General features: G+C 70.5%; 38 protein-coding genes (1 of these 38 cut by a window edge). 14 read left to right on the forward strand and 24 right to left on the reverse strand.

Translation table 11 applies throughout. The annotated features are described in order from the left end of the window. From ACIPVN_RS15855 to ACIPVN_RS15875, 5 genes are all read right to left on the reverse strand, one after another. Window positions 1-140, reverse strand: the beginning of a protein-coding gene (locus ACIPVN_RS15855; RefSeq protein WP_400444865.1) for a sugar kinase. Its footprint begins 820 nt before the window's first position; 140 of the gene's 960 nt are visible here — the first part of the coding sequence; it begins with the start codon at window positions 138-140; the stop codon falls past the left edge of the window. A 7-nt stretch (window positions 141-147) separates the two neighbouring features. Further along, window positions 148-1,374, reverse strand: coding sequence for a D-mannonate dehydratase ManD (gene manD, locus ACIPVN_RS15860; RefSeq protein WP_400444868.1), 1,227 nt, complete (start codon window positions 1,372-1,374; stop codon window positions 148-150). A gap of 105 nt (window positions 1,375-1,479) precedes the next feature. Beyond that, a complete protein-coding gene (locus ACIPVN_RS15865) occupies window positions 1,480-2,871 on the reverse strand; it encodes an MFS transporter (RefSeq protein ID WP_400444871.1) in 1,392 nt (463 codons plus the stop codon). Between the two features lie 44 nt (window positions 2,872-2,915). Then, the gene (locus ACIPVN_RS15870; protein WP_400444873.1) at window positions 2,916-3,920 is read right to left on the reverse strand and encodes an L-idonate 5-dehydrogenase; all 1,005 of its coding nucleotides are present in this window, start codon (window positions 3,918-3,920) and stop codon (window positions 2,916-2,918) included. After that, complete coding sequence (locus ACIPVN_RS15875) at window positions 3,920-5,470, reverse strand: mannitol dehydrogenase family protein (RefSeq protein WP_400444875.1); 1,551 nt, start codon at window positions 5,468-5,470, stop codon at window positions 3,920-3,922. Before ACIPVN_RS15875 ends, ACIPVN_RS15870 begins: the two co-directional genes overlap by 1 nt. Window positions 5,471-5,561: 91 nt before the next feature. On the opposite strand from ACIPVN_RS15875, the gene ACIPVN_RS15880 reads away from it, so the two are divergent. From ACIPVN_RS15880 to ACIPVN_RS15895, 4 genes are all read left to right on the forward strand, one after another. Continuing rightward, on the forward strand, window positions 5,562-6,527 hold the full coding sequence (locus ACIPVN_RS15880; RefSeq protein WP_400444878.1) for a LacI family DNA-binding transcriptional regulator: 966 nt from the start codon (window positions 5,562-5,564) through the stop codon (window positions 6,525-6,527). Between the two features lie 98 nt (window positions 6,528-6,625). Next, window positions 6,626-7,174, forward strand: a complete 549-nt coding sequence (locus tag ACIPVN_RS15885; protein ID WP_400444880.1) for a hypothetical protein — start codon at window positions 6,626-6,628, stop codon at window positions 7,172-7,174. Between the two features lie 4 nt (window positions 7,175-7,178). Next, window positions 7,179-7,772 carry a TetR/AcrR family transcriptional regulator gene (locus ACIPVN_RS15890; RefSeq protein ID WP_400444883.1) on the forward strand — a complete coding sequence of 198 codons (594 nt, stop codon included), beginning with the start codon at window positions 7,179-7,181 and terminating at the stop codon, window positions 7,770-7,772. Between the two features lie 116 nt (window positions 7,773-7,888). After that, on the forward strand, window positions 7,889-8,101 hold the full coding sequence (locus ACIPVN_RS15895; protein WP_247624641.1) for a DUF6458 family protein: 213 nt from the start codon (window positions 7,889-7,891) through the stop codon (window positions 8,099-8,101). Window positions 8,102-8,132: 31 nt separating this feature from the next. On the opposite strand, the gene ACIPVN_RS15900 is transcribed toward ACIPVN_RS15895, so the two are convergent. Beyond that, on the reverse strand, window positions 8,133-8,333 hold the full coding sequence (locus ACIPVN_RS15900) for a hypothetical protein (RefSeq protein ID WP_400444886.1): 201 nt from the start codon (window positions 8,331-8,333) through the stop codon (window positions 8,133-8,135). Between the two features lie 208 nt (window positions 8,334-8,541). Here ACIPVN_RS15900 and ACIPVN_RS15905 point away from each other — a divergent pair, with 208 nt between their 5' ends. After that, window positions 8,542-8,925 carry a chorismate mutase gene (locus ACIPVN_RS15905; protein WP_400444888.1) on the forward strand — a complete coding sequence of 128 codons (384 nt, stop codon included), beginning with the start codon at window positions 8,542-8,544 and terminating at the stop codon, window positions 8,923-8,925. Here the strand turns inward: ACIPVN_RS15905 and ACIPVN_RS15910 are convergent. Continuing rightward, window positions 8,898-9,710: an endo alpha-1,4 polygalactosaminidase gene (locus ACIPVN_RS15910; RefSeq protein ID WP_400444891.1), complete on the reverse strand. Its 813-nt coding sequence runs from the start codon at window positions 9,708-9,710 to the stop codon at window positions 8,898-8,900. The two genes, ACIPVN_RS15905 and ACIPVN_RS15910, sit on opposite strands and share 28 nt — an antisense overlap. Window positions 9,711-9,797: 87 nt before the next feature. On the opposite strand from ACIPVN_RS15910, the gene ACIPVN_RS15915 reads away from it, so the two are divergent. After that, on the forward strand, window positions 9,798-10,367 hold the full coding sequence (locus tag ACIPVN_RS15915; protein WP_400444894.1) for an NADPH-dependent FMN reductase: 570 nt from the start codon (window positions 9,798-9,800) through the stop codon (window positions 10,365-10,367). Window positions 10,368-10,540: 173 nt separating this feature from the next. Next, a complete protein-coding gene (locus ACIPVN_RS15920) occupies window positions 10,541-12,697 on the forward strand; it encodes a glycoside hydrolase family 10 protein (RefSeq protein ID WP_400444897.1) in 2,157 nt (718 codons plus the stop codon). A gap of 178 nt (window positions 12,698-12,875) precedes the next feature. On the opposite strand, the gene ACIPVN_RS15925 is transcribed toward ACIPVN_RS15920, so the two are convergent. Genes ACIPVN_RS15925 through ACIPVN_RS15935 form a run of 3 tightly spaced genes read right to left on the reverse strand, consistent with a single transcriptional unit; the run spans window position 12,876 to window position 15,720 of the window. Beyond that, window positions 12,876-14,285 carry an MFS transporter gene (locus tag ACIPVN_RS15925; RefSeq protein ID WP_400444900.1) on the reverse strand — a complete coding sequence of 470 codons (1,410 nt, stop codon included), beginning with the start codon at window positions 14,283-14,285 and terminating at the stop codon, window positions 12,876-12,878. Window positions 14,286-14,334: 49 nt separating this feature from the next. Further along, window positions 14,335-15,444, reverse strand: a complete 1,110-nt coding sequence (locus ACIPVN_RS15930) for a YbdK family carboxylate-amine ligase (RefSeq protein WP_400444903.1) — start codon at window positions 15,442-15,444, stop codon at window positions 14,335-14,337. A gap of 9 nt (window positions 15,445-15,453) precedes the next feature. Then, window positions 15,454-15,720, reverse strand: a complete 267-nt coding sequence (locus ACIPVN_RS15935) for a Rho termination factor N-terminal domain-containing protein (protein ID WP_400444906.1) — start codon at window positions 15,718-15,720, stop codon at window positions 15,454-15,456. A gap of 137 nt (window positions 15,721-15,857) precedes the next feature. Here ACIPVN_RS15935 and ACIPVN_RS15940 point away from each other — a divergent pair, with 137 nt between their 5' ends. Next, window positions 15,858-16,022: a hypothetical protein gene (locus tag ACIPVN_RS15940; protein WP_247624650.1), complete on the forward strand. Its 165-nt coding sequence runs from the start codon at window positions 15,858-15,860 to the stop codon at window positions 16,020-16,022. A 100-nt stretch (window positions 16,023-16,122) separates the two neighbouring features. On the opposite strand, the gene ACIPVN_RS15945 is transcribed toward ACIPVN_RS15940, so the two are convergent. The 3 genes from ACIPVN_RS15945 to ACIPVN_RS15955 form a co-directional block, all read right to left on the reverse strand. Continuing rightward, window positions 16,123-16,329: a CsbD family protein gene (locus tag ACIPVN_RS15945; RefSeq protein WP_400444909.1), complete on the reverse strand. Its 207-nt coding sequence runs from the start codon at window positions 16,327-16,329 to the stop codon at window positions 16,123-16,125. A 111-nt stretch (window positions 16,330-16,440) separates the two neighbouring features. After that, entirely contained in the window at window positions 16,441-18,183 is a 1,743-nt protein-coding gene (locus ACIPVN_RS15950) for a DUF222 domain-containing protein (protein WP_400444912.1), read from the reverse strand. Window positions 18,184-18,522: 339 nt separating this feature from the next. Further along, window positions 18,523-19,407: a LysR family transcriptional regulator gene (locus ACIPVN_RS15955; RefSeq protein ID WP_400444915.1), complete on the reverse strand. Its 885-nt coding sequence runs from the start codon at window positions 19,405-19,407 to the stop codon at window positions 18,523-18,525. 144 nt (window positions 19,408-19,551) lie between these two features. Between ACIPVN_RS15955 and ACIPVN_RS15960 the strand changes: the two genes are divergently transcribed. Together ACIPVN_RS15960 and ACIPVN_RS15965 are read left to right on the forward strand one after the other, a co-directional pair. Then, window positions 19,552-22,992: a bifunctional proline dehydrogenase/L-glutamate gamma-semialdehyde dehydrogenase gene (locus tag ACIPVN_RS15960; protein WP_400444918.1), complete on the forward strand. Its 3,441-nt coding sequence runs from the start codon at window positions 19,552-19,554 to the stop codon at window positions 22,990-22,992. A gap of 318 nt (window positions 22,993-23,310) precedes the next feature. Beyond that, complete coding sequence (locus ACIPVN_RS15965) at window positions 23,311-23,796, forward strand: FBP domain-containing protein (RefSeq protein WP_400444923.1); 486 nt, start codon at window positions 23,311-23,313, stop codon at window positions 23,794-23,796. A gap of 84 nt (window positions 23,797-23,880) precedes the next feature. On the opposite strand, the gene ACIPVN_RS15970 is transcribed toward ACIPVN_RS15965, so the two are convergent. The 4 genes from ACIPVN_RS15970 to ACIPVN_RS15985 form a co-directional block, all read right to left on the reverse strand. Continuing rightward, window positions 23,881-26,145: a beta-glucosidase gene (locus ACIPVN_RS15970; protein WP_400444971.1), complete on the reverse strand. Its 2,265-nt coding sequence runs from the start codon at window positions 26,143-26,145 to the stop codon at window positions 23,881-23,883. Window positions 26,146-26,287: 142 nt separating this feature from the next. Continuing rightward, window positions 26,288-27,169 (reverse strand): carbohydrate ABC transporter permease, encoded by an 882-nt coding sequence (locus tag ACIPVN_RS15975; protein WP_247624656.1) that lies wholly within the window; start codon window positions 27,167-27,169, stop codon window positions 26,288-26,290. Then, complete coding sequence (locus ACIPVN_RS15980) at window positions 27,166-28,107, reverse strand: carbohydrate ABC transporter permease (RefSeq protein WP_400444928.1); 942 nt, start codon at window positions 28,105-28,107, stop codon at window positions 27,166-27,168. The genes ACIPVN_RS15975 and ACIPVN_RS15980 overlap by 4 nt, the downstream gene beginning before the upstream one ends. Continuing rightward, window positions 28,088-29,383, reverse strand: a complete 1,296-nt coding sequence (locus ACIPVN_RS15985; RefSeq protein WP_400444931.1) for an extracellular solute-binding protein — start codon at window positions 29,381-29,383, stop codon at window positions 28,088-28,090. Before ACIPVN_RS15985 ends, ACIPVN_RS15980 begins: the two co-directional genes overlap by 20 nt. A gap of 167 nt (window positions 29,384-29,550) precedes the next feature. On the opposite strand from ACIPVN_RS15985, the gene ACIPVN_RS15990 reads away from it, so the two are divergent. Continuing rightward, window positions 29,551-30,570 (forward strand): LacI family DNA-binding transcriptional regulator, encoded by a 1,020-nt coding sequence (locus ACIPVN_RS15990; protein WP_400444934.1) that lies wholly within the window; start codon window positions 29,551-29,553, stop codon window positions 30,568-30,570. Here the strand turns inward: ACIPVN_RS15990 and ACIPVN_RS15995 are convergent. The 4 genes from ACIPVN_RS15995 to ACIPVN_RS16010 are packed head-to-tail and all read right to left on the reverse strand — an operon-like array spanning window position 30,557 to window position 34,494. Continuing rightward, a complete protein-coding gene (locus ACIPVN_RS15995) occupies window positions 30,557-31,390 on the reverse strand; it encodes a PaaX family transcriptional regulator C-terminal domain-containing protein (RefSeq protein WP_400444937.1) in 834 nt (277 codons plus the stop codon). The two genes, ACIPVN_RS15990 and ACIPVN_RS15995, sit on opposite strands and share 14 nt — an antisense overlap. Next, window positions 31,387-32,646: a kynureninase gene (locus ACIPVN_RS16000; RefSeq protein ID WP_400444940.1), complete on the reverse strand. Its 1,260-nt coding sequence runs from the start codon at window positions 32,644-32,646 to the stop codon at window positions 31,387-31,389. The genes ACIPVN_RS15995 and ACIPVN_RS16000 overlap by 4 nt, the downstream gene beginning before the upstream one ends. Before the next feature lies 1 nt (window position 32,647). Beyond that, window positions 32,648-33,607 carry an amidohydrolase family protein gene (locus ACIPVN_RS16005; RefSeq protein ID WP_400444943.1) on the reverse strand — a complete coding sequence of 320 codons (960 nt, stop codon included), beginning with the start codon at window positions 33,605-33,607 and terminating at the stop codon, window positions 32,648-32,650. Continuing rightward, complete coding sequence (locus ACIPVN_RS16010; RefSeq protein ID WP_400444946.1) at window positions 33,607-34,494, reverse strand: tryptophan 2,3-dioxygenase; 888 nt, start codon at window positions 34,492-34,494, stop codon at window positions 33,607-33,609. The genes ACIPVN_RS16005 and ACIPVN_RS16010 overlap by 1 nt, the downstream gene beginning before the upstream one ends. A 90-nt stretch (window positions 34,495-34,584) precedes the next feature. On the opposite strand from ACIPVN_RS16010, the gene ACIPVN_RS16015 reads away from it, so the two are divergent. Next, window positions 34,585-36,078, forward strand: coding sequence for a glutamate-cysteine ligase family protein (locus ACIPVN_RS16015; RefSeq protein ID WP_400444949.1), 1,494 nt, complete (start codon window positions 34,585-34,587; stop codon window positions 36,076-36,078). A 15-nt stretch (window positions 36,079-36,093) separates the two neighbouring features. Here ACIPVN_RS16015 and ACIPVN_RS16020 read toward each other — a convergent pair whose 3' ends face one another. Then, window positions 36,094-37,827, reverse strand: a complete 1,734-nt coding sequence (locus ACIPVN_RS16020; protein ID WP_400444952.1) for an amidase — start codon at window positions 37,825-37,827, stop codon at window positions 36,094-36,096. Next, window positions 37,824-38,882, reverse strand: coding sequence for an agmatine/peptidylarginine deiminase (locus tag ACIPVN_RS16025; protein ID WP_400444955.1), 1,059 nt, complete (start codon window positions 38,880-38,882; stop codon window positions 37,824-37,826). The genes ACIPVN_RS16020 and ACIPVN_RS16025 overlap by 4 nt, the downstream gene beginning before the upstream one ends. Before the next feature lie 64 nt (window positions 38,883-38,946). Between ACIPVN_RS16025 and ACIPVN_RS16030 the strand changes: the two genes are divergently transcribed. Together ACIPVN_RS16030 and ACIPVN_RS16035 are read left to right on the forward strand one after the other, a co-directional pair. Then, window positions 38,947-39,636, forward strand: coding sequence for a TetR/AcrR family transcriptional regulator (locus ACIPVN_RS16030; protein ID WP_400444958.1), 690 nt, complete (start codon window positions 38,947-38,949; stop codon window positions 39,634-39,636). A gap of 10 nt (window positions 39,637-39,646) precedes the next feature. Beyond that, window positions 39,647-41,020, forward strand: a complete 1,374-nt coding sequence (locus ACIPVN_RS16035) for a pyridoxal phosphate-dependent decarboxylase family protein (RefSeq protein WP_400444961.1) — start codon at window positions 39,647-39,649, stop codon at window positions 41,018-41,020. 33 nt (window positions 41,021-41,053) lie between these two features. On the opposite strand, the gene ACIPVN_RS16040 is transcribed toward ACIPVN_RS16035, so the two are convergent. Continuing rightward, window positions 41,054-42,109: an alpha/beta hydrolase gene (locus tag ACIPVN_RS16040; RefSeq protein ID WP_400444964.1), complete on the reverse strand. Its 1,056-nt coding sequence runs from the start codon at window positions 42,107-42,109 to the stop codon at window positions 41,054-41,056. Window positions 42,110-42,628: the final 519 nt, after the last annotated feature.

The raw sequence follows: 42,628 nt of genomic DNA on the forward strand, positions 1-42,628 counted from the left end.
AGCCCGATGGCCACGTTGCTCTCGGCTCCTCCGACGCCGAGCGCCATCGCGCTCGCGTGCCGGAGCGAACCGATCTCGGTGGCGCGCATCAGCGCCATGCTCTCGCCGAGCGTGACCACCCCGCGATCGTCGCCCGTCATGGACGCGTCACCAGTCGTGGACGGTGCCGTCGAGCAGACGGTTCACCGGCAGGTACGCCTTGGTGTACTCGTGGCCCGCTGCGGCATCCTCGTCGAGCTCCACGCCCAGGCCGGGGGTCTCACCCGGGTGCAGGAAGCCCTCGTCGAAGGTGAACGAGGTCTGGAAGACCTCGAGCGTCTGCGCGTTGTGCGGCATGTACTCCTGGATCCCGAAGTTGTGGATCGCGAGGTCGAGATGCAGCGCGGCGGCCATGCCGACGGGTGAGATGTCGGTCGGGCCGTGGATGCCCGACTTGATGCCGTAGATCGCGGCGAAGTCGAGGAGCTTCTTCATGGCCGTGATGCCGCCGGTGTGGGTGACCGCCGAGCGCACGTAGTCGATCAGACGCTCGGTGATGAGGGTCTGGTAGTCGTACACCGAGTTGAAGACCTCGCCGATCGCGAGCGGGGTCGTGGAGTGCTGGCGCACCAGGCGCAGGGCCGTCTGGTCCTCACCGGGGGTGCAGTCCTCGAGCCAGAACAGGTCGTAGGGCTCGATGTCCTTCGCGAAGCGCGCGGCCTCGATCGGGGTCATGCGGTGGTGGCCGTCGTGCAGGATGCGCAGGTCGCCTCCGAAGTCCTCGCGGATGCTGGCGAAGACGCCGGGCATGTGGTTCAGGTAGTTGCGGGTGTCCCAGCGCTCCTCGCTGGGACACCCGCCCGAGCGCTTGGCGGGCTCGTAGTCGTAGCGCACGCCCGGACCCGACGACGAGACGCCGTAGATCTGGCCGAGGCCGGGCACGCCGGTCTGCACGCGCACCGCCGTGTAGCCGAGCTCCTGGTAGCCGGCGATCGCGTTCTTGAGGGCGGCGTAGTCGGTGCCGGAGGCGTGGGCGTAGACGCGCACGCCCTCGCGGCTGGCTCCGCCGAGGAGCTGGTACAGGGGCATCCCGGCCTTCTTCGCCTTGATGTCCCACAGGGCCATGTCGACCGCGGCGATCGCGGCCATCGTGACCGGGCCGCGGCGCCAGTACGGCCCGCGGTAGAGGTACTGCCAGGTGTCTTCGATGCGATCCTCGTCGCGGCCGACGAGCATCGAGGCGACGTGGTCGGCGAGGTACGAGGCGACCGCGAGTTCACGCCCGTTGAGGGTCGCGTCACCGAGGCCGGTGATGCCGTCGGAGGTCGTGATCTTGAGCGTGACGAAGTTGCGTCCGGGGCTGGTGATGTTGACGTCGACGAGCTCGATGGTCATGGCGTTCTCGGTTCTCCTGGTGAAGGGGGGCGTGCGGGGTGCGGGTGTGGTGCGGGGTGCGGCCGAAGGTCTCGGCCGCACCCCGGGTCATGGCTCGCGGGGCGATCAGATCGCGTCGCGCGGGTCGGTCAGATCGCGACCGGCCACCTCGGGCATCCAGATCGACGCGACGAGCGCGCAGAGCGTGAAGAACACGAGCATGATGATGATCGGGATGAACGAGCCGGTGACGGCCGAGACCCACGCGGCGGCGATGACGGGGCCTGCGCCGGTCGCGACGATCGCCGCGATCTCGCGGGCCATGGCGGTGAACGTGTAGCGGTTGCGAGCGCCGAAGAGTTCGGGCAGCGTGAGGTTCTCGAGCGAGGCGAAGCTCATCACGGCGAGGTTGTGCAGCACGACATAGCCGACGAAGACCTGCACCGTGTCCTTGCTGCTGATCATGAGCATGGTCGGGACGATGACGATCAGGGCGATGACCGCCCACACCATGTACATGCGCTTGCGGCCGAAACGGTCGCCGAGCCAGCCCGACAGCGGCACCGTGATGAAGGCGACGAGCGACGAGACGATCACGGCGTTGACGCCGATCGAGCGGTCCAGCAGCAGCACGACGGTGATGTAGCTGATGAGGTACGTCTGGATCATGCCGGAGTTGCCGGCCTGGCCGAAGCGCAGCAGCAGGGCGATCGAGAAGGCCTTCCAGGGCTTGCGCTGCATGGCCTCGAGCGTGCGGATGTCGCCGGTCTCGGTGGCGAGCTGGATGGTCTCCTCACGCGAGAGGGCCTTGCCGTCGACGACGTCGTCGCGCTCCTCGAAGACCGGGGTCTCCTTGAGGTTGAAGCGCACCCAGATGGCGAAGAGCATGATGACCGCGCTGGCGATGAAGGGGATGCGCCAGGCCCACGCGATGACCTCGTCCTCGCTGTAGGCGACGAGCAGGATCGCCCAGATGCCCGAGGCGAGCAGCGTGCCGCAGTTCGTGCCGAGGGCGACGAGCGAGGCGATGATGCCGCGGCGCTTGGCCGGCGCGTACTCGGCGAGCATGACGCCGGCGCCCGAGATCTCGGCTCCCGCGCCGAAGCCCTGGGCGATGCGCAGCAGCACGAGCAGGATGGGGGCGAGCACGCCCACCTGCGAGTACGTCGGCAGGAAGCCGATGAGCGTCGTCGCGAGACCCATGAGCAGGATCGTGTAGAAGAGCACCTTGGTGCGGCCGGTCTTGTCGCCGAGGCGGGCGAAGAAGAACGCGCCGACGGGGCGGGCGACGTAGCCGACGCCGTAGGTGGCCATCGCGGCGACGACCGCGACGGCGGGGTTCTCGGACGAGAAGAAGAGATCGGCGAAGACGAGCGCGGCCGCCAGCGAGTAGAGCTGGTAGTCCATGAACTCGAGCGCGGTGCCGAGCCACCCCGAGATGGCGGCGCGCACGAGGTCGCGCACCGACCTCTTCGCGGTGGGATCGGCGGCCGGGGCCGTCGTGGTGGCGTCTGACATGGGAGGTACTCCTTCGGACCGGGACAGGGGGTGTCGGTGGGGGATTACAGGGCGAGCAGCACCTTCGCCGAGGCGGAGGAGTCGCGCGCGATCGTGAACGCGTTCACGGCATCGGATGCCGGGAGGACGTGCGAGATCACGGGGTCGAGAGCATCCGACTCCGCGAGCATGCGCACCGCATCGTCGATCTCGGTCGAGAAGCGGAACGCGCCGCGGATCGTGAGCTCCTTCGCCAGCAGCGGCGCGAGGTTCACGCCGATGTCGGAGTTCGGAAGCATGCCGACCTGCACGATCGTGCCGGTTCGACGGGTGGCGCGCACGGCCTGGGTGAGGGCGACGCCCACGCCCGAGCACTCGAAGACGACGTCGTACGACTCGTTCTCGATCGTGTCGCGGCCGACGAGGGCGACCTCGGTCGCACCGAGCGCCTGCGCGCGGTCGAGGGGCTCGGGGCGCACGTCGCTCGCGCCGACGACGCCGGCACCGGCGTGCACGGCAGCGGCGACCACCAGCAGCCCGATGGGCCCGGCGCCGATCACGAGCACGCGCTTGCCGCTGACGTCGCCCGCGAGACCCACGGCGTGCAGCGCGACGGCCAGGGGCTCGGCGAGCGCCGCGCGCTCGAGCGGCAGACCGTCGGGCAGCACGCGGATCATGTGCTCCTCGACCAACAGGTACTCGGAGGCTCCGCCCTGACGGTGCGGGTTCGCCGCGGCGCTGCCGAGGTAGTCACCGCCCGGGCGCAGGTGCGGGCGATTCTCGAGACCGGGAACGGATGCTCCGTAGCGGGCGGGGTGCACCGTCACCGGAGTGCCCGGGGCGAGGCGGCCGGAGGGGTCGAGGTCGACGACGCCGGAGAGCTCGTGGCCGGGCACCAGCGGCTCGCGGATCGTGTACTCGCCGTTGGCGCCGTGGAAGTAGTAGTGCAGGTCGGATCCGCAGATGCCGACGAAGCCGACGCGCAGTCGCACCTCGCCCGTTCCGGGTTCCGGGGTCTCCCGGTCGTCCCAGCGGATGTCTTCCTTGCCGTGGATGACGAGCGACTTCATCAGCGGGCCTCCTTCGTGGCGTTCGTGGCGTTCGGGTCGTTCTCGAGCATGCCCTCTTCCGTGGCGGAGAGGGCGTCGGTGATCGCCGCGTCGACACCGCTGCGGCGGATCGTGTCGACCAGTTCGCCGACGCGTGCGGCGAAGGCCTCCTGGTGGGCGAGTTCGCTGCCGAACAGGCGCTGGTCGACGATCACGCGGCGGGCGAGGTCGACGCCGTCGCGTGCGCCCGCGGCCAGCGCGGCGAGGCGCTCGCGCGCGGGGTCGGTCATCGCGGCCGCGTGCACGCCGGGGTCGAAACCGCCGAGCGGGGCGTGGCACGACAGGTAGCCGGCGACCGTGAGTGCGATGAGGTGCGGCATCCGCCCCTGCCCGAGCGCGAGGAGTGCGGGCTCCGGGATGCGCTGGCGCAGCTTCACCGAGCCGTCCGATCCGACCTGGCGGGTCTGGTGTCCGAGCGCGCTGTTGCCCCAGCGCTCGAACAGCTCGGCCTCGTAGGCGCGGATGTCGACACCGGTGGGCACGTCGACCGACGGCTCGTATTCGCTGCGCATGACGCCGCGCGCGGCATCCGCGATCCGGTCGATGCCGATCGCCTCGGGGATCGTGCCGACTCCGCGGAGCGCGCCGAGGTAGGCGATGAGCGAGTGCGTGCCGTTGAGCAGACGCACTTTCATCTGCTCGTAGCGGGCGACCTCGGAGGTGAAGACGGCACCACCGGCCTCCCAGGCGGGGCGTCCGCCGGCGAAGGCGTCTTCGATCGCCCACATCGTGAACGGCTCGCCCGGCACGGGGATGCCGTCGACCGCGCCGAGGAGGCCGGCGACCTCGTCGCGCAGTCGCGCGGTGGTCGACGGCACGATGCGATCGACCATGCTCGAGGGGAAGGTGACGGCGCGGTCGATGTAGTCGAGGGCGCCGGACGCTTCGCCGTCGGGCAGAGCCTGCAGGAACTCGCGCACGAGCTTCTCGGTGTGCTTGCCGTTCGCGGCGAGGTTGTCGCAGCTGAGGATCGAGATCGGCTCGGCGCCGGCGCGGGCTCGGGCCTGGAGGCCGCGGGCGAGCTGGCCGATCGTCGACCGCGGCGCGCGGCCCTGCAGATCGGCGCGCACGGTCTCGTCGTCGAGGTCGAGGTGCTCGGTGGCGGGGGAGTAGCTGTAGCCGTTCTCGGTGACGGTGAGCGTGACGATGCGGATGCCGGCGTCGGCGATGTGGCCGACCACGCGCTCGGGCTCGTCGCCGGCGACGAAGGCGTCGGTGTGCACACCGGGGATCGCGAGGCTCGTGCCCGCGGGAGAGATGGTGGCGACCGAGTAGAGGAAGTCCTGCGCGTGCATCGCGTCGACGACGGTGCGTGAGCGGGAGGCGGCGCCGATGATGCCCCAGTCCCCGCCGTCGTGGGCGATGGCGGCGGCCGTGTACATCGCCTGGTGCGCCCGGTGGAAGCTGCCGAGACCCAGGTGCAGGATGCCGGTGCCGGAGGGGGTGACCAGCGGAGCGGTGGCCGCGGGGGTGGCGCGGCTCAGGATCCGGAGATCGGCGTTGATCGTCATGTAAAGCAGTGTGTATGAGTTGTACAAACTTGTCAAGCCAGTTTCATGACGAGGATCGTGCCATAGGATTGCGGCAACCGGAGGGGTGGACGTGGCAGCGACATTGACGGACGTGGCGAAGCGCGCAGGCGTGTCGATCGCCACGGCGTCGCGCGCCTTCGGAGAACCCGACCGCCTCGCCCCCACCACCCGCGAACGCGTGCTCGAGGCGGCCGCCGACCTGGGCTACGCGAACCCCCAGGCGGGCACCGCCACCCGCACCTTCGGCGTGATCGTGCCCGACGTCGCCAACCCCGTCTACGGCAAGCTCCTCAAGGCCGTCCAGGGTCAGGCGTGGCACGGGCGGCATCGCACCGTGCTCTTCGACGCCGACGAGGACCTGCGCCGCGAGCGCGAGCAGATCGAGCAGGCCCGCAAGCTCGACGGCATCCTGCTCTGCTCTCCCCGCCTCCCCGATGCCGATGTCACAGCCCTCATCGGCGGCACCCCGTCGGTCGTCGTCAACCGGCAGATCGACGGCATCCCCAGCGTGCTCATGGATGCCGAGCACGGTCCCGCGCAGGCGATCGAGCACCTCGTCGCACTCGGGCACGAGCACATCGCCTACGCTTCCGGTCCCCGTGGGTCGTGGGCGGACGCCCGTCGATTCGACACCATCGAGCGCGCGTGCGGTCGCCACGGCATCCGTCTCACCCGGCTCAGCCACCACGAGGCGTCGATCCAGGGCGGTCGGGCCGCCGCCGCGCTCGCCGCGGCCAGCGGGGCGACCGCCGTCGTCGCCTACAACGACCTCGTCGCGATCGGCCTCGAAGCGGGCCTCCTCGACCTCGGACTCACCTGCCCCGACGACGTGAGCCTGGTGGGCATCGACGACATCGACCTCGCCGGAGCCGTGACCCCGGGCCTCACCACCGTGCAGATGCCGATCGAGCGCAGCGGCGCCCTCGGGGTCGACCTGCTGCTGCAGGCGATCGGGGGAGCGGTGCTGGGTGAGACCGCCACGCTCGGATCGCAGCTGATCGTGCGGGCGTCGACCGCCGCGCCTCGCCGGGCGTAATCGTCGGGCGCCCTGCGGCGACCGCGTTCTCATGTCGACGTTTTAGTACGACCGTGCTAACTTAACGACATGACGACACGCACCCCGGGGCCGCGCCGATGATCCTCGTCGCCATCATCGCCTGCGAGATCGCGTTCTGGGTCGCGATCGTCGCCGGTCTCGTCGCGCGGTACCCGCTCCGCCGGCCGCGGCTCGGCGTCGGATTCCTCGTCGCCGCACCCCTCATCGATCTCGTGCTCCTGACGCTCGTCACGGTGGACCTCCTCGGCGGGGCGACGGCATCCTGGCACCACGGTCTCGCCGCCCTGTACATCGGCATCTCCGTCGCCTATGGGCACCGGATGATCGCGTGGCTGGATGCTAAGTTCGCGACGCGATTCCGCGGGGCGCCGCGCCGTGCGCCGCTCACGGGATCGGCGTATACGGTGGCCTGCTGGAAGGACGTGGGGCGCACCGTGCTCGCCGTCGCGATCGCGGCCGGGATCCTCGGGGGACTCATCGCCATCGTGGCGGCTCCCGAGCGCACGGCCGAGCTGCTCGGGTTCTTCCGCATCCTCGGAATCGTGCTCGCGGTCGACGTGATCTGGGCGATCAGCTACACGATCTGGCCGAAGAAGGCACCGGCGGAGGCCGCCCCGGTACGGTGAGGACATGCCCAAGCTGATCGACCACGCGCAGCGCGACCGGGAGATCGGTGAGGCGGCCATGCGCGTGCTGGCCCGAGACGGACTCGCCTCCCTCTCGGTGCGCAAGGTCGCCGACGAGGCCGGACTCGCCACGGCGTCCCTGCGTCGGGCCTTCCCCACGCAAGCAGCGCTGCGCACGTTCTGCCTCGACGAGATCCGCACGGCGGTGGCGCGCCGCCTCCGGGCGTTGTCCGGCGAGGGGATGCCGCTCGTCCTCTCGATGCTCGCCGAAGTCCTGCCGCTCGACACGGTGCGGCGACGGGAGATGATCGCGCAGATGCAGTTGGGCGCCCTCGCGCTGACCGACGCGTCGCTCGACGCATCCGTCCGGGAACTCAGCGATGGTGTGCGCTCCGTGTGCGCCGCCGCGATCGCCGAACTCGTGCGCTCGGGGGCGGCGTCCGAGGCGGTCGATGCGGAGTTCGAAGCCGACCGACTGCACGCCCTCCTCGACGGACTCGCGCTCCACCTGCTGTGGCGCACCGATGCGGATGACGGGGCGCGGGCGCAGGGGGTCCTCGAGAGGCATCTGAGCGGGCTGGTCGCGGCCCGCGCCTGACCGACCTTCCGGTACTCCAGCGGTGGAGAGGCCGAAGTCAAGCCCTTTCCGGGGGCCGGGTATTCCGGGGATCATGAGGCGGGACGGCATCGTGGGATGCCGGAAGGAGCACTCTCATGAGCATCGGAACCGGAATCGTCCTCTTCGTGATCGGCGCGATCCTCGCGTTCGCGCTGAACGTGCAGCTGGACTGGGTGAACCTCGACCTCGTCGGCTACATCCTCATGGCCGCCGGAGCGATCACGGCCATCATCGGCATCATCGTCATGGTCTCCCGCCGCGGGCGTACCCGCGGCACGACGACGGTCGTCGAGGACGACCGCATCTGACCCTCGGCACCCTCGCTCGACGCGGAGCGGGTCAGCGCTCGAGGCCGTCGCTCTGATCGAGCGGGTCCTGCTCACCGTCGTGCGGGCTGTCATGGTCGGCGTTCTCGTCGGCCGTGAACACCTTGCCGTCCTCGGCGGGTTCGGCGGCGGCATCCGCGGCGGCGTCGTAGGGGCCGCTGTCGTCGGGGTAGGAGCTCGGGCCGGATTCAGGCGAGGTGTGCGGGTCGTTCATGAGGTCCTCCCGGATGGTCGATGGCGGATGCTTCAGCCTGCGGCATCCGTCGAGGTCGGGCACGCCCGTTGACAATCCGTGTCCGTCCCTTCCACACTCCGGCGCTGCGGGCCCGAGGTCGAGCGGGGATCGCCGCGGCGCGGGAAGGCGAGCATCCGGGTCTCCGCCGGTCGGCCGTGGCATGCTTGCCCGGCAGAGGGGAGTGGGAATGACCGACAGAGAAGTAGAACAGAGCGGGCTGGAGCGAGGGGCGGCCCTCACCGACATTCGTGAGGGGATCGATGCGATCGATCGGGAGATCGTCGCGCTCATCGCGCGCCGTCAGCAGTGGGTCGCACGCGCCGGTGCGTTGAAGCGGGATGAATCCGGGGTGCGCGCCCCGAGCCGTGTCGACGAGGTGATCGCGCGGGTGCGGAGGATGGCGGCTGAGGCGGGAGCCGCCCCGGACGTCGTCGAGGGAGCCTATCGGGCGATGATCGCGGGCTTCATCGACCTTGAGATGTCGATGCTCGCGACACGCACTGCCGACGGTGCACCTGCCGACGGTGCACCTGCCGGCGCTCGTCAGTCCGCGCACGTCTCGAACGCGTAGCCGTCGTCGCGGGGCGTGACGAGCTCGCGGTCGCGCAGCACCATGGAGGCGGGCGACTCGTCGTCGGCGCACATCTCGGCGAAGCTGCGGGGCAGCTCGTCGGTGTACTCGATGTCGATCACGGCCTCGCCGTAGACGTCGGTGTACGCCGAGCACTCCTCGTAGGCCGCGCACTCCTCGGTGACGGCGAAGTCGAAGCCTGCCTCGTCGTGCAGCACCGCGGCATCCTCGGCGGCGTTCTTCTGTCCCGCAGCGAGCCCCGCGTCGTGCGCGGCGTCGACCAGCATCGTGGCGAGGGCGAGGTTGCCGTCGAGTGTCAGCGCACCGTCGGAGCGCGTGTAGGAATCGAGGTTGTCGAACTCGACCGCGTCGAATCCAGCATCCGCACACCCGTCGATCCAGGGCGTGACGAGCGCGGCGATCCGTTCGCGTCGCTCGACGGTCGACGTGTCGACGAGCGCCTCGTCGGGCCAGTCGGGGTCGAAGACCGGAACCCCGTCGCGCTGCAGCAGCAGATCCTCGTCCCAGAGGTCGAACTCGCCCGGTTGCGTCTGGAACCCGTTGACGTAGCAGACCGAGTACACGCCCTCGGCGGGTTCGGCGCCGCGGTCGCGGCCGACGATCGCGACCTCGGGTGCGGGGTCGTACGCGCCGCCGAGCTGGTAGTCGGGTTGCGCTCCGGCGGGCGGTGCGGCCCACGGCTCCGCGCCCGGGGCATCCGTCGCCGCGCATCCCGTGAACAGCAGCAGGGCGACCGCGACGGCGGAGACGAGGCGGATGCGCATGTCGGCAAATCTACCGGCGCGTCAGGAATGCGGATGCCCCGGAGATCGTTCTATGTTTATGCAAGTGCATGTATCGGAAGGATTCTCATGACCACCACGTACGACGTCGGCTTCCTCGTCGGCAGCATCTCCTCGACCTCGATCAACCGCCGCCTGTCGAAGGCGCTCGTGAAGCTCGCGCCGCAGGCCGGCCTGAAGCTCACCGAGATCCCGCTCGCGGACCTGCCCTTCTACTCGGCCGACAACGACAACGCGATCCCTGCCGAGGCCGCTGCGTTCAAGAAGGCGATCGAAGCATCCGACGGCATCATCGTCATCACCCCCGAATACAACCGCTCGGTGCCGGGCGTGCTGAAAAATGCGCTCGACACGGCGAGCCGTCCGTGGGGGCAGAACAGCTTCGCCGGCAAGCCCTCGGCCGTGATCGGCGCGTCGATCGGCGCGATCGGCACCGCCGTCGCCCAGCAGCACCTGCGCTCGATCCTCTCCTTCCTCGCCTCGCCCGAGCTCGCGCAGCCCGAGGCGTACGTGCATCTGCGTGAGGGCCTGATCACCGACGACGGCGAGGTCACCGACGAGTCGACGACCGAGTTCCTTCTCTCGTGGCTCACGGCCGTGCACACGCACATCGCGAAGACGCTCAGCCCCGTCAGCTGATCGTCCCGTCTCCGAAGGGCTCGCAGCCATCCGCTGCGAGCCCTTCCGCGTACCCGGGGGTGGCGGTCGAGCGGATGCTGTGGCACGCTGTTAGTTAGTTCCACTAACAATGACGAAAGTGGAAATGGTTATCACCGTGAACGACGCCGTGCACTCGATGGACCGTGCACCCGATGAACGAGGACTCGATGCTGAGAAGATCCGCCGCCGCTGCGACCGCCGCCCTGCTGATGCTCGCCCTTCCGGCCGCGGCCGTCGCCGCTGCCCCGGACGAGGAGCCTCTGCACACCTTCGTCAAGGACGCCGCGGGTGCCTACGGCTACGGCCCCGACCCCGTCGAGACCTACCCGGGATCGGGGGAGCAGGTCGCCATCCCGACGGAGCTCGAGCCCGAGAACCGGCGCTTCTCGAGCGCCTGGGTGGGCACGATCGGCAACCTCAACTTCGGCAAGCCCGCGGATGCCGCCGACTTCGACGCGAAGTACGCCACCGTGCTCGACGACTTCGCGTCGTGGAACATGAACGCCGTGATCTTCCAGGTGCGTCCGCTGCTCGACGCGTACTACCCGTCGGAGCTCAACCCGTGGTCGGAGTTCCTCGCGGGTCCCCAGGGCACCGACCCCGGCTACGACCCGTTGCAGAAGATGGTCGATGCGACCCATGCCCGCGGCATGGAGTTCCACGCGTGGCTCAACCCCTACCGGGTCACGAACACCAAGATGACCGCGCCCGCGATCCTCACGGCACTCGGCCTCACCGCCGACGAGGTGAAGGCGCTCACGATCCCGGAGTACATCACCGCGCTCAACGACGCCGGCATCCTCGCCGACGACAACTTCGCCGTGCAGCATCCCGACTGGGTGCTGTCGTTCGAGGAGAAGCTCTTCCTCGACCCGGGGCAGCCCGAGGTGCCCGCCTACGTCGCGGCATCCGTCGCCGAGATCGTCGAGAACTACGACGTCGACGCGATCCACTTCGACGACTACTTCTACCCCTACCGGATCACGGTCGACGGCGTGAACGTCTTCTTCGGCGCGCAGGGCGAGGATCGCGCGACCTTCGAGGAGTTCGGGCTCACCTCCGGCTACCCCGACACGCAGGACGGGATCGAGGCCTGGCGCCGCGACAACATCACGGGGCTCGTCACACAGGTCGGCGATGTCATCGATGCGCACAACGCGGATGCCGGGACGGCGGTGCAGCTGGGCATCAGCCCCTTCGGCATCTGGGAGCACAAGGCGCTCGACCCCGCCGGATCGAACACCCCGACGGGGTCGTCGCAGACCTACAGCAGCGCCGTGTTCGCCGACACCCGCGGCTGGGTGCAGGACGAGCTGATCGACTACCTCACCCCGCAGATCTACTGGAGCTTCGACCAGGCGGCCGCCCCCTACGGTGAGCTGGCGCAGTGGTGGAGCAACACCGCGCTCGACAGCCGCACCCAGATCTACGTCGGGCATGCGCTCTACAAGCACGTCAACAACGGCGGCTGGGAAGCAGCGTGGATGAACCCCGAAGAGGTGCCGAACCAGATCCGCTTCAACCAGAAGCTCGAGGGCATCGACGGCAGCGTGCTGTTCAGCTACAACGATATGAAGCCGAGCGACATCGCCGCGCTGCCCGCCGACCAGCAGCCCAAGAACCAGGCGAAGAACACCGCGATCGAGCTTCTGAAGGCCGAGGCCTTCGCGCACCCGACGATCGTGCCGGCGAAGCCGTGGCTGTCGGACGGCGCGGTCGCCTCACCCACCGACGCGGCGGTCGAGGACGGTGCGCTCGTCTGGACGGCCGGCGATGCGGCGGAAGCGCGTCAGTACGCGATCTATCGCGGTACGGGGACGGCCGAGGAGATCGTCGCCGCCCCGGGCACGCTGGTCGACACCGTGTGGGCCGGGGGTGCGGGGGAGTTCGCGTATCCGCTGCCCACGGCCGGGGGTGATGCGGCTGAGGGTGAGGCGGGCGCTGGTGATGCGGCTGCCTCGGCTCGCGCGGCGGGCGAGAGCTGGATCGTGACCGCACTGGACGCGGCGGCGGTCGAGAGCGCGCCGGTCGCGGTCGCGGATGCCGTGGACCCCGTGGATCCGGTGGATCCGGTGGATCCGGTGGATCCGGTCGACCCCGCGGACCCGGGCACCCCCGGAAACGGCTCGGGCTCGGGCTCCGGCTCCGGAACGGGGTCGGGCGGGGCATCCGATGCAGGTTCCCAGGACGATCTTGCGACGACCGGCGGGGATGTGCCGGCCGCCGCGCTCTTCCTGGCCGGCGGGCTGCTCGCCGCCGGTGCCGCGACGGCGGGCGCAGCTGCACTGCGCCGCCGCCGCCGCGCCTGAGCGCCGCCCCGCTTGCGGGATCGACGGGTCGCCCCCGGGTTCTCCGGGCCGACCTGTCGATCCCGCCGTGCGGATGAGGCGACGGCGTCGCTTCGGAGATCGGCGGAATCTCGCACGCAATCGGTCGCGCTCGTGCGAGATGGCTGCAGATCTGCGAGATCCTGCGCCCGCGGCAGACTCAGGTCGGGGGAGTCATCGGGGGAGTGGCGGATGCCGGGGTCACGGCGTCCTCGACCTCGGCGGGATTGCGGCGGATGCCGATCCACGACACGATCGCGCCGAGCACGAGCAGTGCGGCAGTGACCCAGGCGGCGCTGTGGAATCCGTCGAGGTCGAGCATGCCGCCGACGATGGTCGACAGCATCGCGACGACGAGGAGGCCGGCGACGCGCGAGACGGCATTGTTGACGGCCGAGGCGATGCCGGAGTGCTCCTGATCGATCGCGCCGAGGATCGCGGCGGTCAGCGGGGCGACGGTGAGAGCGAGGCCGAGGCCCGTCACGATCATGGCCGGCAGTACCTGCCACCAGTAGTCGAAGTCCTCGGCGACGAGCAGCAGCATGAGGGCGCCGACGGCCATGATCGCGGGGCCGACCGTCATGAAGATGCGCGGACCGAATCGCCCGGCCCATGCCCCGGCGCGCGAGCTGATGAGGATCATCAGGATCGTCATGGGCAGGCTCGCGAGACCTGCGGCGGTGGCGCTGAGACCCGCGCCCTGCTGCAGGTAGACGCCCACGACGAATCCGTTGAGCGAGAGCGCGGCGTAGACGAAGAAGGTGGCGAGGTTGCCCCAGCCGAAGTCGCGCACGCGGAAGAGCCACAGCGGCATGAGCGGTGTGGCCGAGCCGCGCTGCCGCAGCAGGAACCACGCGAACAGCGCGGCCCCCGCGACGCCCGGGATCCAGATGGCGGGGGAGGCCCAGCCGTAGTTGGGCTGCTCGATGAGCGCGAACACCACGGCGCCGAGGCCGATCGCGCACAGTGCCCCGCTCCACCAGTCGACGCGGCGGCCGCTCGGCTTCTCGGCCAGTTTCAGCCGCGACAGCAGGATCAGGTTCAGGGTGATCGGAAGCACGTTGATGAGGAACACGAATCGCCACGACAGGTAGTCGACGAAGAGTCCGCCCATGAGCGGGCCGACCAGCTGCGCGGCCGTCGTGAACGCCGTCCAGACCCCGATCGCGCGGGCCTGCACATCGGAGCGCATGGTTGCGGTGATCAGGGCGAGCGAACTCGGCACCAGCAGCGCGCCCGCCGCACCCTGCGCCGCGCGGGCGATGATGAGCACCAGCGGGTCGGGAGCCGCGGCCACCGCGATCGAGGCGATCCCGAAGGCGATGAGGCCGACGCGCATCACCAGCACGCGCCCGTAGGCGTCGGAGACAGACCCCGCCAGCAGGATCAGCGCGCTCAGCGTGATGAGGTACGCATCCACCACCCACTGCTGGGTCGTGATGCCGCCGCCCAGCTCACGGCTGATCGCGGGCAGCGCGACGTTCACGACGGTGCCGTCGAGGAACGTCACGAAAGACGCGAGGACAGCGATCGAGATGACCAGGCGCTGGACGCCGGAGAAGGATGCCACAGGCGAAGGCTACTCCCCGCCACGGACGTCGAGGGCGGATGCCGGGAACTCACTCCCGTGCGGAGGCCGCGGTGGCGGACCCCGCAACGGACCCTCCGGAATCGCTCCCCGCGAGGTGCAGTCGTCGCAGGCCGCGCAGGCCGTCGTGCGCGTGGGCGCGCAGCTGGCGCTCGGCGCCCGTCCCCTCCCTCCGGAGGCGCTCGACGTGCGCGGTGACGAACTCCGCATCGCCGAGCTGCTCGAGCGCGTGCCGCACGACGTCGAGCAGCCGGTGTGCCGCAGTCCAGGCATCCGTCGCCTCGCAGGTCGCAGGATCGGTGACCGTCGCCGCCATTCCGTGCCGCGCGGCGACCCAGAGGCCGGCGTCGATCTGCTCGACCGGGGCCGCCGACACCGGGCCGTCGTCGCTCACCACGATCGCGCGGGCGAGGGCTGCCGCGAAGAGTGCGTCGTCGATCTCGAGCTGCGCATCGCACACGCGCAGCTCGACCGTGGGGAAGCGGTCCGAGAGGCGCGCCGCCCACGACAGCGACGACCGTTCGGGGATCGCGGAGAGCGCGATCAGCCGGTCCACCTGGTCCTCGTAGTCGGCGAGGTCGCGGAACCGGGGCGGTGCCCACGTCGCGGGCAGGCGACGGATCAGGATGCTGCGCCAGCTCGCGAAACCCGTCGCCGCGCCCCCGGCGAAGGGGCTGTTCCCGGTGAGGGCGAGCAACACCGGCAACCAGCCGCGCACCCGGTTGAGCGCTCGCACGCGGTCCTCGGCGTCCGCGACCTCCACGTGCACGTGCAGTCCGTTCACCTCGTGGCCGTGCGCGATCGCACCGAGCTGCGTCGAGACGCGGTCGTAGTGCGGCGACGCGGAGATCGTGGCGCGTCCCGTGGTGTTGAACGGCGTACCGGATGCGGCGATCACGGCGTCCAGCGGGGCGGCGTGCGCCGCGAGTGCAGCGCGGAGGTGGTGCAGCTGAGCTGCGGCATCCGCCATCGACGAGAGGGGATCGGTGACGCACTCGAACTGCGAGGTGAGGAACTCGGGCAGGATCCGCCCGCCGCCCTCGGATGTGAGCCGTTCCCGGGTGCCGTCGGTCATGGCCAGCGGCACGAGCGTGCTCCGGTCGACCAGCAGGAACTCCTCCTCGATGCCGAAGCGCGTCACCGCGGCCGCCTAGTGGTTCCGCAGCATCGAAATGATCTCGGCCTTGCGTTTGCCGCTGTAGCCGGTGATCCCGAGCTCCTTCGCGCGGGCGCGCAGTTCGGAGACCGTCCAGTCCTCGTAGTCGCCGCTCTCTCCGCCGCGCCTGCCGACGGTCTTGCGGCCGTCACGGGCGGCCGCATTCGAGATGCGGGCGGCTTTCTCCTTCGAGGCGCCGTCGTCGCGAAGCTCCTCGTAGAGCTCGGGATCCTTGAGCGAACGGTTGCGTCGTCCGGGCATGATGTCGTCCTCTCCTGTGTTTTCCCTTGGCATTCCAGAGGTGTCCGCGTCAACCCCCTCTGCTCCAGCGGGCATCGGCCCCTACCGTGAGGGCTACAGCAATTCGGGGCGCCCGCCTCGAACAGAAGGGAAGAACGATGAACATCCTCCTCATCATCGTCATCGTCATCGCCGTGATTCTCGCGATCACCGGAGGACTCGTGCAGTCTCTGCAGTTCCTCCTGTGGGTGGGCCTCGTGCTCCTCGCGATCGCCGTGATCGCATGGCTCATTCGATCGATCACCGGCAGCCGCCGCAGCTAGACCAGAAAGAAGAGGCCCGCCCGAGTGGCGGGCCTCTTCTGTGTCCGGACGTCGTGCCGGAGAGCCGGAACCCCGCTCCCAGGAGCGGGGTTCTTCGGTCTCAGCGGTCGAACGCGTCCTTGACGCTCTCGCCCGCCTTGTGGGCGGCGTCCTTCGCGTTCTCGCCCGCCTGCTTGGCGGAGGCCTTCGTCTGGTCTGCGCGACCTTCGGCTTCGAGGCGCTCGTTGTCGGTGAGCTTGCCCGCGCCCTCCTTGGCCTTTCCGGCCAGCTTCTCGGCGTTGTTCTTGATGTCGTCTCCCGCGCTCATGGCGTCTTCCTCTCCTTGTGGGGATCGTTGGAATGGCCACCCTCGCACCGCTCGCGCGAGGCGACCACGGGATTGACAACCAGTCGGGCGCGTGACAGGTGACGCACTCGTTCATGCCCGGATCGGCGGTCTGGTTCGCTGTCTCGCCGCGCTGATGGTGGCTGTGGCTGTGGCTGTGGCTGTGGCTGTGGCTGCGGCTGTGGCTGTGGCTGCGGCTGTGGCTGTGGTTCTGGTGGTGGCGGTGGCGGTGGCGGTGGCTCTGGTGGTGGCGGCGGGAGTGCGGTGGCGTGTGGTGGCTGCGGTGCTGGTGCGTGCGTTGGTGCGTGTGGTGGGTCGGGCGGCGGGTTGGGGTGTGCGCCATTTCTGGTGGGGGTCCCACCAGGCGGGTCCGCGGACGTGGGGGACGCCGTGGTGCATGCGGATGGTCCAGCCGTTGGTGTCGAGGGTGCGGTGGTGGTGCCAGCAGAGGGTGACGCCGTTGTCGGTGGTGGTGGGTCCGCCGCGGGCGTGTTCGGTGACGTGGTGGATCTCGCACCAGGCTGCGGGGACGTGGCAGCCGGGGATGAGGCATTCTTTGTCGCGGAGGGCGATCGCGCGGCGTTGGTGGGCGGTGAAGATCCGGTCGGTGGTGTCGATGCCGATGATGCGCCCGCCCGGGTCGCAGGTGACGCGTTGGATACTGCCCCCGCAGGCGGTGTGCCGGGCGGTCGCGAGGGAAACCGGGGCGTCGTCGATGCCGTCGACGTGCGCCCACCCCCGCCCGGACGCATAATCCTCCGCAGCCACCGACACCACGAGGGTGGGGGCGGCACCACCGAGGGTGGGCATGTCACCGTGTCTCGCGGCGATCCCGAGCACCGCGGCGAGAGCGTCGTGCTGCTTCTGCGCGCGGGACCGGTCATCGACCATCCGCCCCGCATCACCCGACGGGAGGACATCGTCGGCGAGGAGGCTATGCGTCTGGCTGTTCAGCGCATGGTCATCCGCACCGAGCGCAGCGTCGTCGGCGGAAGGGACGAAACGCACTCCGCCCTCGAACCCGTCGTCCGGGAGTGGCACCGCAGGGATCGCTGGTCCATCGACTTTCGGATTCAGGTACGCGTCCCAGATGCGTTGCAACTGCCCCGCCGTTTCGGGCAGCAAAGACCCGCGGATCGGGATCACCCCGTCCTTGACCCGCCCGAGCACGATCCCCCGGGCGCGCATCGCCCGCTCCTCGGCGGGTTCCGCGCCGTCCGGGTCGAGATAAGTCACGATCACCCGCGACAACACCTTCAGATCCTCGGGTGTCGCGGGTGGTCCCGCTTCGACATGGCCATCCGCGTCAGATCCATCGTCGACGGCGACGAGCCCTCGCGCGTACTCCGCCAACTCGGCGTCCGCGAGGAGCCGGTCGGCCGCACCGATGCGCGGCCCGGCCTGCTCCACGGGCCCGGTTGCGGCGAGCAGTCCCGCGACCCCGACCGCACCGTCCAGCAACGTCTCGCGCAGGGCCGGCCAGCGGGCGGGCAGCATCGCCCCCGAGGAGAAGTCCAACTCCCGACGGACGAGCTTCCCGGCTTTCACGACCCGTGCCGCGCCGGCCGCGTCCGTGCGCAGCACCCGCTGGACGAGCTCGTTCATGCTCCGGCATCCGAACCGCCCGCAGAACGCCAGCTCCCCCGACCCCGCCGGACGCTGATCCACCGACCCGACCGTCTCCACCACCGCCGCATCGACCCGCCGGGCGACCTCCCCGGCGGCACGCAACACCTGCATCTTCTCGACATCCGACAACCCCGCCACGACATCCGCGCGCAACACCACGGCCAGGTCACGGGCGACCCGATCCAGAAGCTCGGCAGTGCTGTTCATGCACCCCAGTCCACCAGGGACCACCGACATTCAGACGCGAAAACCCCAGACCAACGAACATATCCACGCGATCGGTGGAGAACTCCCAACCACACCACACCGGTGCAGAACGAGTGCACACGCGGCGGGACCCTTCGACACGCTCAGGGACCCAGTCGCGGGACGGGGTGGGGCCCTTCGACAGGCTCAGGGACCCAGTTGCCGGACGGGGTAGGGCCCTTCGACAAGCTCAGGGACCCAGCCTCCTGCGCGAGCACGGGCCTTTCGACAGGCTCAGGGACCAGTCACGCGGCGAGCCCACCCGCACCGCCCACCCGCACGCCCACGCACCACCCCCGGTCAGCGCGGGTCGTGCGCGGCCAGCGCATCGGCCAGTGCTTCACGCACCGCCATGATCGCCGCATCATCGCGCGACGACGCGCGGGTGGCGGCGAAGATCTCGCGCACGGGCGAGCCGGGCAGTTCCCGCAGGCGCACGGTCGACCGACCCCCGGTCCATACGAGGTCGGGCAGCATCGCGACGGCGTGACCGGCGGCGACGAGCCGGGCGTGCGAGACCAGATCCGTGGCCTCGAAGCGCACGTCGGGCTCGAATCCCGCGGCCCGGCACTGCTGCACGGCCCATCGCCGCACTGCGGCCCCCTGGGGTTCGAGCACCCACGCCCGATCGCGCAGGTCCTCCAGTCCGCGCGCGGCATCCCCGCGGGGCACGGCGAGGCGGATGGGGTCGCGTCCCAGGAGGGTGCGGTCGATTCCGTCGGCGATCTCGCGCGTGTGGCCGGGGTACTGCTCGGCGACGACCAGATCGAATGCGCGCGCCTGCAGCTCGAAGAGCGCGATCTCGGGTGGCAGTTCCACCATCTCGAGGCGGAGTCCCGGCATCCGCTCGGCCAGCAGCGTGAGCGCCGGGGGCACGAGGGCCTCCGCGGCCGTGGGCATGACGGCGATGCGTACCTGCGCCGGCGCCGCCTCCGACAGCTCGGCGCGGGCGGCTTCGTCGAGTTCGAGCGCGCGTGCGGCGTGCGCGGCGAGCAGGCGTCCGCGCGCGGTGAGGCGCACCCGCCGGCCGTCGGGTTCGAGCAGGGCGACCCCGGCCTCGCGCTCGAGCTGCGCGAGTTGCTGCGAGACCGTCGAGGGGCTGAACGACAGGGCGGCGGCGACGTCGGCGATCGTGCCGCGCAGGTGCAGCTCGTGCAGCAGGCGCAGGCGGCGCAGCTCGAACACGGGGACCTCTCTAAAGCATCGAAGACATCGAACAGTACCCATCGTAAACGTTCGCTTTTCATAACGGATGCCGCGCCCCACACTGAGAATCGCACCCACCCGCGCGCGCGCTCGACAAACGAGCTCAGACGAAGAGGACTCCCGATGACGCAGACTTCCCCCGCCCCGACCGGCCACGCCGAGCTCGCCGCCCTCGCCGACGACGCGGTCGCGCTCGTCCAGCGCTGGCTCGTCGAGAGCCGCGAGGTGCCCGCCGACACCGCTGCCAAGCGCCTCGCCGGTGTGCTGAGCGACCCGAACGGTCTCGACTTCACGGTCGGCTTCGTCGACGGCGTCGTGCGCCCCGAAGACCTCAAGGTCGCCGCCGCCAACCTCCGCGACCTCGTGCCGCTCACCCCGGCGTTCCTGCCCGGTGCGCTGCGCGGACTCATCAAGCTCGGCGGTGCGCTCGCCCCCGCCTTCCCCGGCATCGTCGTGCCGATCAGCCGCCGGGTGCTCCGCGGCATGGTGCGCCACCTCATCGTCGACGCCACCGACGCGAAGCTCGGCAAGGCCATCACGCGTATCAAGTCGACCGACGGCGTGCACCTCAACGTCAACCTGCTCGGCGAGGCGATCCTCGGTGAGGAGGAGGCCGCGCGCCGCCTCGACGGCACCCGTCGTCTGCTCGAGCGCAGCGACGTCGACTACGTCTCGATCAAGGTGTCGTCCACCGTCGCCCCGCACAGCCCCTGGGCCTTCGACGACGCCGTCGCGCACGCCGTCGACGCGCTCGCCCCGCTGTACCGCATCGCCGTGAAGCGCGGCAAGTTCATCAACCTCGACATGGAGGAGTTCAAGGACCTCGACCTCACGATCGCGGTGTTCACGACGATCCTCGAGCGCGAGGAGTTCCGCTCGCTCGAGGCCGGCATCGTGCTGCAGGCCTACCTGCCCGACGCCCTCGGCGCGATGATCCGCCTGCAGGAGTGGTCGGCCGCTCGCGTCGCCGACGGTGGGGCGCCGATCAAGGTGCGCGTCGTCAAGGGCGCGAACCTGCCCATGGAGCGCGTCGATGCCGAGTCGCACGACTGGCCGCTCGCGACCTGGCACAGCAAGGAGGCATCGGATGCCTCGTACAAGGCCGTCCTCGACTACGCCCTGCACCCCGACCGCATCGGCAACGTGCGCATCGGCATCGCCGGTCACAACCTCTTCGACATCGCCCTCGCCTGGCTGCTCGCGAACCGTCGCGGCGCCACCGACGGGATCGAGTTCGAGATGCTGCTCGGCATGGCATCCGCGCAGGCCACCGTCGTGCGCCGCACCGTCGGCTCGCTGCTGCTCTACACGCCGGTCGTGCACCCGGCCGAGTTCGACGTCGCGATCGCGTACCTGATCCGCCGCCTCGAAGAGGGCGCCTCGACCGACAACTTCATGTCGGCCGTGTTCGACCTCGACGAGCAGCCCGCGCTCTTCGCCCGCGAGCGCGACCGCTTCCTCGCCTCGATCGCGTCGATGCCGACCGAGGTCCCCGCATCGAACCGCGTGCAGGACCGCACGCAGCCCGCGCCCGCCGCCCGTCGCGACGGCTTCGAGAACACCCCCGACACCGACCCGAGCCTCGCCGCCAACCGCGCGTGGGGCGACGGTATCCGCTCGCGCATGGAGTCGTCGACGCTCGGAGACGAGACCGTTCGCACCCGCACGCTGTCGGATGCCGCGGCCCTCGACACCGTGATCGCCGAGGCCGTCGCCGCAGGTGAGGCCTGGCGTGCGCTCGGTGCCGCCGGTCGCGCGGAGATCCTCCACCGTGCGGGCGACGTGCTCGAGGCCCGTCGCGCCGACCTGCTCGAGGTCATGGGCTCCGAGGCCGGCAAGGTGCTCGAACAGGGCGACCCTGAGGTCTCCGAAGCCATCGACTTCGCGCACTACTACGCCGAGAGCGCCAAGCGCGCCGAGCAGATCCCGGGTGCCGAGCACCGTCCCGTCGGGCTGACCGTGGTCACCCCGCCGTGGAACTTCCCCGTCGCGATCCCCGCCGGCTCGACGCTCGCCGCCCTCGCGGCCGGATCCCCGGTCGTGATCAAGCCCGCCGCCCAGGCCGCCCGATCCGGTGCGGTCATGGTGGAGGCGCTGTGGGAGGCCGGAGTGCCCCGCGAGGTGCTGCAGTACGTGCAGCTCGAAGAGCGCGAGCTCGGCACGCAGCTGATCAGCCACCCGGCCGTCGAGCGCGTCATCCTCACCGGCGGATACGAGACGGCCGAGCTGTTCCGCAGCTTCCGTCCCGACCTGCCCCTGCTCGCCGAGACCAGCGGCAAGAACGCGATCATCGTCACCCCCAGCGCCGACCTCGACCTCGCCGCGAAGGACGTCGCCTACTCGGCGTTCGGTCACGCGGGCCAGAAGTGCTCGGCCGCCTCGCTCGTGATCCTCGTGGGCACGGTCGCCGAGAGCGAGCGGTTCCGCCGCCAGCTCGTCGACGCCGTCGGCTCGTACAAGGTCGGCGCACCCAGCGACGGATCCAGCCGCATCGGACCGCTCATCGCACCCGCCGAGGGCAAGCTGCTCCACGCCCTCACCACGCTCGAGCCCGGCGAGAGCTGGGTCATGAAGCCGCAGAAGCTCGACGACGAGGGGCAGTACTGGCGCCCCGGCATCCGTTCGGGTGTCGCGGCCGGCAGCCCGTTCCACCTCACGGAGTACTTCGGACCCGTACTCGGCATCATGACGGCGAAGACGCTCGAGGAGGCCACGGCCCTCGTCAACGCGATCGACTACGGCCTCACCTCGGGGCTGCACTCGCTCGACGAGGACGAGGTCGCCCAGTGGCTCGCGACGGTGCAGGCCGGAAACCTCTACGTCAACCGCGGCACCACCGGGGCGATCGTGCAGCGTCAGCCCTTCGGCGGCTGGAAGAAGGCCGCCGTCGGCGCCGGCACCAAGGCGGGCGGCCCGAGTTACCTGATCGGACTGTCGGACTGGGTCGACGCCCCGATCGCGGCGGATGCTCCCACCGATGCCCTGTCGAAGGCCGCGCTCGTCGCAGCCGGCGACCTCTCGGGTGAGGACGCGGCGTGGCTCGCCGGCGCGCTGTCGACCGACGTGGCCGCATGGGCCGCGGAGTTCGGCGTCGTGGTCGACGCGACCGGCCTCGAGACCGAGCAGAACGCCCTGCGCTACGACGCCGTGCCCGTCACGGTGCGCATCGAGGACGCGACGGCCGTGCACGCGATCCGCGTCCTCGCGGCGGGGCTCCGCACGGGAGCCGCGCTCACCGTCAGCGCGGCGGCCGACCTTCCGGCATCCGTCTCGTCGTGGTTGCGCGCCGCCGGCGTCGCGATCGCGGTCGAGAACGGCACCGCCTGGACCGCCCGTGCCGCTCGCCTCGCGCAGACCGGCGGACGCATCCGTCTCGTCGGCGGCAGTACGACCGACACCGCGGCCCGCACCGGCGGCTCCCCGGCCGTCGCGGTCTACGGACAGCCGGTCGTCACCGCCGGTCGCATCGAGATGCTTCCGTACCTGCGCGAGCAGGCCGTGTCGGTCTCGGCGCATCGCTTCGGCACCCCGCGCCGCTACGAGATCCCGACGCTCACGGCCTGACCCGTCTGGGACGCTTCGACAGGCTCAGCGACCCAGGTGGGTCCTTGAGCCTGTCGAAGGGTCCGTCCGGTTCGAGGGCCCGCCCCGTCTCGACGGAGCGGGCCCTTCGCCGTGCCGGGCGGGTGTAGGCTCGCCGGGTGATGTTCTCGAGGAGCGCCCGGGTGGCGCAGGCAGGAGCCGCAGGCGCGCACAGCGCCGCGGGCAGAGGCTGACGTTCAGCCGGAGGCGGATGCCGTCTCCGGTGCGTCACCGTCCCCTCATCCTCCACACCTCGACTCGTCCTCCTGTGGCGAGCATCAGACGAAAGCATCCACTCCCATGCGTCCCATCGACGAGCGCGCCATCCGCGCTTCCTTCCGCAACGCCTCTCGCAAAGAGGTCTCCGACCTGAACCTGCCCACGGGCTTCGCCGACATCGACTTCGACCGCCTCGACTACCTCGGCTGGGTCGATCCCAAGGCGCCGCGTCGCGCCTATGTGATCGCCGAGTCGGGCGACGGGTTCACCGGTGCCCTGCTGCAGCAGGCCGAGCAGCGCGTGATCGCCCGCGCCCAGTGCTCGTGGTGCGAAGACGTCACCCTCCGCAACGACGTGCAGCTGTTCACCGCCCGCAAGGCCGGCCCGGCCGGGCGCAAGGGAGACACGATCGGCACCCTCGTGTGCGCGAACTTCGGATGCTCCGAGAACGTGCGTCGGCTGCCCCCGCTCGCCTACGAGGGCTTCGACCGCGAACTCGCGCGCGACCTGCGCATCGTGAAGCTGGGTGAGCACGTGCGTGCCTTCCTCGCGGGCCTCGACGGCTGACCGGTCTCGTGCGGCGACGCGTCGGAAGGCTCAGCGACCCTTCATCCGAGCCGGGTCGCTGAGCCTGTCGAACGGCGTCCCCGCTCAGGGGGCCGGGACGATCTCGACGGTCGTCACGGTCTCCTGGTGGTCGCACGCCTCGCCGACCCAGAGGCGGATCCGCCCGGGCTCGACGCGGCGCGCGCCGTCGCGTCCGGTGAAGGCGAGACGCTCGGTCGGCACGTCGAACGTGACGCGCCCGCTCTCGCCGGCGGCCAGCCCGATCCGCTCGAATCCGATCAGCTGGGCCACGGGGCGCACGACGCTCGCGACCTCGTCGTGCGCGTAGAGCTGCACGACATCGACGCCGTCACGCCCTCCGGCGTTGCGCACTTCGACCGCGACGCGGAACGAGGCGCCGGCGACGACCGTCGCATCGGCCTCGATCGCCGTGTGCGCGAACGACGTGTAGCCGAGTCCGAAGCCGAAGGGCCGAACGGGCGTGGGGTCGACGCTCGTGATGTCGGTGCGTCCGCCGAGGACGGGGTGCAGGTACGAGTACGGCTGAGCCCCGGCGGACCGCGGCAGCGAGACGGGCAGACGCCCCGACGGGGAGGCGCGCCCGGTGAGGAGGCGTGCCAGCGCCGGGGCGCCCTCCTCGCCCGGGAAGAACGCCTGCAGCACCGCGGCCGGTATGCGCGCGGCCGGGGCCTCCGCCGCCGCGCGGGCGGCCGCGGGCGAGTTGACGGCACCGAGACCGGCGGAAGCTCCGCCCGGCGTCGCGCGCGGCGGCAACGCCCAGTCGAGGGCGTAGGGGCGCCCCGTCATCACGACGAGCACCACCGGAGTGCCGGTCCCGACGACCGCCTCGACGAGTTCCCGCTGCACGCCCGGCAGATCGAGGGTGTCGACATCGTTGCCCTCGCCGACCGTTCCGCGGCCGAACAGCCCCGCCCGGTCGCCCACGACGACCACGGCGAGCTCCGCCTCGCGCGCGGCGGCGACGGCATCCGCGATCCCGCTGCGGTCGTCACCCTCGACGGCGCATCCGATCGCGTGCGTGACGGTCGCGTCCGGGAGCTCGGTTCGCAGGGCTTCGAGCACGGTCGGCAGGGCGATGCCGGCCGGCGTCGACGGGTGGTGCGCGAGCACGTGGTTGACGAAGGAGTAGCAGCCCATCAACGCCTCGGTGCTGTCGGCATTGGGGCCGATCACGGCGATGCGCGTGGCGGCGTCCGCGGCCAGGGGCAGGATGCCGTCGTTGCTCAGCAGCACGATCGACTCCTCCGCGAGCTCGCGGGCGAGGGCGCGGTGCGCGGGGGAGTCGAGATCGACGGCCGTCGGCGGAGCGGTCGTGAAGTCGGCGTCGAGCAGCCCGAGCTCCTCCTTCTGCGCGAGTACACGGCCGACCGCGCGATCGAGCAGCTCTTCGGCGAGCGTGCCCGCGCGCACCTGCGCCGCGAGCGTGGTGTAGGCGTCGGGCGAGGGCAGTTCGACGTCGATGCCGGCGGTGAGGGCCAGCGCAGCAGCCTCGGACGAGTCGGCGGCGACGCGGTGCATCGAGCGCAGGAAGTCGACGGCGAAGTAATCCGACACCACCACGCCGTCGAAACCCCACCGCTCGCGCAGGATGTCATCGAGGTAGTGCGCGTCGGCCGCCACGGGGATGCCGTCGATGTCGGTGTACGAGTTCATGACGCTGCGCACCCCGCCCTCGCGCACGGCCATCTCGAACGGCGGCAGGAGCACGTCCTCGATCTCGCGCGCACCGGCGTGAACCGGAGCGTGGTTGCGCCCGGCGCGCGACGCCGAGTACCCGACGAAGTGCTTGAGCGTCGCGTGCACCCCCTGCGACTGCATGCCGCGCACATAGGCGGTGCCGATCACCCCGACGACCAGGGGGTCCTCGGCGATGCACTCGTCGACGCGTCCCCATCGCGGATCGCGCACGACGTCGAGCACGGGAGCCAGCCCCTGGTGGATGCCGAGCGTGCGCATCGACGAGCCGATCGCCGCGCCCACTCGCTCCACGAGCACCGGGTCGAACGACGCGCCCCAGGCGAGCGGCGTCGGATACGTCGCCGCCTGCCATGCCGCGAGGCCGGTCAGGCACTCCTCGTGCACGAGCGCGGGGATGCCGAGGCGGGTCTCGCGCTGTAGGCGGGCCTGCTCCGACCACAGCCAGGCGGCGCGCTCGCCGGGGTCGACGGGACGGGTGCCGTAGACGCGTGTGAGATGGCCGATGCCGTCGGCGGTGGCCTCTTCGTATCGCGTCGAGGTCTTCTTCTCGCCGGCCATCGGGGCGACGACCTCGTCTCCCTGGTCGACCCAGAACCCCACCAGCTGCGCCTGCTTCTCGTCGAGGGTCATCTCGGCGAGGAGCGCGGCGACGCGCGGTGAGAGGGGCGGGCGCGAGGCCCGCGTCGACGCGCTCGGCAGGGAGCGCGCAGTGGTGTCGTGTGACACGGTGATCTCTTTCTGTACGGAGTGCGATGGGGCGCCGACGGCGCGTTCAGCCCTTGACGGCACCGGTGAGCCCGCCCACGATGCGCCGCTCGAACAGGCTGAAGAAGATGAGCGCGGGGATCATCGACAGCGAGGTGAACGCGAGCACCTTGGCGGTGTCGACCGAGTACTGCGACGAGAACGACTGCACGCCGAGTGGGAGGGTGAACGCCGAGGCGTCGTTCAGGATGAACAGCGGCAGCAGGTAGCCGTTCCAGCTGCCGATGAAGGCCAGGATGCCCGTGGTGATGACCCCCGGCAGTGACAGCGGCAGCACCATGCGCCAGAAGAAGCCGATGCGGCTGCAGCCGTCGATGAAGGCCGCCTCCTGGATCTCGTCGGGGATCGCCCGCAGGAACGGCACGAGGATGATGATCGTGGTCGGCAGCGCGAAGGCGATCTGTGGCAGGATCACGCCCCCGAGGGAGTTCATCAGGCCGAGGTTGCGCACCACGATGTACAGCGGGGTGATCGCGACCGTCAACGGGAACATGAGCCCCGCCGCGAAGAAGGCGTAGAGCACGCCGCGGCCGGCGAACCGGTACCGGGCGAGCACGTAGGCGGCCATGAGTCCCAGCGCGACGACCCCGGCGGTGGTGGCGACAGCGACGATCGTCGAGTTCAGCACCTGGCGCCAGAAGATGCCGCCGGTGATGACGTCGAGGTAGTTCGAGAACACCCACGGCTGCGGGAGACCGGAGGGATCGGTCGTGATCTGAGCATTCGTGCGGAAGCCGCCGATGACGATGTACGCGATCGGGGCGAGCATGAGTCCGACGACGATCAGCGCCACGAAATACACGGTCGGATGCGCCCAGGGCAGGCGGGGACGGGCGGAGCGCCCGGTGCGCCCGGGACGCTGCGTGACGAGCAGCGAGGTGGCGGTCATCGGTTCTTCCTCTTCCTCGTGGCGGAGGTCGGCCCGGTGAGGGCGCCCTCGGTGTCGCGCTTGAGCACGGCGCGCTGATAGATCAGGGCGACGACGAGCGAGATCAGGAACAGCACGACGGCGACGGCGTTGCCGTAGCCGAAGTTGCCGGCGTTGCGGCCCTCGCCGACCATGTACGTGGCCATGGTCGAGGTGCCGGCGGTCGAGGCGATGTACTGCCCCCAGATGATGTAGACGAGATCGAACAACTGCAGCGAACCGATGATCGACAGGAAGGCCCAGATGCGCAGCGTCGGGGCGAGCAGCGGCAGCGTGATGCGCCATTGGATCTGCCAGTACGAGGCCCCGTCGATCGCGGCCGCCTCGTGCAGCTCCTCGGGAATGCCCTGGAGCCCGGCGAGGAAGAGGATCACGGCGAACCCGACGTACTTCCACGTGATGATGACCATCAGCGTCCAGATCGCGATGTCGGGATTCGACAGCCAGTCCGCCGCCAACCACCCGAGGCCCGCGTTCTCGAGCAGGGCGTTGAAGGCGCCGCTGGTCTGGAGCATCAGGCTCCACCCGGTGCCGACGACGACCTCGGAGATCACGTAGGGGATGAAGATGAGCACGCGGATCAGCGACTGCCCGCGCATGCGCCGGTTGAGCAGCAGTGCGAGCAGGATGGCGGCCGGGCCCTGCAGCACGAGCGACATCACCAGGATGAAGCCGTTGTGCGCCAGGGCGTCGTGGAACAGCGGGTCCTGCAGGATCGTCAGATAGTTCTTCAGACCCACGAAGTCGGTGGGAGCCCCGTATCCCTGCCAGCTGAAGAAGCCGTAGTAGGCGGCCATCAGCACGGGGAAGATGACGAAGGCGAGGAAGACGATCAGGGCGGGCCCGGCCAGAAGGATCACTTCCAGCCGGGCGGCCGCCTCACGCCTTCGCAGCGGCATCCTGGACAGCCTTGACGATGTCTTCCGGTGATCCCTGACCCGCGAGCATGTCGACGACGGCGACGTTGAGTGCGTTGCCGACGTTCTGGCCGTAGACGGTGTCGAGCCACTGCGACGCGTACGGCGCGGCGTTGTAGGCCTCGAGGATCGACTGCAGGTACGGCTCGGTGACGGCCTCCTGCGCCACCGTGTTCACGGGCGGGGCGTTGAACGCGGTGTAGTAGGCGGTCTGCACCTCGGCCGACCCCAGGTAGTTCAAGAAGTCGACGCAGGCGTCCGGAGCATCGACCGAGCACGAGTACCCGTCGACGCCGCCCATCATCGATCCGGGCTCGCCCTCGCCGCCCTCGATCTCGGGGAACGGGAACCAGGCGAGGTCGGCGAGCGGCTGCTGGTCGGGCGTCAGCGAGCCGATGACGCCGGGGTTCCAGGCGCCCATCAGCTCCATGCCGGCCTGGTGGTTCGCGATGAGCCCGGCCGAGCTGCCCGCGCCCTGCTGGGCCGTGGTCGTGAGGAATCCGGAGTTGAACGGCTCCGTCGCGGCGAAGGCCTCGAGATCCTCGCCCGCGCGCACCCAGCAGTCGTCGTCGAAGGTCATCTCGTCGGCGGCCTTCGCGAGCGTGTCGGCGCTGCACTCGCGCAGGGCCATCCAGTAGTACCAGTGCGCGGCGGGCCAGGCGTCCTTCGCGCCGAGCGCGATGGGTTCGATCCCTGCGGTGCGCAGCGCCGCCGTCGCGTCCTCGAGCTCGGACAGCGTCGTGGGGTTCTCGGTGATGCCGGCCTCGTCGAAGAGGTCCTGGCTGTAGAACAGCCCGCCGGGCAGAACGGCGACGGGCATCGCGTAGATCTTGTCGTCGAGGCTGCTCGCCGAGAACGCGGCGGCCGGGATCTCGTCGGTCACGGCATCCGACAGCGAACCGGTGAGGTCCTTGAGCTGACCGGCCTTGACCATCGCGGCCATCTTGCCGCCTCCGCGCTGCAGGAAGATGTCGGGCGCATCGCCCGAGTTGAGTGCGGTCTGGAGCTTGCCGTCGAGGTCTTCGTTCTGGATCGACTGCACGGTGATCGAGACGCCGGGGTTGGCCTCCTCGAAGTCGGCGACCGTCTTCTCCCAGAACTCCACGCCGGGCCCGGTCGTCGAGTTGTGCCACAGGGTCATCGACGAGCCGTCGCCGTCGCCGCCGTCGGGGGTGCCGCCGGTGCATCCGCTCAGGACGAGCGCGCCAACGGCGGTCAGTGCCGCCGCGGCGGCGAGGGAGTGCCTTCTGCTGTTCATGTGATCGTTCTCCTCATCGAGAGTGTGTGCATCCGCTCCGATGCGGACGCTCGCGGCAGCAGGGTGAGACCGCGTCGCAGAGCAGTCTCTTGCCGGATGAGGGGGCCGTCAAACGTTTTCGAAAACAGTTTCCGAAACGCCGAGCCGTGCGGATACGATGGGCGCTCATGAGCGGGAGGACCACGATCCACGACGTCGCGAAGGCGGCGGGAGTCTCGGTCTCGACCGTGTCGAAGGCCGTGAACGGCCGCTACGGCATCGCCGACGCCACGGTGCGTCGCGTGCTCGACACGGTGCGCGAACTGGGCTACGAGTCCAGCCTCGTGGCCAGCAGCATGCGCGCACGGCGCACGGGCGTGATCGGTGTGCTGCTCGCCGACTTCGAGCCCTTCAGCGCCGAGATCCTCAAGGGCGTCGGCGCCGCGGTGCACGACACGGCGTTCGATCTGCTCGCCTACAGCGGTTCGCACCAGGGGGCGGGGGAGGGGTGGGAGCGTCGGTCGCTGAGCCGACTGTCGGGCACCCTCATCGACGCCGCGATCATGGTGACCCCGACGATCGTGAGCGCGACCACCGAGATCCCGGTGGTCGCCGTCGACCCGCATACCGGGCGCGCCGATCTTCCGACGGTCGAGTCCGACAGCTTCGGCGGCGCGCTGACCGCGACGCGTCACCTGCTCGAGCTCGGGCACCGCCGCATCAGCTTCCTCGGCGGGCGCCCCGACCTGCGCTCCGCGGGTCTGCGCGACGCCGGCTATCGACGGGCGCTCCGGGACGCCGGTCTGCCCGTCGACCCCGACCTCATCCGTCCGGGCCTCTACGAGTGGCAGACCACGCGCGACTCCGCGCGCGTGCTGCTCGCCGGGCCGGATCGGCCGACGGCGGTGTTCGCGGCGAACGATCTCTCGGCCATCGCCGTGATCGACGTCGCCCGCGAGATGGGTATCCGGGTGCCCGATGACCTCTCGGTCATCGGCTTCGACGACGTACCGGAGGCGTCGCGACGCGCACAGCCGCTGACGACGATCCAACAGCCGATGCGCCGACTCGGCGCGGTCGCGGCCGAGATGGTGTTCTCCCTGCTCGCCGGCGAACAGCTCGACGAGCTCCACGTGACCCTGCCGACCCGGCTGGTCGTGCGCGGGACGACGGCCCCGCCACCGGAACGCCTCGTCAGCCCCCGGTGACCGCGCGCACGTGCGCCATGGCCGGACCCTCGAGCGTCTCCGACAGCCAGGCGAACTCGGCGAAGCTGCGGGTGCCCGGCCAATCGGCGGGCAGCATCGACGGCGGCAGGCCCGGGTCGAGGTAGGGGAGCGTGCGCCAGCGGTCCAGCAGGTGCACGTACGCGGCGAACGGCTCGGCGGGCAACGTCGTGAGCGACTCCTGGAACCGGCGGTGCTCGTCGGCCAGGGCGCCGAGGTCCCACCAGGCGGCCGCCGATTCGGCGGGGGTGCGATCGGTCACCGGCATCCCGGCGGGGAAGAGCGTGACCCACGCGCGCGCCCCGACCTCGCCCACGATCTGCCGCACCTCGTCCTGCAGGTGCCCGGGGCAGATCCACAGGGCGGGCGACACGACCCCCGCGCCGATCCAGTGCAGTCGTCGGCGCAGCTGATGCCGCACCGCCCGCTCGGTCTCGGGGATCGAGAACGACACGAGGCACCAGGGATCGGCATCCGTCATCTGCCGCATCGCGAAGATGCGCCGATCGCCGCGCTGCAGCATCGCGAGGGCGGCCGGGTTCAGGCGGTAGCCGACGGCGTCGCGCCGCTCGGCGAGCAGCAGGCCCTTCTGCTTGAGGCGCGCGATGCCGGTGCGGGCCTGCGCGGGCTCGATGCCGAGGTCGCCGGCGAGAGAGACGAGATCGGCCGTCGAGATCCAGCCGAGCGGGCGCAGGAACAGGCCCACGACCGTGCGCAGCAGCGACGCCGTGCTGCCGGGGCGCGCGTCGATGTCGTCGACGACGGACGCCGCGACCCCCGCGCCCTCTGCCGTCGTCGTCATGCGCGCAGCGCGTCGCGCACCGCCAGCACCCCGGTCACCGTCTCGACGTGCGAGGTGCTCAGTGGCGACAGGCCCAGGCGGATGCCGTCGGGGAACCGGAAGTCGGGGATGATCCCCTGCGTCCAGAGCTTCTTCGTGACCTCGCGGAAGTCGGGGTGCCCGATCGTCACGTGGCCGCCGCGCAGGTCTGCGTCGCGCGGACTGAGCAGCCGCACGCCGAGCGGGGCGAGCTCCTCGTCGAACCCGCGCACCGCGAGGTCGGTGAGCGAGCGGGACTTCGCGCGCACCGCATCGATGCCGGACTCCTCGATCAGGTCGAGCATCCCCTGCATCGCCAGCATCGAGGTGACCGGCGGGGTGCCGCTGAGCAGCTGGCGGATGTCGCCGGCGGGAACGTACTCCGGCCCCATGGCGAAGATGTCGGCGGCGCTCCACCATCCCTGGATCGGTTGGCGCAGGGTGCCCTGGTGCGCGCGGTTGAGGTACGCGAACGCGGGGGAGCCGGGGCCGCCGTTCAGATACTTGTACGTGCAGCCGACGGCCATGTCGACGCCCCACGCGTCGAGCTGCATCGGGATCACGCCCGCCGAGTGGCAGAGATCCCACATCATGAGCGCGCCCGAGGCGTGCACCGCATCCGTGATCGCGGGCATGTCGGCCAGCGCGCCGGAGCGGTAGTCGACGTGGCTGAGCGAGACGAGCGCGGTGCGCTCCGACACGACGGCGACGACGTCGGCGACGCTCACGCCGAGCACGGGGTCGGGCTCGATCCACCGCACCGTCATGCCCGTCTCGGCCGCGACCCCCTCAGCGAGGAACCGGTCGGTGGGGAAGTTCCCCGCCTCGATCACGAGCTCGGTGCGGGTCGGGTCGGCGGCGGCCGCGGCGCGCATCAGCTTGTAGATGAGCACGCTCGTCGAGTCGGCGACGACGGTCTGGCCGGATGCCGCGCCCAGCGCGACCCGGCCGATGCGGTCGCCCAGTTCCATCGGAAGCGCCATCCACTGCTCGTCCCACGACCGGATGAGGCGCGTGCCCCAGTCCTCGCGCACGAAGGCCGCGAGCCGCTCGGGGATGTCGCGCAGGGGGCGGCCGAGCGAGTTGCCGTCGAGGTAGGCGTCGACGCCCGGGGCGTCGGCGAAGGCGTCGAGGTGCGCCGCGAGCGGATCGGCGGCGTCGAGGGCGCGGGCGGCCTCGAGAAGGGCGGAGTCGTGAACGGCGGAGTCGTGAACGGCGGAGTCGGGGAGGTCGGTCATGTCACACCTTCAGGTCTTCGGGGAGCAGGGGGCGGGCGCGGAGCGGGTCGACTGAGTCGCCGGGCGTGCGGGGGAGGACGAGCAGGCGCGCGCCGGGGTCGCGCGGGTCGAGCGGGTCGAGGGCGCGCAGCACGGCGTCCTCGTCGAGACCGGCCGCGCGGAGCGCCGCGATCTCGCCGGCGTTCAGGCCCACCGGTGTCGGACCGTTGCCCATGTCGGTGCCGTAGAGCACCGTGCCCCCGGCGGCGTGGAAGCGTCGCACGTTCTCGGTCGCGACGCGGCGGGTCTCGTCGTCGTGCACCGCGAGCGTCGAGATCCATGCGACGGATGCCGCCTGCGCGGCGATCTCGTCATCGTCGAGCATCTCGGTGAAGGGCGTGTGCGCGAGGCGCGCGACGCCGAGTCGCGAGATGCGCTGTGCCTCGCCGGGTCCCTCCGCATGAGCGGTGACGGTGAGGCCGCGGCTCTGGGCGAGGTCGACGATCGCGCGGATGAGTTCATCGCCGAACACCGGCCCGGCGGTCGTGTTGCTGGCGATCTTGATGCTCCGGGCGCCGGCATCCGCCATCTCGTCCACCGCTTCGGCGGCCTGTGCCGGGTCGTTGACCTCGCGCACCGACCCCGCCGGAGCCCACGCGCGGTCGGAGGGGTAGCCGCCCGGGGCCGTGAGGAAGGCGCCGGCGTACTCGAGACGCACGGGCGCGAGCGTCGCGCCCAGACGCGCGACCTCGGTCACGTTCGCTCCGAGGTCGACGACGCGACCGAGCGTCGAGGCCGCGAGACCCGTGGTGTCGACGAGCTGCAGGTGCACGTGGTGGTCGGTGAACCCGCCCGTCACGATGCCGTCGAGGCGGGGGAGGTGGTCGGCCGGGGTCGCATCGCGTACGAGCATCCGACCGTCGGCCAGGGAGATCACGCCTTCGCGCCATTCCTCGCCGTCGAAGAAGGTCGCAGCTCTCATCAGCTGCCGATCTCGGTGCGCACGGCGTACAGCTCGGGGAAGAAGGTCAGATCGAGCGCGCGCTGCAGGAAGCCGACGCCGCTGGATCCGCCGGTGCCGACCTTCATACCGATCGTGCGGGCCACGGTCTTGAGGTGGCGGAAGCGCCAGAACTGGAAGTTGTCCTCGAGGTCGACGAGGTCTTCGCAGGCTTCGTAGAGGTCCCAGTAGCGGCTCGGGTCCTGGTAGATCTCGCGGATCGCCGGCACGAGCGCGGCGGTCATCCGGTAGGGCTCCCGCACGTCGCGGTCGAGGATCTCGGCGGGGATCGGCAGGCCGCGGCGGGCGGCGAAGCGCAGGAACTCGTCGTAGAGGGTGGGCTTCTCCCACTCGGCGGCGAGCAGCGCGAGATTCGCGGGGTGATCGCGGAAGACGCCGAGCATCTTCTCGTTCTTGTTGCCGAGGGCGAACTCGACCGCGCGGTACTGCACCGATTGGAAGCCCGAGGAGTTGCCCAGCGCGCCGCGGAACTGCGCGTACTCGGTGGGGGTGAGGGTGGCGAGGACCGCCCATTGCTGGGTCATGACGTCCTGGATGCGCTTGACCCGGGCGATGCGCTTGAGGGCTTCGCGCAGGTCGTCGCGGGCGAGCAGCTCGCGCGCCGACGAGAGTTCGTGCAGCAGCTGCTTGAGCCACAGCTCGGTGGTCTGGTGCTGGATGATGAACAGCATCTCGTCGTGGTGTTCGGGAGTGCTCACCGGGCGCTGCGCCGTGAGCAGCTGGTCGAGCGCGAGATACGACCCGTAGGTCATCTTGCCTTCGAGGTCGGTCACGATCCCGCCCTCGAGCGCACGCGTGTTCTCGGTGGTGGCGGGGCTGCTCTCGGGGCTCGGGCTCTCGACGCTCATGGGCCAAACATATAACCGATGTGCCGTTCGTCACAATGATGAAATGTCAAGGGGTCCGGGTGATTCGCCTGAGGCCGCTACCGTCGAGGGATGGGTGACAGCATCGACGCGCGCAGTTTCACGCGCCAGGACCGCACGAAGTTCCGCGCCAAGACCGAGCAGTGCCTCGATGCGCTCGCCGAAATGCTCGCCGACGGACGCTTCGACGGAGCGCTGCCGCAGCTCGGTCTCGAGATCGAGCTCAACCTGGTCGACCCCGCCGGCGATCCGGCCATGGCCAACGAGGCGGCGCTCGAAGCCATCGCCAGCCCCGCGTTCCAGACCGAACTCGGCCGCTTCAACATCGAGGTCAACGTCGCACCGCGCCCGATCGGCGGAGGTCGCACGCGCGATCTCGAGACGTCGCTGCGCAACGCCATCGACGAGGCGGATGCGCGGGTGCAGGCGGCGACCGGCAACGCGATCGCGATGATCGGGATGCTGCCCACCCTCGATGAGAACCACTTCACCGAGCGCTGGATCTCGGAGGAGCCTCGCTACAGCCTGCTCGGCCAGCAGGTGCTCGCCGCGCGGGGGGAGGACATCGAGCTCAAGCTGGAGGGCGTACCGCTGGCGGGTGGCCCCCGCGAGAGCCTCGACATCGTGACCGACACGATCCTCCCCGAGGCCGCCTGCACCTCGGTGCAACTGCACCTGCAGGTCGAACCGGATTCCTTCGCGCCGTATTGGAACGCGGCGCAGGCCATGGCCGGCGTGCAGGTCGCGCTCGCCGCCAACTCCCCGTTCTTTGCGGGACGCGCGCTGTGGCACGAAACCCGCATCCCGATGTTCGAGCAGGCCACCGACACCCGCTCGCAGGAGTTGAAGAACCAGGGCGTGCGCCCGCGCGTGTGGTTCGGGGAACGCTGGGTCACCTCGATCTTCGACCTCTTCGAGGAGAACTCGCGGTACTTCCCCGCGTTGCTGCCCGCCGTCACCGACGAAGACCCCTTCGCGGAACTCGCCGCCGGTCGCGCCCCCTCCCTCGCCGAGCTGCGCATGCACAACGGCACGGTGTACCGGTGGAACCGCCCCATCTACGACACGGTCGACGGCACCGCCCATCTGCGCGTCGAGAACCGCGTGCTGCCGGCGGGGCCCACGGTCGTCGACGTGCTCGCCGACACGGCTTTCTACTACGGTCTCGTGCGCACGCTCGCCGAGGCCGATCGTCCGCTGTGGACGCAGATGAGCTTCGACGCCGCCGCCGAGAACCTGCGCACGGGCGCACGCGACGGGATCGAGGCGCGACTCTACTGGCCCGACGTGGGCTGGGTCGGCGCGCGCGAGCTCGTGCTGCGGCGACTGCTGCCGATGGCGGCCGAGGGGCTCGATGCGTACGGTGTCGACCCGGCGGCGCGCGATCGGTACCTCGGCATCATCGAGCAGCGCTGTGTGACCGGGCGCAACGGGGCGACCTGGCAGCGGGGGAGCGTCGCGGCGCGGGAGCGCGCGGGGCAGAGCCGGGCGGATGCGCTGCACGGCATGCTGGGCGACTATCTCGAGCTCGCCCGGGCCGGCGAGCCGGTGCACACCTGGGAGTGAGCGGGGTTCCGTCGCTCAGAGTGCGGGCGTGCGCGGCGGGGGCGTGCGGCGCTCGCCGGGTGCTCCGGACGCCTCGAACGCCGCCGCGAGTCGCAGCAGGTGAGCGTCGTCATAGGCGCGGCCGGCGAAGGTGAGCCCGATGGGCATGCCGATGTCGTCGAGGAGCCCCATCGGCACCGTGACGGTCGGGATGCCGAGGTGACGGATGGCGAGGTTGCCGTGCGCGATCCAGGTGCCGTTGCGCCAGCCGAGGTCGGCGGATGCCGGGTCGACGTCCATGTCGGCGGGGCCGAGGTCGGCGACGGCGGGGAAGACGACGGCGTCGAGGCCGAGCCGATCCATCCACTGCTCGAGATCGCGGCGTCGGGTCTCTTCGAGGCCGTGGAGACCCTCGGGCAGTTCGGGCATGTCGTCGAGGCCGGTGTCGGGATGCGCCCGCACCCAGTCGGGGTATTCGGCGATGTCGTCGTCGAAGCCGGTGTAGCGGTCGGGCAGCGCGCCGTCCGGGTGCGGGAAGATCGTGGCTCCGTCGATGCCGGTCAGCGAGTCGAGGGCGGGATCGCCGTTGGCGCGCAGGAAGTCCTCCCACGCCCACGCCGAGAGATCGACGATCTCACGCCGCAGGTAGGCGGGTGAGACGAGGCCGCGCGTCGCGATCGTCGAGGCGCCGGGGCGGTCGCCCTCGTAGTTCGACACCACGGGGAAGTCGACCTCGACCACGGTCGCCCCTGCCGACTCGAGGTCGCGGCGCGCTGCCGCCCAGCGCGTGAGCACTGAAGGGCGGGTGTCGATGCGCCGACCGGTCGGCCCGCCGATCCCCGGGTGCGCGGCGGTGCCCGCCTCGGGATCGGCGTCGATATACATGCGGGGGATGCCGATCCGGATACCGGCGAGGGCGTTCGCCGAGCCGGGAGGGGCAGCACCGGTCGTGGCGAGCGCCGGATAGGAGTCGGGGCGCACCGCGGAGGCGGCCGGGATCGGCACCCACGGCTGCGTGCGCCAGAAGTCTCCGCGCGTCTCACCGTCGTCGGCCACGATGACCTCGAGCACCTCGAGCAGATCCGCCATCGTTCGAGCGTGCGGCACGACGACGTCCATCGTGGGTACGAGTGGCCAATTGCCGCGCACCGAGATCACCCCGCGGGAGGGTGTGTACGCGCAGAGGGCGTTGTTCGTCGCCGGCCCGCGACCGCTCGACCAGGTCTCCTCGGCCAGGCCGAAGGCGGCGAAGCTCGCGGCGGTCGCGGTGCCCGAGCCGTTCGACGATCCGGAGGCGAAAGGTGCGGTGAGCCACTCCGCGCTGTACGGACTCTCGGCGCGTCCGTAGACCCCGCGCTGCATCCCGCCGTTCGCCATCGGGGGCATGTTCGTGAGTCCGAGGCAGATGGCCCCGCCGGCCCGCAGGCGCTCGATGGTGAACGCGTCGCGCTGGGCGACGAGCCGAGCGAAGGCCGGGCTGCCGGCGGCGGCGGTGAGACCGCGCACGAGGTAGCTGTCCTTCGCCGTGTAGGGGATGCCGTCGAGCGGGCCGAGCGTCTCTCCGCGTGCCCGACGCTCGTCGGACGCCGCCGCCTCGGCCCGTGCGTCCGGGTTGCGCACGACGACCGCGTTCAGCGCGGTGGGCGTGTCCGGGCCGTCGTAGGCGTCGATACGGGCGAGATAGGCGTCGACGAGGTCGACCGCCGTCGCGGCCCCCGCGTCGAGGGCGCGCCGCAGGTCGGCGATCGACGCCTCGACAACGTCGATCACGCGAACGCGCCCGTCGCCGGCGTCTGCCCGAGCGCGGGCTGCTGCTGGGTGATGCAGTGGATGCCGCCCCCGCGGGCGAACAGCTGTCGTGCATCGACGGTGACGATGCGGCGGCCGGGATATGCCTCGGCGAGGATCTCGCTCGCTGCGGCATCCGCCCGTTCGTCGCCGAACCCGCAGGCGACCACGCCGTCGTTCGTCACCAGATGGTTGACGTAGCTCCAGTCCACGAAGCCCTCGTCGTCGCGCAGCGTGGAGGGCGCGGGCAGGTCGATCACCTCGAAGCTGCGGCCCGCGGCATCCGTCTGCTCGACGAGGTGCGCCCGCAACTCGCGCGTCACGGCGTGGTCGGGGTGTGCGGGATCGTTCTGCGCGTGCAGCAGCAGGCGCCCGGGCGAGACGATCGTCGCGACGATGTCGACGTGCCCGTTGGTGCCGAAGTCGTCGTAGTCGCGAGTGAGGCCGCGCGGCAGCCAGACCGCCTTCGTCGCCCCGATCGTGCGCAGCATCTCGGCCTCGACGCGCTGCCGGTCGGCATAGGGGTTGCGGCGCGGGTCGAGCTGCACGGTCTCGGTGAGCAGCACGGTGCCCTGGCCGTCGACGTGGATTCCGCCGCCCTCGTTCACGAGGGTCGAACTCACGAGCTCGGCGTCGACGCCGCGCGCGATGATGCGGGCGTGCTGCGCGGCCGCCGCCCAGTCGGCCCACTCGGGGTCTCCCCAGCCGTTGAAGATCCAGTCGACCGCGCCGAGTGCCTCGGGCCGGTCGTCGTCGATCACGAAGGTCGGTCCGGAGTCGCGCATCCAGAACTCGTCGACCGGCGCCTCCACGATCTCGACACCCGCTCCCAGCATCCGCCGCGCCCGCGCGAGCTCGCGCGGATCGACCAGCATCGTCACCGGCTCGAACTCGGCGACCGCGTGCGCCACCGCCGTCCACGTCGCGTACCCCTCGTCGCGCTCGGCCGCGCTCGCGCCGAGCGTCTGGCCCTCGACGGGGAAGGCCATCCAGGTGCGATCGTGGCGTGCGGTCTCTGCGGGCATGCGCCAGGCCATCGGTGTCTCCTCGCGGTGGAGCGGTTATTGAACATGCGATCAACAGGTGCTACGGTAACCCGTGATGAACACGACGTCAAGAGTCGCCGGCCCCCGGCGCCTCCCTCCCGAAGAGCGCGACCGCTCGATCCTCGAGGGTGCCATCGGGCTCGCCCGCGAGAGCGGGCTGGAGGCTCTCACCGTGCGCGCCGTCGCCGCGCGGGTAGGTGTCACCCCGGCGCTCGTCGCGCACTACCGCCCGGGCATGGATGCGTTCCTCGCCGACGTCTTCGGCGAGATCGTGGCGGCCGAGCGCGACGAGGTGATGGCGTCGTTCGACCCCGGTGCGACCGCGCGCGACAACCTGCTGCACATGACCGAGACGCTGCTCGACGGCCGTCGCGACGACGTGACGCTCGTGTGGGTGCAGGCGTGGGCGCTGGGTGCGCGAAACGAGGCACTCGCCGCGCGAGTTCGCTCCGAGATGGACCTCTGGCAGAGCGCCCTCGAGGCGCACCTCGCCCGTGCCGTCGCCTCGGGTGAGATCTCGGCGGCCCGCACCGAGACCGCCGCCTGGCTGCTGCTCGCGATGATCGACGGCATGAACGCGCACTCCCTGGTGAAGTGGGCGCCGCACGATCGCGCCGCCCTCGCCCGGCGCACGCTCGCCGTCGTGCTCGACCCGCGCGACGATGCACCGGATCCGCTCGATCCGCATGCCCTCCGCCCGAACCCGTTCGACGCCCCGGCGTCCGCTTTCTCCTCCGCGAAGTAAGGAACGCCCCATGGATGCTGTGCGCATGCACGCCGCCTCGCCCGAGTCGACGGCCATCGTCGATGCGGTGCTCGACTACTCCCGACGGCGGATGCTGGCGGCCGACGTGCCGCTCGACAAGCCCCAGAGCGAGGCCGAACTCCACCGGCTCGTCGGCGCGACGATCACCGACGCGGGCCTGGGGGCCAACCGGGCGCTGAGCGTGTTCGAGCACATCCTCGCTCCGGCGTGCCTGACCACGAGCCATCCGCTGTACCTGTCGTTCATCCCCACCGCGCCGACCATGGCGGCGATCGCGTTCGACCTGGTGGTGTCGGCGTCGGGGCTCTACGGCGGCAGCTGGCTCGAGGGAGCGGGTGCCGTGCATGCCGAGAACGAGGTGCTCTCGTTCCTGGCGAAGGAGTTCGGGCTCCCCGACACCGCCGGCGGGGTGTTCGTGCAGGGAGGCACGATCGGCAACCTGTCGGCGCTGGTCGCCGCGCGCGAGGCCGCCAAGGCGCGCCTCCTCGATGCGGGCAAGCAGCTCCCCTCGCGCTGGAAGATCGTCTGCAGCGTCGAGGCGCACTCCTCCAACAAATCGGCAGCGCGCGTGATGGACGCCGACGTGCTGCTCGTGCCGGCGGGCGACGACGGCGTGCTTCGCGCGGATGCCGTGCGCGACGCACTCGCCGAACACGGTGACGAGATCTGCGCGGTCGTCGCGACCGGGGGATCGACGAACTTCGGCATCGTCGACGACATCGCCGGCATCGCGGCGCTCAAGGGCGAGTTCGAGTTCTGGCTGCACATCGACGGCGCATACGGTCTCACCGCGATGCTGTCGCCCGAGGCACGGCACATCTTCGCCGGTGTGGAGCGCGCCGATTCGGTGATCGTCGACCCGCACAAGTGGCTGTTCGCACCGTTCGACTGCTGCGCCCTGATCTACCGCGACCCCGAGTCGGGGCGCCGCGCGCACACCCAGCACGCCGAGTACCTCGATACGCTCACCGACGGCGACGACTTCAGCCCGTCCGATTACTCGATCCAGCTCACCCGGCGCCCCCGCGGACTGCCGCTCTGGTTCTCGCTCGCGACCTACGGCGTCACGTCCTACCGCGACGCCGTCGGGGCGACGATGGCGCTGACCCGCCGCATCGCCGACGAGATCGCGGCGCGCCCCGGGCTCCGGCTCGTGCGCGATCCGCAGCTGTCGGTCGTCGTCTTCGAGCGCGAGGGGTGGGAACGCGCCGACTACGACCGCTGGTCGGCCGCCCTGCTCGACTCGCAGCGCGCGTTCGTCGTGCCGAGCTCGCACCGAGGTCGCCCGAACACGCGCTTCGCGATCCTCAATCCGCGCACGACCTTCGAAGACCTCGTCGGCATCCTCGACACGATGGCCTGAGACGGCGCCCCGGCGATGGCCTGAGACGGCGCATCAGCGACGGGTGTGCGCGTCCAGGAAGTCGATGGTCCGCTGCAGGGCGGTCCGCGCATCCGGCAGGTCGAGATGGAACTGGTACTCGTGGGGGAGTGCCGGTTCGTGAGGTGCGGGCCAGAAGAGCGTCGTGACCTCGACCCCGACCTCGTCGAGGCGCTTCGCCATCGGGATCGACTGCAGCCAGGTGAGGCCGTCGCCGTTTCCACCGGAGATGTACGTCGGGGGGAAGTCCGCGGTCACCCAGTCCACGGTCGACATCGTCGCGCCCGTGGAGTCCTCGGCCCAGGTCTTGGTGCCGGAGTACGCCCACATCGCCGACTTGAAGCCCCAACCGGCGATGCCGTCGAGCTGTGCGAGCGCCGACAGATCGTAGACGCCGCAGTTGAGCACGGTGGCGACCAGCTGTGAGGCCGTGATCGACGGCGTGATGTCCATGATCTCGGCGTAGTCCGGGCTCGTGATGAGCGTCGCCATCTGGCTGGCGAGCTGGGCACCGGCGGAGTCCCCGGCGAGCACGATCTGCGTGGGATCGACGCCCAGCTCGGCGGCGTGCTCGTCGATGTAGGCGAGTGCCTCGTTGAGCTGGTTCACCGCGAGCGGGTACACACCCTCGGGCCCGATCGTGTAGTTGACGCCGATCGTGGTGTACCCCTCGGCGGCGAGGATGCGCAGGTAGGGATCGACGTCTTCCTTCGCGCCCGAGATCCAGGCGCCGCCGTGGATCCAGACGATCGTGGGCAGCGGGCCGGCGGCGGATGCCGGTGAGAAGACGTCGAGGGTCGTGTCGGCGCCCTTGTCGCCGTATGCGACGTCGAGCCGCTCGGTGAGCGCGGTGTCGGGTACGTGCTTCTGCATCTCGGCGGCGGTCTCGGCACCGCCCTTGGTGAACACAGCACGGATGATCATCGCCGAGGGCCAGGGGCTGAGCGAACCGACGATCGCCACGACGGCGGTCACACCGACGACGCAGGCGGCGGCGATCTTCGTCCGCCGCCATGGACGGCGCTTCTTCGCGAGTCGTGCCGGTGCTGTGTCGTGGTCGTGCGCGCTCATGGGGCTCCCTCTCCGCGCACCAGTGTGGCAGGACTCCGCGCGGCCACGCACGCCCGATTCCACACCCCGGAAGTGGATGGAGCGCGGGCGGATCGTGCAGTCGGGGACGAACGCCGACCTCGTCGAGACACCCGGGCCCCACGCGCGGGTCTGGGCGGCGTGGACCGCGGGGTGACCGCCGATCCGCGGAAAATCGCGACGACACGCCCGGCGGACGGGCCGGATTTGCCCGACCCCCGGAATCCACGTAAGTTATTACCTGTTCGCCCCACAGGGAAGCGGAAAGGCCGAGAGCCTCACCCCCCTCAAGCGGAGAACCACCCCCCGAATCCACATCAACTCTTCTGAGTGTTCTGGATGAAGGAACTGCCTCATTCCGATGAGCGAGTCGCCGAAACGCGATTTGACAACAGGAACGAGATCAGTAAGGTAGAGAAGTTGCCCTTCGGGCCTGGTTGTGATGACTGGGTCGTGGGAGCATCCGATCCTTGAGAACTCAACAGCGTGCACTTGTCAAAT

Origin of the sequence: Microbacterium sp. NPDC090003 (genome assembly GCF_044748385.1) — a bacterium.
Lineage (GTDB): Bacteria > Actinomycetota > Actinomycetes > Actinomycetales > Microbacteriaceae > Microbacterium.

What these genes read in the sequence shown, in the direction of transcription:
- ACIPVN_RS15980 (WP_400444928.1), bottom strand. Translation starts at nt 28,107, where the DNA reads ATGCCGCTGCGAAGGCGTGAGGCGGCCGCCCGGCTGGAAGTGATCCTT.
- ACIPVN_RS15965 (WP_400444923.1), top strand. Translation starts at nt 23,311, where the DNA reads ATGCGTCCCATCGACGAGCGCGCCATCCGCGCTTCCTTCCGCAACGCC.
- ACIPVN_RS16000 (WP_400444940.1), bottom strand. Translation starts at nt 32,646, where the DNA reads ATGACCGACCTCCCCGACTCCGCCGTTCACGACTCCGCCGTTCACGAC.
- ACIPVN_RS15875 (WP_400444875.1), bottom strand. Translation starts at nt 5,470, where the DNA reads ATGACGATCAACGCCGATCTCCGGATCCTGAGCCGCGCCACCCCCGCG.
- ACIPVN_RS15975 (WP_247624656.1), bottom strand. Translation starts at nt 27,169, where the DNA reads ATGACCGCCACCTCGCTGCTCGTCACGCAGCGTCCCGGGCGCACCGGG.
- ACIPVN_RS15870 (WP_400444873.1), bottom strand. Translation starts at nt 3,920, where the DNA reads ATGAAGTCGCTCGTCATCCACGGCAAGGAAGACATCCGCTGGGACGAC.
- ACIPVN_RS16025 (WP_400444955.1), bottom strand. Translation starts at nt 38,882, where the DNA reads ATGGCCTGGCGCATGCCCGCAGAGACCGCACGCCACGATCGCACCTGG.
- manD (WP_400444868.1), bottom strand. Translation starts at nt 1,374, where the DNA reads ATGACCATCGAGCTCGTCGACGTCAACATCACCAGCCCCGGACGCAAC.
- ACIPVN_RS16010 (WP_400444946.1), bottom strand. Translation starts at nt 34,494, where the DNA reads ATGAGCGTCGAGAGCCCGAGCCCCGAGAGCAGCCCCGCCACCACCGAG.
- ACIPVN_RS15905 (WP_400444888.1), top strand. Translation starts at nt 8,542, where the DNA reads ATGACCGACAGAGAAGTAGAACAGAGCGGGCTGGAGCGAGGGGCGGCC.
- ACIPVN_RS15895 (WP_247624641.1), top strand. Translation starts at nt 7,889, where the DNA reads ATGAGCATCGGAACCGGAATCGTCCTCTTCGTGATCGGCGCGATCCTC.
- ACIPVN_RS16015 (WP_400444949.1), top strand. Translation starts at nt 34,585, where the DNA reads ATGGGTGACAGCATCGACGCGCGCAGTTTCACGCGCCAGGACCGCACG.
- ACIPVN_RS15940 (WP_247624650.1), top strand. Translation starts at nt 15,858, where the DNA reads ATGAACATCCTCCTCATCATCGTCATCGTCATCGCCGTGATTCTCGCG.
- ACIPVN_RS15945 (WP_400444909.1), bottom strand. Translation starts at nt 16,329, where the DNA reads ATGAGCGCGGGAGACGACATCAAGAACAACGCCGAGAAGCTGGCCGGA.
- ACIPVN_RS15990 (WP_400444934.1), top strand. Translation starts at nt 29,551, where the DNA reads ATGAGCGGGAGGACCACGATCCACGACGTCGCGAAGGCGGCGGGAGTC.
- ACIPVN_RS15950 (WP_400444912.1), bottom strand. Translation starts at nt 18,183, where the DNA reads ATGAACAGCACTGCCGAGCTTCTGGATCGGGTCGCCCGTGACCTGGCC.
- ACIPVN_RS15935 (WP_400444906.1), bottom strand. Translation starts at nt 15,720, where the DNA reads ATGCCCGGACGACGCAACCGTTCGCTCAAGGATCCCGAGCTCTACGAG.
- ACIPVN_RS15915 (WP_400444894.1), top strand. Translation starts at nt 9,798, where the DNA reads ATGACCACCACGTACGACGTCGGCTTCCTCGTCGGCAGCATCTCCTCG.
- ACIPVN_RS15865 (WP_400444871.1), bottom strand. Translation starts at nt 2,871, where the DNA reads ATGTCAGACGCCACCACGACGGCCCCGGCCGCCGATCCCACCGCGAAG.
- ACIPVN_RS15920 (WP_400444897.1), top strand. Translation starts at nt 10,541, where the DNA reads ATGAACGAGGACTCGATGCTGAGAAGATCCGCCGCCGCTGCGACCGCC.
- ACIPVN_RS15960 (WP_400444918.1), top strand. Translation starts at nt 19,552, where the DNA reads ATGACGCAGACTTCCCCCGCCCCGACCGGCCACGCCGAGCTCGCCGCC.
- ACIPVN_RS16030 (WP_400444958.1), top strand. Translation starts at nt 38,947, where the DNA reads ATGAACACGACGTCAAGAGTCGCCGGCCCCCGGCGCCTCCCTCCCGAA.
- ACIPVN_RS15890 (WP_400444883.1), top strand. Translation starts at nt 7,179, where the DNA reads ATGCCCAAGCTGATCGACCACGCGCAGCGCGACCGGGAGATCGGTGAG.
- ACIPVN_RS16005 (WP_400444943.1), bottom strand. Translation starts at nt 33,607, where the DNA reads ATGAGAGCTGCGACCTTCTTCGACGGCGAGGAATGGCGCGAAGGCGTG.
- ACIPVN_RS16035 (WP_400444961.1), top strand. Translation starts at nt 39,647, where the DNA reads ATGGATGCTGTGCGCATGCACGCCGCCTCGCCCGAGTCGACGGCCATC.
- ACIPVN_RS15900 (WP_400444886.1), bottom strand. Translation starts at nt 8,333, where the DNA reads ATGAACGACCCGCACACCTCGCCTGAATCCGGCCCGAGCTCCTACCCC.
- ACIPVN_RS15970 (WP_400444971.1), bottom strand. Translation starts at nt 26,145, where the DNA reads ATGACCCTCGACGAGAAGCAGGCGCAGCTGGTGGGGTTCTGGGTCGAC.
- ACIPVN_RS15985 (WP_400444931.1), bottom strand. Translation starts at nt 29,383, where the DNA reads ATGAACAGCAGAAGGCACTCCCTCGCCGCCGCGGCGGCACTGACCGCC.
- ACIPVN_RS16040 (WP_400444964.1), bottom strand. Translation starts at nt 42,109, where the DNA reads ATGAGCGCGCACGACCACGACACAGCACCGGCACGACTCGCGAAGAAG.
- ACIPVN_RS15995 (WP_400444937.1), bottom strand. Translation starts at nt 31,390, where the DNA reads ATGACGACGACGGCAGAGGGCGCGGGGGTCGCGGCGTCCGTCGTCGAC.
- ACIPVN_RS15910 (WP_400444891.1), bottom strand. Translation starts at nt 9,710, where the DNA reads ATGCGCATCCGCCTCGTCTCCGCCGTCGCGGTCGCCCTGCTGCTGTTC.
- ACIPVN_RS15885 (WP_400444880.1), top strand. Translation starts at nt 6,626, where the DNA reads ATGATCCTCGTCGCCATCATCGCCTGCGAGATCGCGTTCTGGGTCGCG.